We start from the raw sequence: 57,671 nt of genomic DNA on the forward strand, positions 1-57,671 counted from the left end.
CTATTTTAGGTTCTATACAAACATCTATTTTGAAATTTGTCTTCTACTCGTTCCTACTGCTTTTATATCGTCCAAAAATATTGTTGGAATTAAAAAAGATGTAATTCGATATTCAAAGCAAATGTGGTTGTTATAATAACTATTGTATGAATTGTAATGAACATTTTTGGAGTCTGTAAACATAGCATATCGTATTCATTTTGCGTTAAACCAAGAACTAAATTTTTTAGGAATTTGTTTTCATTTCTCTTACCCCAGAATTTTATTCAATTTCATTTGTAATATGACCATTCAGAAACTATTAGTACCTCTTTTTTCATTATTAATGATATATATAAATCGGTTCTGTTACAAAGTCAGGAAAAAATAGCTAATTATTATTTTAAAATATGAGATTCTCTTCGCTAAACGTTCATACAGAATACTTCTTTTTGTTAAAATTATATTATAAAAACAACTTTGCAACAGAACCAATAATTGTTTGTTATTGAAGTAGAATATTTTGAGTAGTTTATTAAATTGATCTATAGAAATGGGAGTGGGACAGAATTCATATTGAATTCGTTGTCTCACCTCGGCAACGATCCCCAACTTGCTTTGTCTGTTGAATTTCTGAATGAAATTCTCTTTGTTAAGATCCCAGACTATAGTTGAAATAAGCTTGATATAAGCGCATTTTCAATTCAGTCATCGACTGCCAATATGTGAAAAATACCTGAACAATGATTGATGCCTCAAGCTCATTTGTTGCCTTATAGTGAGTATACACGTCATTTTAATATATTATTATATTTGCAGTCTACCTTTTTTATTTTGTTTACTTAATTTTAGTAAGTATCTAAAGTAGTCTACTCGTACTTCTGCGTCTTCTGTATAAAAAAGTGTTGTCCTGGATAAGTATTAACTTCAAATAATCCCATTTTTCCATCAGAATCTATACCTAGAGCATCTAAAGAATGACTGTATAAACTTTCAAAACGAGTAGGAAATGTTTTACATAATGTTTCAAGTTTATTTTTTATTTCTTTTCAATTATCTTTAAAATTACTTTGTAAGAAAGGAATAATAGGAGCTATTGCACCTCCTCGACTTATATTAGACGTAATATTTCTACCTATACCAATTCGCAGATATATTTTAACTTTTTGCCTCTGCCCATATATATTCTTTCTAACACGTAATCGGATATCAAAAAGAGTATCTTCTTTTGTCTTTGCTTCAATAAAAAGCTGACAAATATAAGTAGTATTTAAATATTTCCGTTTAATTAATTTTATCAAATCTTTATAAGTATATTTTTCGAATAATATTATAATTAATTTATAAATATTTTTTTCGTGCAATAGCAACAATTGCTCTTCCTTGATTACTAAAAACGGGTTTTAATAAGATTTTCTTATGTTGTCTTAAAAATATGAATATATCATCAGTATTTTTCACTAATATATAAGGAATGAATAGGTTCTATACTTTTAACGGTTGGTGAATAAAATTCACTAGCCGTTTTATAAATTTAGATATAAAAAAGCACAAATATCTCTATAATTATAAGTGCCTTAACAAACGATTAAGGAGAGAGACTGTGCCTATGTGTAATGATATATCAGAAATCATTAGAATTGAAGTAGAAAATTTAAAAATCACTCAAAATCTTGGTTTACATTTACATAAAAATGTGCAGTGTTTACTATATGGGGGTATTTTGACGTACGATCCTATGGGATATGAATGCTGTGGTATTAAAAACGATAGTCAATTAATCATTAAACATGGATTTCGGCAAACCAAAGTTTATATAGTATTAATTCTTGAAAGGCCTGCGACTTACAGTTAAAAAACAACTGTTTTACTGTAAGGAGTGTGGTCAAACATTTACAACTCAAACACCCTATATTGAACCACGTTGTACAATTTCTAACGATGTGAAGCTAATGGTGATGAAGAAATTAGCTAAAGTAAATTCCGAAAAAGATGTAGCTGACAGTGTATTTGTTTCACTTTCAACTGTACATCAATATTCAAAAATACTAAGCGCTTCTGTTAAAACAACTGTTAATGATGAGTTACTAGACATCTTTCTTTTGATGAATTCAAATCCACAAAAAATGTAGATGGCGCAATGAGTTTTATTTATTGTGATAGTATCACACACGATATCATCGATATCTTGCCAGATTGTCGTCAATTCAAACTCAAAGAATATTTCTTGAGGTTCTCTAGAAAACAACGTAAAAAGTTAAAAGTATATCTGTTGATATGTATATTCCGTATATTTTACTCATTGAATCACTTTTTCCAAAAGCAGAAATTATCATTAATCGTTTTCCCACTGTTTAAGCAGTGAATAGTGAAATCAATCGAACGCGAGTTAAAGTCATGAATTAATTTCAAACAAAAGATAAGCTGAATTATAATAAATTAAAGCGTTATTGGAAGTTGTTACTCAAGACACCTCACGATTTGAACCGTATATATTATCATTCATTTAGACTTTTTAACACATGGCATAGTCAGTATAGTCTTGTCCAATATTTATTAGGTTTAAATAATCAACTTAAACCAACATATGAAAAGGCTCATTTAATTTTAGGAACCTTAAAATCTAACAACATGAAACAGTTAACTTATGCTTTATATACTTCAAGAAACAATAATCTATCCGAAGAATTAAAGAGTGTTATTAAGACATTGATAAAGTATTTACCGTATATTACAAATACAATTCAGTATACACATTTAACAAATGGCCCGACTCAGGGCATTACTAATAAAATTAAGCTTATTAAACGTGTCTCTTAAGGTTATAGAAATTTCTATAACTTTAGAAATAGAATATTGATTATTTCTAGGATATTTAAAAGTGAATAAAAAAGTACTAAGCAACTGAGTAGAGTTGCTTAATACTTTCTCTCGTCACCAATCGACGTTGACATAGAACCTTTTAAGTTCCCCCTTTTGTTTTTTGGTGATAATTAATTTATTAGTAAAAAGCGTTCATTTATGAAATTGTAAATTGTATTTCATAGTTGTGTAATGTTTTAGTAAATTCTCCATTATTTAATTGACGTTTCTAAATGATTGTATTATGTTCGAAGTGTGGAGTGAAATTTCACTCTACCAAATACACAACTAGGAGGCGTTTTTTTATGCAAGAACAATTTCAAAATTTAGGATCAGCAATCGGTAATATTTTCGGATCTTTATCTGGAGCAAAAGAAGCTATTGTACATTTATTCGGTAATGGAACTTCAGAAGTTGTAAATACTATTGCACAAGTAGTAGATGCTTTCTTATCAGCAGCAGGCCTTAAATAATTGTTTATTATTTAAGCAGAAGAGTTTGAGTAGTTTAATAATTTGACATACATAGATAAGTCAAATGAACTTTTTCATTTGGCTTATTTCTTGTCTTAAAGTAATTGTACTTTACATCTTTTAATTTTAATCTGATTTTACCTCTTTTTTTAGTTTGATATTAAATAACATATCTATGTGTTTCGGATTAAAAAACCAGTAGCTTATATCAGTTATTGACTTTTTAGTAATTATGTATTTACTAATATAATTATTGAGGTTTAACACTTGTAACAATTGGAGTAGGAGACATGAAAACATGTATCTTAACGTATCCTTTAAGAAATTTACCTCTTTACATTCCAGATATAATTAATGTTAACAGTACAGTTACTGGTCCTCCAAAAACAACAACAAGAGCACTTAAATTACCTGAGCTAACGTGAGAAGCCCATTTTTTAATAAATAGTGACTGTTCCATTTTTATGTACAACATATTTAGTTTTGCCGCCTTTGCCTTCAAATCTATTTTCTAACATGCTATCCATCTTAGGATCTTTTTTGGTTCTTATCTCTCACCTTTTTGTATAAAGTAGCATCGTCTATTGAATACACATCGTCATCATTACTTTTAATTTTCTTATTCAATAATTATTATCTGTTCTAAGAATATCTTTGTTTGGTATTCTTTTACTTGCATTAGGATTTGTTTAGGATTGTTTCAATTTATCTTTCTTATCCGTTTGCACATGTGTTACATTTCCTAAAAGTGAAGAACTCAAAGACGTTAATAATACTGTGCCAACAATTGATAAACTAATCTTTTTCATGAAACTCCTCTTTTTAATAGGGATATTTCAAAGCCTAAATTAATCAAAAACTTTCTAAACCAGAAACAAAAAATATCTACAATCAAACAAAAATTTATGAAGGCTGTTTTGGGTTTCACTCGAGTGTGAGTTTGAGGTATAAATAAAGTCAAAAGAGAACTTGGGTTTGTATTAATGACACTTAATATAAGAAAAATAGTAGTTCAACGAGCTGAACATAATAGAAATAATAAATAATGAAAAAGACAATTTCTATATCTTTTCAATAGAAACTGCCTTTTTTCACTAGTCTAAAAACTTTATGCCTCAAATACTATTAGATGTGACTCATCTATTTCAAAAAATGTATTAAAAACTCAATTTTTCATTCATTTTAGCATTACGGTCAATCATTTTCTCAAAATATCCTTCATAACGTGACCATTCATCTTCTGTTATTGGATCCATATTTAAATCTGCTCCTAAATCCTTTAGAGCATATAACAAAAGGAACATTACATCATGAACTTTTATCTCTCTATTTAATAATGTTTCTAGTGACGCCATGCAAGATGGATGAATATCAGGATAGTGAAACTTTGTCGTTTGTCCTTGAAGCGCACGGTAATAAAATTCACGCATCATTAACGCACGGTCAGAACCTGAACCTTCCACACATAAATAAATTTGCACTGCGATACCACCACGTACACGTCTTTGAGAGATACCAGCAAACTTCTTACCGTTAATGCTTAAATCAAATTTCCCAGGACAATATGAATGTTCAATTTCATGAGTATCAATGTTAACATCCTCATCTTCGAACATTTTACAAATTAATAAGTACATCACTGTAAATGCTTCATCAATTGTCGTTTCAGTTTGTCCCTTAAATATAAGTGAAATATTTAATACACCTTGATCTAACACTACTCCAAGACCACCAGAATTCCTTACGATGGCATTATAGCCTGCTTCATCCGTAAGATAACGAATTCCCTCACTTAGCAAAGGCAAACGTGAGTCATGAATACCTAGAATGACTGTATGTTGATGAATCCAAGTCCTAACAACATTACAAGATAAATCTTTACCAACACTTTCCGAGAACGTATCGTCGAATGCAAAGGATTGCATGGGTTCTAAACCATTGGTATGGTCAACGTAACGCCAATGAATCTGATTAAAATATTTACTTGCTAAATCCATTATTGAAGAGATTGAGCAGCTGTAATAATAGATAAGTTATAAACATCTTCAGTTGAGCAACCACGTGATAAATCATTTACAGGTGAATTTAATCCTTGAAGCACTGGACCTACAGCATCATATCCACCTAAACGTTGTGCAATTTTATAACCAATATTCCCCGCTTCTAAACTTGGGAAGACGAATACATTGGCATCACCTTGAATTTTTGCACCTGGAGCTTTCTTTTCAGCTGCACTAGGAACAATAGCCGCATCAAATTGGAATTCACCATCAATAACAACATTATCTAAATGATCTGCTTCAACTTTATCTTGAGCTAATTTCAATGCATCTTGCACCTTAGTCACATCATCTGCCTTAGCTGAACCTTTGGTAGAAAAGCTAAGCATGGCTACTTTAGGATCCATTCCAAAACTTTGAGCAGATTTAGCGCTTTCTACTGCAATCTCAGCTAAACCTTGAACATCTAATTCTGGATTGATGGCGCAATCTCCAAAGATGTATTGTTCATCTCCTTTAATCATAAAGAAGATACCGGATGTTCTTGAAACACCAGGTTTTGTTTTAATAATTTGTAATGCAGGACGTACTGTATCACCAGTAGAGTGAGCAGCACCACTTACTAAACCAGCAGCTTTCCCAGTATAAACAAGCATCGTACCAAAGTAGTTAACATTGTTTAATAATTCAACAGCCTGTTCTTTCGTCGCTTTACCCTTACGACGTTCAACAAATGAGTCAATAAGTTTAGTCTTTAGTTCACTTGTAGATGGATCAATAATTTCAATTTGAGCTAAATCTAGAGAATTCTCTGTCGCTAATGATTTAATTTTGTCTTTATTACCTAAGACAATAGGTGCTATATAGTCAGTATTTTGTAATTGCGTAGCCGCAGTTAATACTCTTTCATCCTCACCTTCAGGTAATACAATTTTTACATTTTTTCCGGATAATTTGTCCTGTAGAACATTTAATAAATCAGCCATAATATCCTCCTCAATATACATTTATAATAACGTTTACATATGAAATTATACGCTATTTTATAGTAGAATTCCATTTCACTCATTTGTAAACATTTACTTAGAAGTTTAAGGATTGTTTATGATAAAATTTAATGTGAATTAAAATAAGAAACGAAATATAAGGAGCGATAAATATGAGTGAAGTAGCAGAAACTTTAGATGGTTGGTATAGTTTACATTTATTTTATGCAATAGATTGGACAACTTTCCGACTAGTTTCAGAAGATGAACGTGAATCTATGATTTCTGAATTAGAATCATTTATCAATGATAGAACACATGTTAGAGAATCACATACTGGTGATCACGCAATATATAATATTACTGGTCAAAAAGCAGATCTTCTTTTATGGTTCTTACGCCCAGAAATGAAAGAACTTAATAAAATCGAGAATGATTTTAATAAATTACGTATTGCGGATTATCTCATTCCGACTTATTCTTATGTTTCAGTCATCGAATTAAGTAACTATTTAACAGGTAAATCAGATGAGAATCCTTATGAAAATCCTCATATTAAAGCCCGATTATACCCTGAACTTCCTCATTCTGAATACATTTGTTTCTATCCAATGGACAAACGTCGAAATGAGACGTATAACTGGTATATGTTACCTATCGAAGACCGTAAAAAATTAATGTATAATCACGGAATGATTGGTCGTAAATATGCAGGTAAAATCAAACAATTTATTACTGGATCAATTGGATTTGATGATTTTGAATGGGGTGTAACACTATTTTCTGACGATGTTTTACAATTCAAGAAAATTGTGTATGAAATGCGTTTTGATGAAACTACCGCTCGTTATGGTGAGTTTGGTAGTTTCTACATCGGTCATATATTAAATGTTGATGATTTCAAAGAGTTTTTTAGTATTTAAAATTTAATCTATGAGCTTTGAACCCTACAATAATCAATTGTAGGGTTTTTTAGCAACAAATTTAGTGTCTAAATCAATTTATAATAAATTTTTCAAAAAGAAAACACACTTCGGTTACTTCGAAGTATGTTTCTTAGTAGTATCCTTGGGAGAACTTTTATCACTACTACGTATTAAGTTAACCTCATAGAATATACAGTCGCTACTCAATATATTCCTTGTAATCGTTAACTAATATTACTTTAACCATTTTGAAATATTTGAAACATTTCATTAGTGTAAATATACATTTAATAAGTTTATTTTTCATAATATATAAAAATTAACCTTTTTTATTTGAAATTATTAAAATATGGAATACTCCCTTTTTCTAATTTAATAACTTTTTAAAACGAAGATGCTGACCAATATCAGTAGAGATTTCGAAAGACTTCTACTATAATAATTATTAATTCTTAATTTAAAAAAATTGGTGATATAATGCGTATTGATTCAAATGAAGGGACTTATGAAAGTCTCATTAAAGATGTTGTCATGCTTGCAGCACGAATATTATTAGAGTCCGGTGCTGAGGGCACACGAGTAGAAGATACCATGTCACGTATTGCGACAAAGTTAGGCTATCCAGAAAGTAATAGTTTTGTAACTAACACTGTGATTGAATCCGTTTTACACAACGAATCATATCCTCGCTTGTATAGAATAAAAACACGTGATACTAATTTAATTAAAATTTCTCAGGCTAATGAAATTTCACGTCAAATTACTCATGGCACTATAAGTCTTGAAGAAGCTAAGAGAAAGTTAGAAGACATATATGTAGCAAAGAGAGACAGCAGTCTTCCCTTTAAAGGTATTGCTGCAACAATCATTGCAATTAGCTTTTTATATTTACAAGGCGGACATCTAGTAGATGTAATAACTGCAGTATTAGCAGGCAGTATTGGATACCTTGTTGTCGAAATACTAGATCGTAAATTGCATGCCCAATTTATTCCTGAATTTATCGGCTCTTTAGTCATTGGTATGATTTCAGTATGGGGGCATTCTCTAGTACCTAGTGGTGATTTGGCAACTATTATTATCGCAGCTGTCATGCCGATTGTACCTGGCGTATTAATTACAAATGCCATTCAAGATTTATTTGGCGGTCATATGTTAATGTTTACAACAAAATCTTTAGAAGCTTTAGTGACTGCTTTTGGGATTGGTGCAGGCGTAAGTTCTATATTAATTTTGGTCTAGGAGTGCAGTAAAATGTTTTGGTTATTCAATTTTTTATTTAGTTTTCTTGCTTCACTCTTTTTCTGTGTGATATTCGATGCACCTAGAAGACTTTATCTATCATGTGGTTTTGTTGGTGCATGTGGTTGGATGATTTATATTCTATTCCTTGATGGTTTAGAGATTCATACAATTTATTCTAGCTTTTTTGGTAGCTTAGCTTTAGGTTTACTCAGTCATTATATGGCAAGACGTATGAAAGAACCAGTTATCATCTTTATGGTAACTGGCATTATCCCCCTAGTACCTGGTGGCCTCGCTTATGATGCGACAAAAAATTTAGTTTTACTTCATTTTAGTAAAGCAATTAATACAATGCTTGAAGTGACTCTCATTGCCGGAGCCATTGCATTAGGATTATTGTTTGCCGATCAAATTTCAAAAATCATTATTTCAGAATTCGATCGCACTCGCACAAGAAAAAGATTATAAAACAATAAACTAGTTTGATTCACAACTTCAAATGCATCACATTAATCTCGGATACTATCTTTTAATAGTCTTTTGATTTTATTACTAGAGATAGATAGATTATGTATGACGCATCAATTCCTGAAAAATGAATCCCAAGCATAAAGCTGGTTGAAACAGCGCCCAAAGAACGCGAAACCATTCACTACTCATTATTGAATATAAAAGTAGCAGTAAGAAGATTCCTAATTGCAATCATCTTACTGCTATTATTATTTGGTCATGCTGTCTCAGCCTCTTTTTAGAGATGATGCTAAGAGTATGATATTTCAATATCTAAGACATCTATTTTGGTTTTTTACATCATTTATTTAGATTTACTCGGTTCATCAATTATATATTGGACTTCACTTTCAGAACGATTTAAAATTAATCGACTTAATTCATCATTATCCATATTCTTAAGTTTGGGATAACGAATGATAAAGAAGATTAAACCTATGATTAACCATATACCCAATGCGATATATGATGGCCCAGAAAGTGCTGCAGGAGAGCCTGGAATAAGCAGTAATCCTAAGAAAATAAATGACACAATTGAACCAACAATAGCGAATGTCTTATAAATAGGTGCGTATGTATTACTTTGTTTATCATAACTAAATAATTTTACCGCAGATAAACATGTAATAAAGTATGCAATAGACACCCCTGTAGATGACGTATTAACAATCCATGTTAGTGCTGTTCTTCCTAACCATGGTGCTACCAGAGCTACTGCTACTAAAAATATAATCGCAACATATGGTGTTTTATGTCTAGAATGCAACTTACTAAATACTGTCGGCATGATGCCTGACCGTCCCATTGAAAATAGTAAACGACTTGAACTCATTAAGAATCCATTTAACCCAGTAAAAATCCCCATAATGATAGCAATAGCTAACACGGCAAGACCAATATAGCCAAAAGCTTCTTGAGTTACAGCACCTGTTAACCATAAGTTACCATTTAAACTTTTCGTTTGTGTGCCTAGCCAACCAGTGTAAAGTAACATAACAACATATGTTAGTGATGCTGCGAGTAAACTATATACAATTAATTTAAATGTTTTATTAGGGGCAAAGTTAAACTCTTCGGCAGTTTGAGGAATATTATCAAAACCAACGTAAGCCCATGGCGCAATGGCAACAATCAAAATGATAGATTTAAACCATCCTGCTTTATCATTGGCTAAAGGTTGTAAATGGCTTAAATCAAAATTACTACCAAAGAAAGAGCCTAAAAACATTAATATAAATACAATAACCATTGCTACACAGAAATGGTATTGTAACGATCCGGAAACATTAGCTCCTCTAATCGCGATAAACATAAATACTAATAATAATATTGTAGCAATAATAATTTCAATTATGTAAACATCCCAACCTGCAATCGTATATAACTTCCCATTATTTAATACATTCGGTAATAAAAATTTAATTAATAAACTAAATGCTGTTGCATTAAGTGCTACTACACAGACATAACCAAATGTTAAAAACCACGATGAGAAGAAACTAATATATCTTCCAAAACTTAAAAAACTAAAAGCAAATGCGCCACCAGAAACTGGAAACTTTTCAACTAAAGCTCCATAACTCACTGCAATTAAAATCATAAGTAGTGCACCTATAACGATACCTATTGAAGATGCAATAGGTCCCGATTGTTTAATCCAGTCTCCAGGTAAAATAAAAGCGCCCCATCCGATACATGAGCCATAGGCAATTGCCCATACAAATTTCTCAGAAAGGTTTTGCTTAAGGTTCCCTCTATCTACATTCTTGTTTTTATTTTCCATAAATAAAACTCACCTCGAGAGTATAGTATACCCTAAAAGGCGAGTCTGTTAACTCAAATTGACTTATTTTTAATTCTATAAAAAATTAAACTAAAATATTTCAGATTACTTCTGAATCTAACCAGCAAATTTGAAAGTTGCAATAATTAACATCAACCATCCAATGATAAATAAAATACCTCCAATAGGAGTAATCGCTCCTAAAACGCGAATTTCAGTTAGGGCTAAAATATACAATGAACCGCTGAAAAATACAATACCGAAGAAAATAAGCCATCCTGACCAACTTACATCGATTGAAGTAGTCCCACTAATTAGACCAATCATTAAAAGACCGAGTCCGTGATACATCTGATATGTCGTAGCTTTTTCCCAAACTGACATGTATTTTGGTGATAATTTATCATCTAATACATGCACACCAAATGCGCCTGTTCCCACAGCTATCATTGTGTTAAGCGCACCTAGAATTATAAAAATTTTCATCATTTTAACCGTACTCCTTTATGTGTAGAAATCAAAAATAGATTCACCATTTCCGATGTTGTCATCTGTTGTCATTATATTTGAAGATGAATCATGTTTCCTCTTCATTGAGGCTGGTATTTTACCACCCATTGCTTTAATTTCTGCTACAGAGACATCATTAGTCTTTGTACGTGACTGTGTTGATTCATTACTGGCATGTGTTTTTAAATGTGACACAGGCATATTCGATTGATTAGTCATAGCACTCACATTGGTACTAAATAATGACGTTAGTGTATGTATTGCATACATATGCTTTTCAAATTCAGCATCTGTTTGAGCTTCCTCAGCTTGCACTAACTCTCGTTCAATGAATTGAACAATTTTATCTTGGTTCATAACGTATCACCTAACTTTCACACCAATGAATAGGCGTTTTACCTTTTGATTGCAAGTACTCATTTGTTCTTGAATATGGTTTAGATCCAAAAAATCCTCTAAAAGCTGATAACGGGCTTGGATGTGGTGATTTGATAATAAAATGCTTAGTATTATCAATCAGTCTTTCTTTTTGTTGAGCAGGTCTACCCCATAGAATAAACACTATATTCTCTCGATACTTAGAAACAGCAGTTATCACTTCATCAGTAAACGTTTCCCATCCAATATCTCTATGAGAATGCGCTTGTCCTTGACGTACTGTTAACACAGTGTTTAACAATAAAACACCTTCTCTCGCCCAATCTTGTAAATGTGGAGATGTTCTATGACAACCAATATCATTTTCAAGTTCTTGATACATATTTCTTAAAGAAGGTGGAAACTTAGCATTAGGTTGTACTGAAAAAGCTAAGCCATGTGCTTGATTAGGACCATGGTAAGGGTCTTGTCCAAGAATGACTACTTTAATGTCTTCAAATGGTGTTAAATCAAATGCTTGATATATATTTTTACGATCAGGATATACAATTTGTGTCGTATATTCTTTTTCTAAAAAGTCATGCATTGCCTGAAAATCGTGTCTTGACTTAATATCATGAAAAACTTCTGACCATTTCATTCTTATTCACCTCTCGATATATTTTAACATATCCACATCTAAAAGATATTTAAATAAAAATGAACAATACTATAATGTCAACTTATATACTTGATTGGTTTACATTTCGCTTTGTTTTGACTATAGTACTATTAAATATAATTGATTTACTAAATTCAGGAGCGTCATAACTATGTGCACAGGTTTTTCATTTTTTACAACACAAAGCTATCATTATTTAGCGAGAACGATGGATTTTTCATTTGAATTTAATGGTATCCCGACCGTCGTCCCTCGTCACTATCATTATCAATTTGATTTAGAATCAAACATGTGTCTTGAACATGGTTTCGTTGGCACAAATTTGAAAGTAGGACGTTATCGTTTTGGTGACGGTATTAATGAACATGGCTTAGCAATCTCAAATCATTACTTTACTGGTGAAGCTTCCTATAGTTCTCATCGACGCTATGGTTGCTTTAATCTGGCGCCGGAAGAATTTATTGTTTGGGTTTTAGGATTTATTAAAAATATCGACGAATTAAAACAAAAAGTTAAAAATGTTAATATTATGAATGAGAAAAATACAACTTTAAACATTGTACCGCCACTTCATTTTATGATTACTGATGAATCAGGTCGTACAGTTGCTGTTGAACCTCACAATGGATTATTAATTGTTAAAGATAATCATATAAAGGTACTATCAAATGCTCCGAAACTAGAATGGCATATAGAAAATTTAAGAAATTATGCCTTTCTACATCCTCAAAAAACAACAAATCAATTAGTAGGCAAAGTATTGGTACGATCTATGGGATGTGAAGCTGGAACAAACGGGCTCCCTGGGGGTTACACATCCACGGAACGCTTTGTAAGAGCAACGTATTTAAGACATCATCTTCAAAGTTCGAACAAAGAAGCAGAAAACCTACAAAATTGTTTTAAAGTATTAGAGTCAGTGAGTATCCCTCAAGGTGCAGTCATTGATGCAAATGAAACTCATTATACCCAATATCAATTAGTTATGGAAAGTAAGGAAAGATGCTATTATATTAAGCCATATTTTAGTAATCAAATCTTTAAAGTTCAATTAACTGAGGAAAACCTGTGTAAAGATGATATGACATTTCTTCCTATCAATCACGATTTAAAATTTTCTTCTCTATTGTATAGCTCTAGACGATAGTAATTTTAATGTAAAAACATTGAATGATTTAGCCGATCTAATAAACGTAGTATGATGATGAGTATATTAGAAATTAATGGGAGTGAAGAATGATGGCATTAAAAAAAGTACTAACTATTGCAGGTTCTGATACTAGTGCCGGTGCGGGTATGCAAGCAGATCTTAAAACCTTTCAAGAATTAGATACCTATGGAATGGTCGCATTAACATCCATTGTGACTATGGATAAAGAAACATTGGTCACACGATGTCACACCTTTAGATATGAATGTCTTTGAAAAACAACTTAAAACTGCAATTTCAATTGGCCCAGATGCGATTAAAACTGGTATGTTAGGAACTCAAGAAATTATTAAGTGTGCCCAAGAAGCGTATGAAGCATCTGGTGCAGACTATTTCGTAGTCGATCCAGTAATGGTATGTAAAGGTGAAGATGAAGTACTTAATCCGGGAAATACTGACGCAATGATTAAATATCTATTACCTAAAGCTACAGTTGTCACTCCAAACTTGTTTGAAGCTGGACAACTTTCCGGTTTAGGAAAATTATCATCCATTGAAGATATGAAAAAAGCAGCTCAAATCATTTACGACAAAGGCACACCACATGTCATTATTAAAGGTGGTAAAGCTTTAGATCAAGATAAATCTTATGACTTATATTATGATGGCAATCATTTTTATCAATTAACTACAGATATATTTCAACAAAGTTATAATCATGGTGCAGGATGTACGTTTGCTGCAGCAACAACTGCTTATTTAGCAAATGGCAAAACCCCTAAAGAAGCAGTAATAGCTGCAAAAGCTTTTGTAGCATCAGCAATAAAAAATGGTTGGAAAATGAACGACTTTGTTGGTCCCGTTGATCATAGCGCTTATAACCGCATCGAACACATCGACGTTGACGTTACTGAAGTATAAAGAGATGGAAGTGGGGACAAAATTAGTTGTCCCAGCTACATTCTTCTATAAAAACTTGCGCTTTTATAATCATTCAACTAAAGAATAAGAATCCTAGACCTCTATCGCATGATAGAGGTCTATTTATTTTATACACACTTTACAATTTAAAAAAACTGTTTAACATTTTATTCCTTAAAAGCCTCCTCTCAATCTCTACACATAAAGTCTTAGAAGAACGTCCGATAATCGTCGTATTTAAAGTTGATACTATAGCCCCATGTTTTTTATGATTTTTTCGTTTACTATGTTTAGTGTAGAGAGATAAAGGAGGTCATAGACAACATGATTATCTACAAACAAAATATAGAAAATGGAACACCCATTTATGAAATCATAACTAAAACTTTCAAGACTATTACAGTTAAATGTGATGAAACCTTCAGCAAATATGAAATCTATAAATTGCTCTCTACTAGAAAATGACGTTGATAAAATGCAACTGAGTTATTAGTTCAGTTAGCGTCATTATTACACCTAGACAATGCATAAAAGTCTAATTGAGAATTTGAGAATCAGAACTGGTATTCTATCTGATTGCCTGACATAATGAGTTTTTAAAGTTTTTTGTCTCCTAACTCTTAAAGCTTTAAAAGCCATTCAATCATCCCTAAAAAACACTCACCTTAATATGAAAAACGCTAATGTTAACCAAACATAGTATCCGTTTGAAGCTCGGAGAGAACCTTTGAGCATTGTTAACATTAGCGTTTTTATATGTTATTAAATAATGATTAATCGTTTCATTGCTTACTCATTCATTTTTAGAAATTTTCTTTTTCTTGTCTTTCTTTAATCCACCATAATGCTTTTTTAGGATGTTCTTCATAATATTTTCTATCTTTTTCATTATCAACATTAGGATAAGAACCTTTGAGCGACTTGCCTGAGGTACTTGCATGAAGGAGTGTAATAACTAAAAAACCTATAATACTAATTGCAGTTAAATAGTATGCTGGCGTTAAAATATTACCTGTTGACTCTACTAACCAAGAAGCAACCAAAGGTGTAGTACCGCCAAATAACGAAACAGATATGTTAAACGTTACAGATAAAGTACGGTATCTAATATGAGTATAGAACATTGTAGGTAATGATCCAGGCATAGTTGCTTCATATGTTGATAAGAAGAAACCTAAAATAAAGACACCAATAATAATCAAAGGTAGTGATTTCGTACTTAATAAACTATATGCAACGATACTTAAAAGTGTAAGTCCACCTGCGCCAAATAAGAACACTTTTTTCTCACCAATTTTATCAGCTAGCTTACCAAACATAAGTGCAAGTGGTATCATTACTGTCATGACACATGTAATTAATACACTTGTTGTCGTTCCATCTAATTTTACAATTTGACCAAGGTAAGTTGGTAAATAAGCCGTTACAGAATAATTGGTAACGTTAAAGATGACTACTGCTATGAAACAAACAATAATATCTTTATAGTAATAACGGATAATAGTAAAGAATCCTATATTATCTCTCTGAGGTGTAGTGGCAACATCATTTTCATAAACTGGTGACTCTTCAAGTTTACGTCGTAAATAAAGTCCAAATAATCCAAGGAATAGTCCTAAAATAAATGGAATTCTCCAACCCCATGCTTGCATTTGATCATGAGTAAGGAAAAAACTTAATAAAGCAATCATAATTGAAGCTGTGATATAGCCAGAAAGTGTACCAATTTCAAGTCCACTACCTAGACTATTACGTCTATTATCTGGTGATGATTCAGCAACATATGTCATCGCTCCAGCATATTCACCACCAGTAGAAAATCCTTGTAATACCCTAGCTAACAATAACAACACTGGCGCCCAAATTCCTATCGTATCATAGTTGGGTAGTAAGCCAATCGTAAGTGTCGATAATGCCATTAGAATAATTGTTGTTGTTAATACAACTTTACGTCCATATTTATCACCGATAATACCAAAAACGATACCACCAATAGGTCTTAATAAGAACGCGATAGCTAAAGCTGCAAAGGTAAATATCTGTTGTATTTGTGGATTATCTACTGGAGAGAAGAAATTCGCTCCTATGTATGCTGTTGTATACGCATAAACACCAAAGTCAAACCATTCCATGGCGTTACCGATACCGGTAGCTACAACGGTTTTTTTCGCTTTTTTACCGTCTACCATGTTAATTTGATTTTTATCAAAATTCATGTTCATAACACTCCCTTGTGATATGTTACATAATTATACGACGTTAATTAAACTTGTCAAATTAATTCATATTAATTTAATTTATAAAATTCAAGTTTATTCATTTTACAGAAATTTAAACTCAACTTTTGAAATTGCTTACATTAATAAAAATATAGGGAGTTAAAAAGTATTATTTATAATTTTTTATCTATATTTTTGTTATAACTAATTTTACCCCTTCTATCTCTTCTGAAACTATAATTTGGTCTTCTTACTTAAATGAAAAATATAAATTATCAGCTATACCAACAGGTTTGAGATATTTAATGTTATACTATGACCAATGTACATTTAATTCACCAAATACGATTTCACAAATTAATTGACCCGGAACTATATCATAGTGAAGCGGATTCAAATCATTTGCTAATGATAAATGTTTGATCTATATTTATGCATGTATTTTCATCTTTATTTATTTCTAAACGATAGGTATATTTAACTATATTTCTAACTGTCTTTTTTGAAAGTTGGCTTAAGGTCGCCTGATAAATCTAGTTAGTTGCTAATTTATGAATTTCCTTTATTTGTGTCTCTACCAATACAATTGTATTATTTATAAAAGAATTATAAATTTTAAACTCTGGCCATAACTTTGCACACATCAATGTAGGTACATTGCCTGTAAATTCTAAATTAAATAACTCACAAGAATTTTGTACCTCGTCATTAGTAAAACGTATTGTTCTACCCTCTTTACAATCTTTCAAATAAAGCAGCATTTCCCATACCTCCGCCAATAACCCATCGTAGCAATTGTTCTGAAATGTTCTGTCATATAAAATAATCTTGTAACAAGTGCTGCACCGCTAGCTCCATAAGGATGACCGGTCGCAATAGCGCCATCCCATCGATTTAAACAATCTATAGGAATCTTTAATTCTTGCTGACATGCTATGACCTGTTAACTAAATGCTTCATTTAATTCTATGGAATCAATATCAGAGATCGTTAAATTTTCTTTATCTAACAGCTGATTGATAGCTGGAACGGGACCAATTCCTAAATATTTAGGTTGCACCCCAACATTACTACTATTAATAAACTTTAAGCCTTCATAAAATCCTAAATTTTGTTCAATAATTAAAAGTAACACTGCGCCATCATTTTTCATACAACAATTTCCAATAGTTACAGTTCCCTTTGTCAAAAGTGGTTTGAATCGCTTGAGTTTATCAATAGTAAGATTCGGCTTTATACTTTCGTCTTGTCTAAATAACTCACCCTTAACTTTAACCGGTAAAATTTCCTGGGTAATATTACCATTTAGAGACAATCGATGACTGCGGTAGGCAAAGTTATCTTGCATCTTCCTAGAGATTTTGTATTTAGTTGCAACATTTTCATCTGCTTCAATCATTGAAGGATCTTGTCCTTTTGGAGCAAAAGGGGCACGTTCAAAAAAGTGTGGAAATTCTGTTTCATAGACATTTTGAGGTCGTTTAACCTTCCAAGGTGCTCTACTTACAATCTCAACACCCCCTACAACATAAATAGTCCCTGCTTGACTTTGTATCATTCTACAAGCTTGTATTACAGCTTCAAGACCTGAGCCACATTGACGATCAATCGTTACACCTGGAATTGTTTCATCTAGGCCTGCTTCAAGTAATGATTTTCTAGCTAAATTCCCTCCATTTCCAACTGCATTACCTAGTATAACGTCATCCACTTGTGACATTGCATTAGGATATTTCTCTTGAAAATATTTAAACAAAGGCGTTAGTAATTGTGCTGGTTCTATATGACGACCACCATATTTTCCAAAGGCTGTACGTTTTGCAGCAACAATAACAGCTTGTTTCATAATTATAACTTCCTATTCAAAAATTTATTTTTCATTAAACCTCGAGCAATTTTTCCAGATTCTGTGTAAATCATTTGCTCTATTTTTTTAAATTTAGACAGCACTTCATATCTTGAAAGATGTTGAATTAAATATCTTTTCACCATAAAATAATCCAATTCTTTATCTCCTGTGTATAAAAGTACTGCTATTTCTCCAAATTTGTGATGCGGTTCTCCAATGACAATTGCCTCTTTTACACCTTCAATATTCATGATTAATCTTTCAATCTCACTAGGATATACATTGACGTCACCAACAATTATTCGGTCACTCTTCCTTCTCACTAAAAATAAATTTCTGCGTTGTATATAAGCATAACCTCCTGTTTCTATCCAACCTTCAGTATCATATTCACTATTTACATATCCACTAAATGTCATATTACTTCTTACCGATAATAAACCAATTCCATTTGGATGACTATCTAACAAACGAATATCTACATTTGAAAATAATTTACCCACTGATTGAATTGGTACCGTTTGGTTAAAGTTGTAACTAATAAAACTCGCTTCTGAAGTACCAAAGAATTCAATTAGATCTGTATTAGGATATAGAGCTGTGACCTTTTGAAATTGATCTTGTGATAACTTTGCACCACTACTAAAAATACTTTTTATTGAATGAGCATAACCTTTTTGAACAATGAATTGATGTAACATCGTAGGTACTACAAATAAGGAAGTAGTTATTCCTATTTCATTAATTAAATTAATGAGAAGATTCACATTAAATACTTTTTGTCCTATAAATGTGCGACCGGTAAACAGTGCATATATACATGCATATAAAGATAGAGAATGCGATAAAGGTCCTAGTGCGATAAACACCTCTGTTTCATGTTTCAGTAGCTTTTCGTTTTCTTCGTAAGAAACGAAACAATCCAAGATTGTTCATTTCTATAATAAGCCTTGGGTAAACCAGTTGTACCTGAAGTAAAGCCTATATGCAACATTTGATCTTTCACTAGATTTCTACTTTGCTTTCTGCCATGTTGCGTAAACAGAATTTGATTATGGTGAATCATTCAATGTATGCCATATCTTGATATTAGTTCATTAATCGTTGCACTACTCCACTCGTGGTTGAAGAAACACGGTATTCCACCTTGCTGATGAATTGCAAAGTAATCAATGATATTATTGATAGGATGATTTTGTAACAATCCAACTTTTTCGTTTAATTGTATGTGAGAATATCGCTCACCTGCATGATTTATCTCTTGAATTAATTCACTATAAGTCAATCTTTGGTCCTCAAAAACTAATGTCAAGTGTTGAGGATATTGCTCGCCATATAAATATAATTTTTTTATTATTTCTACCATTACCATATGTATACTTTATCTATCGATATGTTTACATTATACTTGCTTCATTTCATTAAAAAAACCTTAACTTCTATATGAGAAATTAAGGTGGATTAAAACTATAAAATCGTTATAAGTTCTTCGGATTCATTCACTACATAATGAGGATTCTCTTGCAACAATTCATGAGCAGATTGTACTCCCCAAGTAACCACACATGATTTAACATTAGATTTATTCGTGCTTTGCACGTCATATGACGTGTCTCCAATATAAACTGTTCTACCAAGATTTAAATGATTATTTTGGATTAAATTCTGAATTGTCTCATGATAAGATTTAAGCTCTTCTTGTTCATGTAATCCTAATGCATCACTCATAAAACGCCCGAATCTAAATATCTTGTTATCACAGCTATTTTTTATTAGATACTACAAATAACTTTTTCTTTTTATTATGTAATAGTTGCAGTGTTTAACTTATCCCTGAATATTCTTTTAAATAATGAATTTCATATTCACTATAATAAATGTGATATGTATGAACTAATTGCTTTAATTCTTGTTCTGTTAATTCTTGATTAGCAACGATTTTAAAACTCTCATCTAAACTTACATCCAATGCTTCCAAGATTTTATCTACTGATGGTTCTTCTAACTTTAATTTCTTAAAAGCTTGTTGTGTTGCATACACATGGCACGATGTCGTATCTGCTAAAGTCCCATCAAAATCAAAAATATAGTTGTCAAAATTCATGATGTTCACCTCTTAACACGTAATTGTATTATAAATATACACTATAAAGAGTAAAATTGCATTACATAACAAAAAAGCCAGTAACTCCACTCCGAAATAAGTGAAATCACTGACTCTTCCCTATCGAATCGTTACTCTAAATTTGCATGGTTCCGTTGCATAGTTTCCTCATTAATATGGAATGCATCCATTAACGGCAGTACCACACTATCTAAGAAAATAAGCGATGCTTGCTCAAACAAGCTACCTAGAGGCTGTTTTGATCCTTCTACATCATGTTTTGTCCCTGCAGGTAGCTTAACAATCATTTCTGCTATTTTTCCAATAGCTGAATCTGCATTAGTAGTTAATAATACAACTTTAGCCCCCACCGTTTGTGCTTTCTCAGCTAACAATCTTAAGTGTTCTGTAGATCCAGAACCAGAAATAATAATAAATAAATCATGTTCTTTAATTGATGGTGTCGTTGATTCACCAACAACATATGCATTTTTGCTTAATTGGTTTAAACGCATCGCAAAACTATTCGCAACAAATCCGAACGTCCTTTACCCGCTGTAAAAATACGATTTGCACCAACAACATCATTAATAAAATGTTCATATTCTCTGTCATTAACAAGTGAGAGCGTATGATTTAACTCATCAAGAATAAGTCGATAATTATTGAATTCAGTCATCTTATCTACCTTCTATTGCAACACGACATTGTTTTGCAGCTTCAACTGGGTTGTCAGCATTTGCGATGCCTCCACCAACAATCACTAAATCAGGATTTTCTGCAACAATATCTTTGATAGTATCTGGTTTAATACCACCAGCAACTGCAACTTTAGAGTTTTTAATTACCGATTTAACAGTACGTAAACTATCTAATGGTGATTGTCCTTCCGCTTGAAGGTCATAACCTGTATGCACTGCAATGTAGTCAGCACCCATTTCATCTAATTCTTTTGCATGTTGTTCTAGATTTTTAACAGCAATCATATCCACTAATAATTCTTTACCATGTTTATGTGCTTCTTCAACTGCAGCTTTGATTGATGTATCTTCAGCTACCCCTAAAATTGTAACTACATCAGCACCAAATTTAACTGCTTGACTTACTTCATAATCTGCTGCATCCATAATTTTTAGGTCAGCTAATACTTTAGCATTATTTATATTCTCATTTAAGTGTTGAACTGATGACAATCCTTCATTGATAACGATAGGTGTCCCAATCTCAACAATATCTACATATTCTTCAACTTGTTGCGCTAATTTTACTGCTTCTTCTTTATTTAGCAAGTCAATGGCTAATTGTAATTCCAATGAATGTCATCCTTTCATTTTAAGTGTTCCTCTTATATGAAAGTGCTTACCCGACATATCTTTTATTAAACTAAACGAAAAAAAGAATGATATTATAAAGCAATTTTATAAATGATCTGGGGCAGCTTCATCATCTACATATACTTCTACATTGGGATGTGCATGTAAGATTGTAGCAGGTACATTTCGTGTCACTTGCTGATCTAGAAGTTTACTCATTGCATCTTTTTTCTTTTCGCCAAATGCAAGTAAAATAATTCTTTTCGCTTTTAAAATACTGGCAAGGCCCATAGAAACTGCCTGCTTAGGTACATCTTCTTTATGATCAAAATAACGACTATTTGCACGAATCGTACTTTCAGTCAAATCAACAATATGCGTTTCACTATGTAAATCAGTTCCAGGCTCATTGAAGCCAATATGCCCGTTTTCTCCAATACCTAAAATTTGAATATCAACGGGACCTTTATCGTTTAAAAGTTGATTATAGCGCTCCGCTTCATCTTCTAATTGTTCGGTATAACCATTAGGAATATGCGTATTATCTTTTTTAAAATGAGGGTACTGTTTAAATAACACATCATTCATGTAATAGTGATAACTTTGAGGATGACTAGGTTTTAAACCTATATATTCATCTAAGTTAAACGTTTCAACATGTGAAACATCAAGCTTGTTCTTTTCCAATAAATCTACTAAATAGTAGTACAAATCTGTCATGGTGCCACCTGTTGCTAACCCTAATTTACTATTTGGCTCTTGATGCATTTGTTTATATAATTCACACGCCACATAAAATGACGCAAGTTTCTTTGAACCCAAATTAATCATTTTCACTTTGAACACCTCTATATATAAATTCCCATCACTTACACCCTTCGAACTCCACTCCTATTATATACTCTTCACGTTATCATTTAACAAAATATAATTCATTTTTTAAAGAAATTTAACATGTTAACTACAGTCTATTCGTATTACTAAATAAAATTTTCCTAATTAAATCAAGCATTCGTGTACAAATATACATTGCTTTCTAGTAAAATAGATAGATAAACGAGTTTGCTGGTAAATGATATATTTTATCGGTAGTCCGTAATCAACACCTGGTTTAGTTTAAGGGAGTGAACGTGTTGGAACCGATTAAAGAACAAGAAGTACTTGATTTACTAACTTCATACGCAAATAAGCCCGTCTACCTCCACGTTGAAACAACAAATGGTGCTTATGCCAATCATTTTGATCAACAAGTGTTTAACGCCGGAACATTTTTAAGGAATATTTTAGTCACATATGAACATGCACAACTTAAAGGTGGCGAGAAAGATCCCTATCGCGTTGGACTCAAATTACGTGATGGTGGCTGGGTTTACGTCCAAGGTCTCACACATTATGAGACTAATGATGACAATGAATTTCTCATTGCTGGATTTAATTATGAGGGACAACTGGCGGCTACAATAGAAATGAGCGATAAGCCATTTTCAATATAAATAAAGGAGGTTTATAAGTCATGACAGATGAAAGACACGTACTTGTAATATTTCCGCACCCAGATGATGAAACTTTCTCATCTGCTGGAACACTTGCAAGTTATATCGATAAAGGCATACCTGTTACTTATGCTTGCTTAACTTTAGGACAAATGGGTCGTAACTTAGGTAATCCTCCTTTTGCTACTCGAGAGTCTCTACCTCATATTCGTGAGCGTGAGCTTGAAGAAGCTTGTAAAGCAATAGGTATTACTGATTTAAGAAAAATGAGATTAAGAGATAAAACTGTTGAATTTGAGCCATATGACCAAATGGATGCTATGGTTAAACATCTTATTGAAGATACAAATCCATCATTAATCATTTCATTTTATCCAAAGTTTGCAGTACATCCTGATCATGAAGCGACTGCTAATGTTGTGGTTCGAACGGTGAAACGCATGAAATCTTCAGAACGCCCTCGACTGACGCTAGTCGCATTTAGTAATGATGCGCCAGATATTCTTGGAGAACCAGATATTCAGAATGACATTTCACAATATAGTGATATAAAACTAAAAGCTTTTGAAGCACATGCATCTCAAACAGGACCTTTTTTAAGGCAACTTGCAAGTCCTGAAATCAATGGACAAGCACAGAGCTTTTTAAAAGTTGAGCCATTTTGGACGTATCACTTCGAATCTTAAATGGAGGTAAAACATGACAGAATTTGATTTATCCACTAGAGAGGGTCGTTGGAAGCACTTTGGTTCTGTAGACCCTGTTAAAGGTACGAAACCTACGGCTAAAAACAAAATGACCGATTTACAGAGTTCACATAAAAATTTCCTATTTAAAATAGAAGAAGTAGGAATTAAAAATTTAACTTATCCTGTGTTGATTGACCAATATCAAACTGCAGGTTTATTTAGCTTTTCAACGAGTTTAAATAAAGATGAAAAAGGTATTAACATGAGCCGTATATTAGAAAGTGTAGAGAAGCACTACGACAATGGTATTGAATTAGAGTTTAATACACTGTACCAATTATTACGCACACTACAAGAAAAAATGAATCAACACGCAGCAGGTGTTGACGTTTCAAGCAAGTGGTTTTTTGATCGCTTTAGCCCTGTCACTAACATTAAAGCAGTAGGTAATGCGAGTGTCACGTATGGTTTAGCTATTGATGGTCATAACGTAACTCGCAAAGAATTAACAGTTGAAGCTGCTGTGACAACGCTGTGCCCTTGTTCTAAAGAAATCAGTGAATACTCGGCACATAATCAACGAGGAATCGTCACAGTTAAAACTTATTTAGTCAAAAATAATGATGTGGTTGATGATTATAAAGATAAAATTTTAGATGCAATGGAAGCTAATGCTAGCTCTGTTCTATACCCAATCTTAAAACGCCCTGATGAAAAACGTGTAACAGAACGTGCTTATGAAAATCCTCGATTTGTGGAAGATTTAATTCGTTTGATTGCTGCAGATTTGGTTGAATTTGATTGGATTGAAGGCTTTGACATTGAATGTCGTAATGAAGAATCTATCCATCAACACGATGCTTTTGCACGTTTAAAGTATAGAAAATAAGTCTAAGTATCTTTTTACTTTGCAATTAATGATATATTCAAGTATCAAATCATTTAAAACAATGATGAATATAAACTAGCTCTGCAAGTAAGTCTTGAAGATTGAAGGCTAAACTTGCAGAGTTTTTTGTTTATTGAGAATTTAGCGGAATATAGACACTTATCTATATAGGTGTTAATCTATGTAATTATTACGGAGGCACATAATGTCATATCAAGAAACATCGGTATTATTAAAAGTCATCGCCCATCCTAGTAGATTAGAAATATTAGATTTACTCTCTTGTGGAGACCTTTGTGCATGTGATTTACTTAAATACTTTCAATTTTCACAACTTACTTTAAGACATCATATGAAACTTCTTATAAATCACAAAATAATATCTGCTAATAAAATGGGTAATAAACAAATATATATCAACTTAACCTTACATTATTTAAGCAACTTAACGAGCATTTAACTTCAATTTATACATCTAACGAGCAATGTATATGTCAAACTATTAGCAAAGGTGACTGTCAATGACAACAATATTTGCAATGATTATATTTCTCATAACACTACTCTTTGTCATCTGGAACCCTAAAGGCCTAGATATTGGTATCTCTGCTTTAGTTGGAGCTATTATTGTAATTATAACGGTGTAGTAAGTTTTTCAGATGTATTAGAGGTAACAGGTATTGTTTGGAATGCGACAATTACCTTTGTAGCTATAATCCTCATATCATTAATCCTCGATAAAATCGGTTTCTTCGAGTGGTCAGCGATACACATGGTTAAGGCATCAAAAGGTAGTGGCTTAAAAATGTTTATATTTATCATGCTATTAGGTTCAATTGTTGCAGCATTCTTTGCCAATGATGGTGCAGCATTAATTTTGACACCTATCGTTTTAGCAATGGTTCGTAACTTACAGTTTGATAAAAAACATATTTTTCCGTTTTTTATAGCCTGTGGATCTATTGCTGATTCAACCTCGTTACCACTAGTTATTAGTAATTTAGTTAATATCGTATCCGCAGATTACTTTAATATTAATTTTGTTGAATACTTAGGTCGAATGATAATTCCTAATTTGTTTTCTCTGGTAACCAGTATTATAGTTTTATGGTTTTATTTCAAAAAATCCATGCCACAAACTTTTGACATCTCAAATTTACCAAGCCCTAAAAATGCCATTAATGACCAAAAATTATTTAAATTATCATGGACAGTCTTAGGCTTACTACTTGTGGGATACTTGATTAGTGAGGTTATTCATATACCAGTATCATTCGTCGCTGGTATCATCGCTATTATTTTTATATTATTGGCTCGTCAATCAGCCGCAGTTCATACGAAACAAGTCATTAAAGGCGACCTTGGAATATCGTTATATTTTCAATCAGCATGTATCTTATCGTATTTGGATTAAAAAATGTAGGTGTTACGTCGATCTTAGTAGCTACTGAATTATCAACTATAGCTAATCATGGACTTTTCAGCAGTGTCATGGGAATATATCAGCCTTTCTTTCAGCAATCATGAACAACATGCCAACTGTCTTAATTGATGAGATTGCAATTGGACAACCACATATTGTTGGTTCTCTAAAAGAAGGTATGATTTACGCTAATGTGATTGGTGCAGATTTAGGTCCTAAAATAACCCCCATTGGTTCTTTAGCTACTTTATTATGGTTGCATGTTTTAACACAAAAAGATGTCAAAATCTCATGGGGGAGATATTTCAAAACTGGTATCGTAATAACTATCCCTGTATTATTCTTCACATTACTAGGATTATACCTAACACTCACCATCTTTTAAAAGTAGGTGTTTAAAATGAACAAAGAGACCATTTATTTTATATGAGCAGGGAATTCTTGTCGTAGTCAAATGGCTGAAGGCCGGACAAATTTGATACTCAGTGCGCGTTGGAACATATATTCCGGAGGTATTGAAACGCATGGTGTTAATCCTAAAGCAATTCAAGCTATGAAAGAAGTCGCCATTGATATCTCAAATTATACCTCTGATTTTACAGATGAGAAAATTTTACAGCAAACCGATTTAGTAGTAACACTTTGTAGCGATGCGGATGAAAAATGCCCTACACTTCCTCCTCATATTATTAGAGAACATTGGGCCTTTGATGACCCCGCAGGTAAAGATTGCTCAGAATTCCAATATGTATGAGATGAAATCAAAACACCTATTGAAGCATTTGATGAGAGAAGATATGACAATTAAAGATTTTAATATAAATTTTGATTGATGACTATACAAAAGTAGTCTGTAAATAAGAGTTGCCTCACAATGAGCGAAGCAACTCTTATTTTTCAATTTAAATTAATTGCTACATGTATATTTCATTAAAATTTTTTAAAAGTCGATATAAAAAGAAGTAACGTTAGTGATGTCCCATATCCTTTTCACCTGGTTTAACAAAGCACATAGCGATAATGCTAATGAGTGAAGCCACAACGGCTGAGATGAACATCGTTGAATAACCATGCCATGCAACAAGGAATCCTGTTAGTGTGGGTGCAATAACGGTAGCGGTATTCACAAAAAAGTAAGTCATCCCTCCATATGTACCTGTTTTATTTGGCGCTGTATCAATTATAACTGCCCAATAGACAGCATTGGGTAAGAAAATAAATGCATTACCAACCATCATCAATACCATAACTGCAACGATGCTATATGTAAATGGAATAATCAAGAAACATACAGCTGCACATATCATTCCTGCTATAGCAAAGTATGCACGCGCAATGCGCAAACTTCCAGTCTTCTGACGTAACCAATCTAAAATTTGTCCACCAAAGTAAGCCATAAAACATGCGCCAATCCAAGGCATCATACCTAGATACCATAGAAAGTGTATTTCAAAGTGATACTCATCTTGTAAATTATTTAGGTGTCCAAGTGAGTATAAGGAAATTAACATACTGAAAGCCAAAATAACCAACCATGTTTCCTACAAGTGTTGGACTTTTAAAAAAGTGATGCCACTTTTCATGACCCTTTTCCGTTTCAATTGTTTTTTCAACATTTAAACTGGCTTCTGTTGATCGAATTTCTCTTAATTCCTCTTCAGACACTTTCTTATTATCTTCTGGGTAATCTGTAAAAACTTTTGCCCATATAACGACCCATACTAAGCCAATGATACCTAGTAAGACGAAAAGTATACGCCAACTTGCAATGGTCAAGAATCCTGAGACAATGGGAGCTGTAATCAATGCACCCAGTGAGTGGTACACCAATGAGACCCAATCCGGAAAGTAAGCCACGTTCCTTTGGTGCAGCCCAGTTTGTATTTTTTTACTAATGGTTGAAAATATAGGTCCTTCAGATATACCAAAGAGTACTCTGAGAAAAGCAAAACCTGCAAGCGCTGATCCCCCAAATACTGCCATTCCTAATTCTCCAGCAAATGCCATGGCAATTTCAGCTAAAGACCATGCTGTTCCTGCAACAATCCATACAAATTTAGGTCCCTTCTTATCTGCCGTAATACCGCCAATTAAAGAACCAAACATGTAACCATATCCAAAGTAGCCTAAAATTGATCCCCATGCAATGGTATCAAATCCAAATTCTTTAATAATATCTTCTTGAGCATATGAAATTGCACCACGATCAATATAGTTAGCCATAGTCATAATGACTATCATCGTGATGATAAAATATCGATATCATTTCATAGTTACCCCCACCCCTTTGTTTAGAAAAACATCTCTACTAGCTAAGTTTATCATAGTTTCATTTGAAAGCGATATCATTATTTTAAATTTTCTGAATGTTAATAGTTTAAAATTCTTGATAATCGATAGTTAAAATAATTATTTTGAATGTATCTATATTACTTTTATTAATATATTAAGTTTTTGTTATGTTACAATATTTGTAAATTAAAATTAACTATAATTAAGAGGTAACTTATGTTCTATTTTGTAGGTAATAATATCGGTCATAAATTAGCTGGCATTGAAAAAGCTATTATTAATCGCTTAAGTCTGTTTAAAGAATACGGTTATTATGCAAAGATTGTGCTATTATCATGGAATCGCTATTTAACTGATACATCTTCTAAATATATTAGCAGTGAAGATTATATCAATATGTATGATTACTTCCAAGAAGCATGCCATGTGACATCTGTTTATAGTAAAAACTGGCTTCATTATTGGGAAAAAGAATGTGGATATATAATCAAACCAGTAAGTGAGTCAAATGATGTGCGAATATACGATCATCAACAATTTATTATGTACGCACATTTTGCAGATGAAACGTATAAAAAACTCGATTATATCAATTATTTTGATACGTCAAGAAGAAAAGTAAAAAGAGAACTGTACGACACGCGTGGTTTTTTGAGTTGTGTCAGAATACCATCGACAGACCAAAAAATTCAAGCTGAATATTACTTTTCTCCTCAAGGGAACGTCAAAATTGAAAAATATTATGATATTAATTCAAATAATCCTAATGTGGCAAAAAAAATTATGTTGAATGATTTAGGTAGAACTTTGTTTTTCAATAATGATAATGAATTAGGTGCATTTTTTATAGAAAAGATATATAAAAATGGCGATATCTTTTTTAGTGACCGTAATCTTCATACATCCCATGTGTTTAATTTGACATCAACTGATATTCCAGTCATCGCAGTGCTACACAGTACACATATCAAAGATATCAATGATTTAGAACATTCTTCTTTTAAAAATGTTTATAAGGGTGTATTCGAACATTTAAATCGCTATAAAGCAATTGTGGTATCTACGATACAACAACAATTAGATGTAAGTGCAAGAATTAATAATTCAATTCCTGTTGTTGCTATACCAGTTGGTTTTACTTCCGTTGATACGCAATCTTCTACAAATAATGATGTTGCTATTCCACCTAGAAAATTAATTTCTGTAGCAAGATACTCTCCTGAAAAGCAATTAACACAGCAAATCGACTTAATCCATCAGTTAAAAGAAGACTTTCCAAGCATAGAGTTACATATGTATGGGTTTGGTAAAGAAGAGCGGCACTTGAGAGAGCGTATTAAACAACTAGAATTAGAAGAGCATGTATTTTTAAGAGGATTTTTAAATGATTTAACAAATGAATATCATGACGCATATATGAATTTAATTACAAGTAATATGGAAGGTTTTTCACTAGCATTATTAGAATGTGAGTCACATGGTCTCCCTACTATCAGTTACGATATTAAATACGGCCCAGGCGAACTGATAGAAAATGGTGTAAATGGTTACTTAGTAGAAAAGAATAATGAAGAAGAACTGTATGAAAAAGTTAAACATTTATTGAATCATCCAGGAATACGAAGTGATTTCTCTAATAATTGTTATGTTGCTGTTGAGGCCTATTTTAAGCAAAATGTGATAAAGAAATGGGAATACTTTCTTAAAAGTATTAAATAGATTTTAATATAATAAAATTTCCTCTAAACAAAAAATAAATACTTAACCCTTAGTGAACCACTGCTAGCCTTCACTAAGGGTCAGTTTTCAATTTACATTTATTTTAAATGTTCATAAGGACTATTATTCACAAATGATACAATTTGATCTACAAATAATTTAGCACGCAGTTGGAATTCATTATCTTCTAAATATAATGTCCCATCATCGAGTTTAGCGTAATCTGAATCATATGTCGCAATTTGAGTAGGTACAGCAATACCTAGCAAACTACGTACGATGACTCTTAAATGAGATAATGGTTCAGAGCTTACGATTCCACCACTATTACCAATTAATCCTACAGGTTTCATTTTGAAATAATCCATATTTAAATGGTCTAATGCATTTTTAAGAATTCCTGAGTAAGAACCATGATAATTTGGTGTTCCTAAAATTAAGAAATCCGATTCCATCGCTTTTTCTTGAAGATCTTTAACATTATTCTTAATCTCATCAACTGCTTGAGTTGTACCTGAAAAGTCTAACTGATAAATAGGCGTTTCAGCCAAATCAAAAATTTCCACATCAACTTGATGTGCACCTAATTGACCTTTTAAATATTTTGCTAAAGCATTTGTGTGAGACCCTACTTGGGCACTCCCAACAATAATTAATCCTTTCATTTTTGACACCTCTTAATTAAGTTATATCATTTTCGCTCTTTAAAAATTTCATTACGGCTTTCCCAACACCACTATTTTCATTAGAATCAGTCATATACTTAGCTATAGTTTTAACTTCTTGAGTCGCATTATCCATTGCTACAGGATATCCCACTCTTTCTAGCATAGAAATATCATTTAGGTTATCACCTAATGCCATCACATGTTTTAAATCAACACCAAGTTGTTTCGCAATTGTTGATAATGCAATCCCTTTTTGAGCATCGGAATGAGTGATTTCTAAATTACCTCTTGAAGAGGAAGAAACTGCAAGGTTAGGCGATAACGCTAATTCTTGACCTACTTGATCTATTTTACCTAAATCTGAATCAAACGCTAACACCTTCATAATTAATTCGCCTGGAATATCTTCAATATTGTCATAATTATCAACGACTTTTAAAGTACCGTTGTCGATACGTTTTTGTATGCTATTTTTAATTTTTGTAACATCTGCTTTTTGACCAGCACGTTCAGCGATATCTATATAAATAGCTAAATCACGCTTAGGGTCTTCAGTGTAAATCCCTCTGTTGGTATAAATTTGATAGTATATATCTTTATCTTTTAAAGTCGTCGTAACTTTTTTAACCAACGAGTGGTTAAGATGTGACGTACTCATAATATTAAATGACTCATCACGTACTTCAGCCCCATTTAAACATATGTAAGGTACCTTTAAATCAGTTTCTGCAATGGGCGTATTAGCTTCATAAAATGCTCTACCAGTTGCGATGACCACTGTAATACCGTGTTCTTGAGCAAATTTAATGGCTTCCTGATTTGTTGAAGAAATTTCGTGTGCTGCGTTAAGTAATGTTCCATCCATATCTGTTGCAATTAGCTTTATCATTCGTTGACCTCGTTTCTGATTGATTGTAAGACAAATATTTTAATACCACTTACGTATGCATCTTTTTATTATTTTAGACAAAAGTACTTAGATATAAAGCGTAATTTAATTAATATATTGGGTACACCCTGCCTTTGATTGATATCAATATATCTTTTATGTTTCAATATTTCTGTAATGTATGGTGATATTTTCTTCTCTCATTTGCTGTACATCATCATTCTAACAAATTTGCATCGTTTTGTATCTTCACTTGTTTCAAAGCTTTTTTCTGTTCACGAATTTGTTTAAAAAAACTTTGAAGTAGCTGGCTACATTCCTTTTCCAAAACCCCCGATTCAACACTAGATCGATGATTAAACTGAGGTTGCTCAAGTAAATTCATCAAACTTCCAGAACATCCACCTTTAGGATCAGTAGCACCGTAGACGACTCTTGGAATACGACTCATTACAATAGCTCCCGCACACATCACGCATGGTTCTAATGTGACATATAAAGTACAATCCTCTAATCTCCAGCTTCCAACGATTTCTGATGCCCGTTCAATTACTATATGTTCTGCATGAGCAGTCGGTTGTTGTAATGTTTCTCTTAAATTGTGAGCGCGAGCAATCACTTGGTGATCTTTAACGATAATAGCTCCAATAGGCACTTCGCCAATAGTCATTGCTTTGTGCGCTTCTTTAATTGCTAAACGCATATAATCCTTATCATTTCTCATATGTCGGAATACCTCACTTATGGTACAATACTCATTGTCTATCTTAACATTTGGAGAAGTGATTATGAATAAACCTTTTATTGCTATTGAAGGACCTATAGGTGTTGGAAAATCTTCACTTGCCAATCGTTTAAGCCACTCACTAGGCTTTTATGAAGAAAAAGAAATTGTAGATGAGAATCCTTTTTTATCTGATTTTTACGATGATATTGAAAAGTGGAGTTTCCAGACAGAAATGTTCTTTTTATGTAACAGATATAAACAAATTAGAGATATTGAAGAATTACGCCAAGGTGTAGTTAGTGATTATCATATTCATAAAAATAAAATATTTGCTAAAAATACCTTAAATGCCTCAGAATTTGATAAATTTAGTCGCATTTTTGACATTTTAACTGAAGACTTAGAAATGCCTAACATAATTATCTTTTTAGATGCCGATTTAGAGGTATTAAAATCAAGAATTGCTAAACGTAATCGTAGTTTTGAATCGCACATCGAAGATGATTACTTATTAACTTTAAAAAAAGATTATCAAGCGTACTATGAATCGTTAAAAAATGAAGGTGCAAATATCGTACTTATTGATACGACAAACGTAGATTTTGTTGAAAATGAAGACGATTATCAAGATATTTTAAATATAGTAAAACCAATGATTGGAGCTCGTTAAAGATGAATAATTATAGCATCCCCCAAAATGCAATCATTACAATCGCTGGTACAGTGGGCATAGGTAAATCGACGCTAACACAAGCACTGGCTGATAAATTAAATTTTAAAACTTCATTTGAAAACGTGGATCATAACCCTTATTTAGATAAATTTTATCACGATTTTGAACGTTGGAGTTTCCATCTTCAAATCTATTTTCTTGCCAAACGCTTTAAAGAACAAAAGCGCATGTTTGAATATGGTGGCGGTTTTGTACAAGATCGCTCAATTTATGAAGATGTTGATATTTTCGCGAAAATGCATGAAGAACAAGGTACCATGAGTAAAGAAGATTATCATACATACGCAGAATTATTCGATGCCATGGTAATGACACCATATTTCCCCAAACCAGATGTGCTTATTTATCTAGAGTGTGATTATGATGAGGTGATTGATCGTATCAAACAACGCGGTCGTGATATGGAGATTAATACTAATCCTGGATATTGGAAAAAGCTATTTAAACGTTATGAAAATTGGATAAATAACTTTAATGCTTGTCCTGTAGTTCGCGTGAATATTAATGAATACGATATTCATAAAGATTTAGATTCTCTAAATCCTATTATTGAAAAAATTGCACGTATTATTAAAATTTATCGTGAAGTTGATAATAGATAATAAAAATAATTCCACGGAAAATCGAGCAACTTCAATTTTCCTCGGAAAATTTTTACAGGATGTTTCTTTTACTATTGAAAAATGTATAGAGCTTCTTAATCGTATTGACATTATTTTTCAAAACACATATGTTTATAATATATAGCACTAGGGGTGTTTAAGAACTGAGATAGATTTATCCAAACCCTTTGAACCTGAACTAGTTAACACTAGCGGAGGAAAGTGTGAAATATAATCTTACTATTAATCTGTCTTCATATATTAATTACTAAGATGCACAACTTTTCTCTAGAGTGTTGTGCATTTTTTCTTAATTAAAGTTTAACTTGGGCGCTTATAAAAATGATAAAAACTGCAATTATTACAGGAAGTAGTCGTGATCTTGGAGCTCAAATCGCGACAACTTTACTGGAAAAAATTACAATGTCGTAGTCAATTACAAACAAAATAAAGACAAAGCAGAACGTTTAATCGCAAATTATGATGAAAATAAAGTCATTGCTATTCAAGCTGATGTTACAAATCGTACTGAAGTAGATCAAATGATACAACAAGCCACAGAGCATTTTGGTCAAATTGATATTGTCATTAATAATGCATTAGTTAATTTTAAATTTGATCCAACACAACAGAAAGCATTTAAGGATTTAACTTGGGAAGATTATGAGCAACAACTTAATGGTACTTTAAAAGGTGCATTCAATGTTACACAAAGTGTTATTTCTCAATTCATTGCACAACAAAGTGGTTGTATCATAAGTATTGGAACTAATCTGTATCAAAACCCTGTCGTTCCTTATCATGGTATACAACTGCAAAAGCAGGACTTATCGGTTTCACTCGTAATATTGCAGCCGAACTTAGTCAATTCGGAATTACAGCAAATGTTGTTTCAGGTAGTCTATTAAAGACTACGGATGCTAGTGCTGTTACTACTCCTGAAGTATTTGAATTAATCGCTCAAACAACTCCTCTTAAAAGGTTACAACACCTCAAGATGTTGCGAATATGGTTGTATATCTTGCATCAGATGAAGCCCGCGGTGTAACAGGTCAAAATATTACTGTTGATGGTGGCTTAACGATGAATTAATTGTATAATTTTAGTTTACGCATTTTTAAAAGAAATTAATAAATGAGGTGCTCATATGAAAAACAAATGTCAAATGAACATAGGTGTTTTACTTTACGGGTGTGGTCATCATCAATCTGCATGGCGTATGGAGGATTCTTATATCGAAGACATTGGTAACGTCTCTTATTACCAGCATTTAGCTCATATAGCTGAAAAAGGACTCTTAGATATAGTGTTTTTTGCAGATAATCAAGCTTTTAATGCTAGTGATAATGCTACTTTACCATACAGTCTTGAAGATTTTGTAGAACATGTTATACCATACAACATCGTGGATTATTTAGAGATGCATATCAGTCGTCTACATTGCGTGAGTTGCTTGGCTTTAAATCTTTAAATTCCTCATTTAAAGTACATTAAAAACAAGACGTGGAAGTTTGAATAAATCCAAAAAAGTCCCACGTCGTTCTTACTTTCATAAAACACTTTATTTTTCATATTGTTCTAGCACTTTTTTTATATCTTTAGCGCTATCAATAATCACATCTGCTTCATACAGTTCTTCTCTCTTTGCTACACCTGTCAGTACACCGATGCCTAATCCTAATTTAGCATTTATAGCTGTTTTCATATCATTAGGAGTATCACCTATAATTGCAACTTGATTTGGTAAAACATCATAAGCATTAAATAGTGGATCTAACACTTTCGGATGAGGTTTTTCTTCTGCATGTGTTTCAGTAGAAATAACGAGATCAAAAAGGTGTCTTGTGTTCGTTTCTTCAAGAAAATGATCAACACCTTTTTTTGTATCACTAGTAACGATACCAATACGGTAACCTTCATTCCGAAGTTCTTGAATTGTATCTTGAACACCTTCAATCCACTTATTATCAGGCTCTCTTGTATCCACAAGTTCTTGACTCGTATCCCTAGTCCAATCTGATGTATCTTGACCAGTGACATCATCGAAAGATTTAATCACTTCAGCTAATGAACCAGAACCCATAATAGAGTCAGGTACTACTTTATCATCAATAATCCCAAGCTGACGATGCGCAGCTTCCTTATCATGCACTGGAAACGTATCTAAAAGTTTATCAACGAGACGAACGCCTATTTTTTCCCAGCTACTATCAAATTCTATCAATGTTCCATCTTTATCAAATAATATCCATTCCATTTTAAGTCTCTCCTGAAAAGATTCTTTATGTTAATTATAATTACATAAATTATTGTATTATAGGTTTCATAACAATTGTAGGAAACTGAATCTCGCTTAAATATAAAAGATGAAAAGTAATCCAAAAGCGAAAGCTAGCGTATTTGTTTAAGTACTTTTCTTTTTAGTTTATCTAACACTATACTAGCATTTATTTAAGGTGAGTTAGTATAATGTTGTAGCCTAATAATCTAATGTTTATTAAAAATGAGGTAGTTTAGACATTCTTTAAAGACATATGGTTTAACCTTAACTGATTTAGCTTCTTATGTGGAATTTAATATCTCGTCATTAAATTACCTATTGTTATAAGTAGTATGTATAGGTGGTTTTTGAAAATAATTGTCTATTGGATAAAATTTTTGAATAAATCTTTAACTAATCGTTCACTTGATTTACCGTCTTGATATTTGAAATTTTTATTTAAAAATGACGTTACCTTTTCTAATTCATAGTCATTATTTTCTAGCGCTATAATAAGTTCATCAAAAGTTTTAACTATTTTTTCTGGAACAAAGGTTTCGTATGGTTCATAAAAATCTCTCGTATAAATATAATCTTCCAAATCAAAAGCATAAAATAACATTGGCTTTTTAAAAACAGAATATTCATAGATTAATGATGAATATTCGGAAATTAAAATATCTGTAATGAAAAATACATCATTTACTTCGCGAAAATTTGAAATATCTAAAAAATATTTACTATAGCTAGCTGGAATGTGCAATTTATTCCTAACAAAAGGATGCATTTTAAATAAAACAATTGCTTGATGTTCTTCACAATAACGTGCTAATTTCGAAAAGTTAATTTTAAAGAAATGATAGTGAGCTGTACGATGTCCATTCCCTCTAAAAGTAGGTGCAAAAAGAATGACTTTCTTATTTTTTATAATTGGCAACTTTGCTTCCAAAGATTGTTTAACGTTATTCTTGTATGATTCATCAAATAAAATATCCGTACGCGGAACCCCTGTCGGAAAAACTTTATGCTCTTCAATTCCAAAGGCTTCAGCATAATAAACAATATCGCTATTAGAAAAAACATAAGCTTTGCTATAATTTCTATGACTAATGGCGTCGATGAAAGGTCCCCCTTTTTTCCCTGTTCTGCTAAACCCTACAGTCTTGAATGCACCAACAGCATGCCATACTTGAACAATTTCTTGATTTGCTCTAAATGAGAGTTTATAAATCATGGGATGGTAATCATCAAATAAAATATATTTTGATTTTCCTAGAAGATATGGAAATTTTATTTTATCAAGTAATGATCTTCTATCTGCCACATTAGGTTTAAAAATAGAATGTATAATCAGCTTTTTGTCCAATTGTTTTTTAAGCATTTCTTCATATATGAACTTAAAATTCCCTGACATATTTGCTTTAGAATCTGAAGTAAACAACACATAATTTTTATTATTTTTATGTATTGTTTTGGAAATGTTAAATATTGATAAATATATTTTATCTCTTACATTGAAACTGATTTTCCTTGAAAATTTATGTAGAGTACATAATGTTCGCATAAATTTACTACTTGTCTTCATTTCAGATTTATATTGAATTTTAAAAATAAACTCATTAATTTCTTGAGAAATAGCCGGAACGATTTCGTAGGATTTTAGTTCTTTAGTGTTATATCTATGAAAACTTTTACCGTGCTTTTCTAATAAGTAACTTTGTTGTAACGACTTTGTTTCGAGTGAGTTATACTCCTTTAATTCCTCTAAAGTCAATTGTTTTTTTATTTTATTTAAAACTTCTGGATTAATTTGACAGACATTTTCATTATCTTGTTGATTGATTAATACATCTTACCAGTACTTAAAAAATTACCTTTTTCTAGAATTGCGATATTAAATCTTGCTACAAAAGTCGTTTCTTATATATTTACATGATTGGCATTTAATAACTTGGTTTCTGTTAAATTTCTAAGAAGAAAATTTCCTGTAGGCTTAATACCTTCAAAATGTCCTTTGACAAAGAGCTGGATGCGTTCCCAATAAATATTATCTATAAAAATGTTTTGTCATCGTTGTTTCCTTTACTTTATATATTCCATTTTAAAACTGTTTTTCCCCATGCATTAGAAATATCATATTCGAATGCTGTAATGATGTCTTCTATTGCATTTATTTCAAATTCTTTACCTTTAAGCAACGCTAGTTGATTCAGAATATCAGGGTATTGACGATATAACGCAACTGTTTTTTCAAAATCCTTTAAACCGCTTCTACTACTTCCAATCATAGTTAGCCCTTTTTCTAAAACTATTTTCGTATTAATTTGAATAGGAAGTTCGCTCACCCCCATTAAAGCTATACTCCCCTCAGGATTAATAATTTCGATAATTTGTTCAATAGCATGCTGACTTCCTTTACCACCTACACATTCAAATGCATGATCAATTTTGAGGTATTCAGGAATGCTATCAATTTGAATAATTTCATCTACAAATGAAAATCTACTTAACTTATATAAAGTCTTTCCGAAAACTATTACTTTGGTATTAGGATAAAGTTTTTTAAGTAAAATTGCAGTAATATATCCTAAATTACCATCTCCCCATATCCTAAATGTTTCTCTTAGTTGGTTAGATTTTGATTTAAAACGCTCTATAGCATGGACACTAACTGAAACTAACTCAGTATACGATGCTACACTTAAATCAATATCTGTTGGTAAAGTTACTACTCTATCATGTTCCATGACAATATAATCTTACATAAAACCATCATAACCACTTGACTTAAAATGACTAGACGCCAAATAATTTTCAGCGATTACTTTATGCGACTCAGAAGGTGTATTTGGAATCATAACAACTTTGGTTCCCTTCTTAAGTTGATAGTCTGAATCATATACAAATTCACCTACACATTCATGTATCAATGACATAGGTAATTTCTTAGATAAAACTTTGGTGTCTCTATTCCCACAATAATATCTTAAGTCAGCTGCACAAATTGATAAATATAATGGTCGCACAATGATTTTGTTATTATGATTGTGTAAATTAATAGTTTTAAAAGTTGTTTCAAACTGTCGAGGACTCACTAATTGATAGACTTGATTAATCATTATCTACAGCTCCAGTAATGATTGAATTTGCAACTTTTAAATCATAAGGTGTTGTAATTTTTATATTAAATAATTCTCCTTTAACTAGTTTAACTGGCTTTCCTAATTCTACGAGAATTTTACACGCGTCAGTTAATATTTCCTTTTGAGATTGGTTTAACGATAAATAGCTTTCTTTCAACTCTTTTATTTTAAAGGTTTGAGGCGTCTGTCCTTGATACATCTCATTTCTTATTGGAATAGCAGAAATAAATTGTGCATCATTCGAAGAAATTATAGTGTCAATAGCATTGACAACCGTATCTACAGCTCCAAATTGTTTTGCATATTCTACATTCTCTCTAATAATTCGATTTGTTAGAAAAGGTCTAACTGCATCATACGTAACGATAATGTCATCATCGTTAATTTTTTTGATTGTTCAATCATTTCTATAATATTCATGATAGTATGATTTCTATCATCCCCACCTTTGATTACTTTTATCTTTTTATCATTTAATTGATGTTTATTTAACAAGTCGAGCGTATAATTTATCCATTTTTGGGGAGTAGCAATAATGATTTCATCAAAATCTTTATACATTAAAAATTTTTCTATTGTATGAATAATAATAGGCTCCCCATGTAATGATAAAAATTATTTTGGTAACGGTACATTCCCCATTCTAGAACCAATACCACCTGCTAATATACCTGCATAAATCACTTTATCTCTCCTTAATCTTAGTTGCATAAAAAAGACAGAAAAACCCAATGTGTTTAAAAAGGTTTCTCTGTCTAAATCGCCTTACTTCTTATTTAGTTTAAGTTAATTATATCGTACCGCATATAAATGTTTATATATACAATTAACCAATTAAAAAATTAATTACATATAAAAATTGAAAAGGTAGAGGGATAAAATTCATATTGAATTCATGTCCCCACCCCGTAATGTAACCCCAACTTGCTTTGTCTGTTGAATTTCTATATGAAATTCTCTTTGTTGGGACCCCGAACTATAGTTAAAGAAAGCTTGATATCAGCAGATTTTCAATTTAGTCATCGACTTCCATTACGCTAAAAAGCCTGAGACATTGATGTCCTAGACTCTCTTAATATATGGGTAATATTAAATAACGAGTTAAAATTTCAATTATTATTAATATTTAGGAACTAAGAATCTCCAACTATGTTTATCTTCTAATTCACCACTTTGAATTCCTGTATATTCATTGTATAAACGTTTAGTAATTTCGCCAGGTTCATTATTATTGATGACGATTTCTCTATCTTCATAACGTAATGTACCTACAGGAGAAATAACTGCTGCAGTACCTGAACCAAAGACTTCTGTTAACTCACCTTTATCATATACATCGAATAATTCATCGATTGAAACTTTTCGTTCTTCAACCTCGTAACCTAAATCTTTAGCTAATTGAATGATTGATTTTCGGGTAATACCTGGTAGAATACTACCATTTAATGCTGGCGTAACGATTTTACCATTTTCAACAAAGAAAATATTCATACTGCCAACTTCTTCGACATATTTTTGTTCAACACCATCTAACCACAATACTTGGTCGTAGCCTAATTTGTTAGCATTAGTTTGAGCAAGTAAGCTTGCTGCATAGTTACCTGCAACTTTAGCAAATCCAACGCCACCGCGTACAGCACGCACGTATTCATCTTCGACATAAATTTTTGTTGATTTCAAAGTATCTCCACCATAGTAAACTCCAGAAGGAGATAAAATGATTAGTAATTTATATTGTTGTGAAGCACTCACACCTAAAATGCCTTCAGTTGCAAATACAAATGGTCGAATATACAATGACTGTCCTTCGCCTTCAGGCACCCAATCACGTTCTACATCAATCAATTGTTTTAACCCTTCTAATAATTCTTCCTCATTTACTTCAGGCATTTCTAATCTTGCTAAAGAATTATTAATACGTTTGAAGTTTTGATCAGGTCGAAATAATACAACTTCTCCTTTATGTTTGTATGCTTTAAGACCTTCGAAAACTGCTTGTCCATAATGTAAGCCTTGTGCTGCTGGAGAAATTTCAAAAGGTGCATAAGGCACAATTTTCATATCATGCCATCCCTTATCAGCGTCATAATCCACGCTTAACATATAATCTGTAAAGTATTGTCCAAATCCTAATTGTGATGTATCAGGTTTTTCTTTTAACGTTTCTCTTTGCTCAAATTTTACTTTTTCTGACATGATTATTGCCTCCTAATGATTTCCACATAAATAGATACCCTAGATTATATCAATGGTCTTTCTACTATTCAATAAACTTTCGAAATATTCAAAATGAACACTCGCATTCATTTATGCACACAGTATAAGTAAAACAATACCTATATTTTGTTACAAGTGATGTCGCTAGCGAATAAGATAAATTTAAAGCTCCATTAATGAAATAGCGATATCTTGTGTATACCACTTTAATTATCATTACGTCTAATACTATGAACTTTCTTTATGAGAAAATTCATAGTAGAAACTCAGATTCCCAACTTATATAATTTATATTTTGAATTAAAAAACGTGCATCTAAAAGGAGAAAGATGTAGTTGCGAATTGTTATTACATATGAGTGACTTACTTTGTGACATGCTCATTATTTTCGATAGCTTTTAACATTGTCTCATTCATAGTAGCTAAATCATACTTAAGATTAAATCCCCATTCTCCGCGAGAGCAACTTATATCAATATTATCAGGCCAAGTAGATGCGATATCTTGACGTACTGGATCCACTGCATAATCTAAAGTGAAATTGGGATAAAATTTTTGAATGACTTTTTTAATCATTTCTGGTTCAACACTCATTGCACTTAAGTTATAACCATTGCGCGTTTCTAATTTAGCACCGTCCGCTTCCATTAGTTTAATAATCGCAATTATTGCATCTTCCATATACATCATATCTATATATGTATTTCGAGCGATATAACTAGTGTATTGCCCTTCTTTTACTACTTTGAAATATATTTCGACAGCATAATCAGTTGTTCCACCACCCGGTTCTTTAACATGTGATATTAAGCCAGGAAACCTAACACTACGAGTGTCTACACCAAATTTAACAAAATAATATTGACATAGTAATTCACCTGCTACTTTGTTCACACCATACATTGTAGTGGGTTGCTGAATAGTCACTTGAGGTGTGTTCACCTTAGGAGTTGAAGCACCAAATGCCCCAATTGAACTTGGTGTGAAAAACTGTAAATGATATGTTCTAGCTGTTTCTAACGCATTCATGAGACCGCCCATATTTAAATCCCAAGCAAACAATGGTTTTTTTCTCAGCTGTAGCAGAAAGTAATGCAGCCATATGCATTAAAGTATCATCTTTAAAGTATCTAGCAACTTCAAACATACGATCTTTATCTGTAACATCTAATAATTCAAAAGGACCACATTGAACTGGAGAATCCATATCTGGTTCCCTTATATCAGTAGCTAATACATTATTTGTACCATATATTTCTCGACATTTTACTACCAACTCGGTTTCGATTTGGCCAAGAGCACCTGTAATCATTATTCTTTTCATACCTTAATTTCCCCTTGTTTAAATATAAAAAATACGTCTTTCTAATATGAACAAACTTTCATTTTGCATGCTTATTATATTATAAAAGCGTTTTCATATATATAGTAAGCACACAACCGTACTTAGTTTATTTTTTAACTTTCTGTTTTTTATTAATTAATTTGTTTGATTTTGTAATCACTCTTTTTTCTTTATCGTCTTGTTAATCACATTTAAATTTGAAGTAAATACTTTAAAAAGAATAATTAACTATTCTTTTTATATGCTAATATGACATTATAAAATCATTTTTTAAAGGAGAATCATACGCAAAGAATCTTTATCAGATTTATCATTGTTCTACTCATTAGTGTCGGTATCATCTCATATTTCAACAACGTTACCGCTACAGAACTTCATAACAAATCAAGTGATAATCAATATAAATACAATCATAAGATTTTACATACAAACGATATTCACGGCAGATTTGTTGAAGAAAAAGGTCGTGTTATTGGAATGCCCAAATTAAAAGGACTTAAGAATGTAGAGAAGCCTGACTTAGTCTTAGATTCGGGTGATGCTTTTCAAGGATTGCCAGTATCTAATCATTCTAAAGGTGAAGAAATGGCGAAAGCCATGAACAAAGTAGGTTATGATGCGATGACAATTGGCAACCACGAATTCGACTTTGGTTATAAGCAATTATTAAAGTTGCAAAAACAGCTTCATTTCCAAATGATTTCATCAAATATTTATAAGAATGGAAAACGGGCTTTTAAACCGTCTACTATTATTAAACATAATGGCGTACGCTATGGTATCGTTGGTATTACTACTCCTGAAACAAAAACCAAAACATCACCTGATGCTGTTAAGAATGTGGAATTCAAAGATCCATTAAAAAGTGTTGAAAAAGCGATAAAACAATTGAATGGTAAAGCGGATGTGTATATTGTTTTATCACATCTAGGCATAGAAAAAAGTACTAAACAACAATGGCGCGGTGACTATTTAACCTCAAAATTATCCAATGATAAATCAATCCAAAAACCGATTATTGTATTAGATGGTCATTCACATACAGTTATTAAACAGATGAATTTAAAAAGGAAACATCTAAAGTGATTATTCCTAATAATAAAGTTGAATTTAAGGGTGACAACAATATAGCTCGTACTCAAGAAACTAATTTAGGAAACTTAATTACAGATGCAATAGAAGATTACGCAGCGAAAAACTTTAAGCATAAGCCAGATTTTGCTATTACAAATGGTGGAGGTATTCGCTCCTCAATTGCTAAAGGTAAAATCACTCAAAATGATATTATCACTGTATTACCTTTTGGCAATTTAATTTCTCAAATTAAAGTTAAGGGAACAGACGTAAAAAAAGCATTTGAACATAGTTTAAACGCCCCTATTGAAATAAAAAATAATAAGAAACAATTAACACCAAACGGTGGATTCTTGCAAATATCTAAATCAATACATGTTTTCTATGATATCAATCAAAAACCCAATTCAAGAGTTCGAGACATACAAGTTCGCAATCATAAAACTGGAAAATTTGAAAAATTAAACCCTAATAAGACATATTACATAGCTACAAATGATTTTACTGCTATAAAGGTGATGGCTATGATATGTTTGGAGGACAACGCGAAGAAGGCATTTCGCTTGATGAAGTTGTTGGTAATTATATTCAAACACATAATCTAAATAAATATAATACGACTAATCCTGAAAGAATCGTTAATGAAAAATCAAATTCAATGGAGCAATCAATAGATAAATTCAACAATAATAACATCTCAAGATATAAACCACATAAAAAATCAGCATAGATATAGGATGACTCTGAGATAAAACATTTCATCTCAGAGTCTTTTTAAAAATTTTAAACTAGACTTTAAAAAAGTCTCCTAACGCTTCTCGTCATTTTTTACTTTTTATTTTTGATTATTATGTAATTCCTTAAAAGCATTAAGTTAGGCAAAGTTGCTTTCTATCAAATTAGTCCATTTGAAAAGATATAATCACTCAATCACAATTTTGTGTGGATGAAAAAGCGTTTACTAAGATTATAGTTAATATTCCTAAAGATTAGTTATAGTCATTATATCAACTTAATAAAACATATTTCCTGAGAAATAATCTTGTTACATCATCTTAAGTTAGACTGAAGTTTGAGTGAGGATACAATGCCCTCCTACTTATCGAACGATTATTTGTAATGTACAAAAAACAAAGTTACCATTAAATTAATAATAGAGTTGGTGAATGGTAATGAAGGAAAATCTAAAAACATACAAACAAAGACAAGCAACCTTAATGCATTCTATTGTTATATCGCTAATGTTTACATATTTAAATATCCATATTCTTATAACTAAACATGAGCTAATACCAACGATTCTTTGTACATTTAGTTTAATTGCCTTTCTATTATTATTAACATTTTGCATTAAAAATTTTATTCACAATTATCGACGTCGACCATGAATATTGTGAGTAGAAAAAATTTCATTTGTCTGTAGATTCTTTGTGAAAGTCTCTGTGTCAGAGTCTCAATTTTTAGTTCCCATTCCTTGAAAAAGTTCTAGGTGAAATTCTCAGTGTGATATAACCCCTACAGACTAGTGTTGAAAAAGCTTAATATAAGCGCATGTATAATTCAGTCAGATATTAAGAAATTTTGATGTACCCGTAAATGATATTTATATCTCAGATGTATTGTTATTTATTTTCGTTTTCAAGTGCCTTCTTATAGAAATACTGAGCCACAACAATATCAACAATGGCTAGACCTACTGATTTAAATAGCGTTACTTCTTTATCATCTTCTCGACCAGATTTATTTCCTGCTACGATATCTCCTAACTCACCATATAGCATGCTTTCCGTTAATATTCCCTCTTCTTGAGGCACCTTCAAATCACCTATCTCCTCGCTGCTTCTACGGATTCAATGACTATTTTATTGGCAATCATCATAGACTCTGAAGGTATCTCTTGCATATCCGGTTTAAATGAACCTACTGCGTTAAGGTGAACACCTAGATGTAATGTATGTGAATAAACTGGTTGTGAGGCATTGGTAGCAGTAACAATGATATCTGATTCTTTCATTGCTTCGTCTGCTTGATCATGAACATATACTTCTACTCCAAATTTTGTTTGCGTATCCTTAGCAAGTTGATCTGCTTTTTCCTTAGTTCTACTTTAAAAATGTACGACCTCAATATCTCTAACAGCCATCATAGCTTCAATTAAACCTTCAGCTTGTATACCTGCGCCAATGACACATAGCACTTTAGCATCTTTTCTAGATAAATACTTTGTTGCTACCCCAGAAATTGCACCTGTTCTTATTTTTGTTAAATACCCACCATCTAATACTGCTAAGGTTTCCCCTGTTTCATAATCACTTAATATGACTGAACCTGAGATTATTGCCTTACCATTTTTAGGATTATCAGGTGCAAATGAGACCGTTTTTAATCCGACAATTTTTAATTCATCTGATAATGCTGGCATCACTAAGTAACGATTATGTTTATTAAACGGCAAAACATGTCTAAGTGGCGTTTTCGTTTTACCTTCTGAAAATGCTTTGAGTGCTTGACCTACTCTATCAATGACTTCTTCCATATTTAATAATTCGGCTTGTGTTTCTTCATTCAAATATCTCATCTAAATTCTCCTTTATTTCAAGAGTAACTTTTTAATAACATTCCCTTGGAAATAACTTTGTAACATGAGTAAAAATTTAAAATAGTAGCGTCAAAAAATGAAATACTAACTTCTCAAATTTTAGTAATGTAATTTATAGATTTGCAATTCGTATTAATTATGACATTATAACTGGATTGAAACAGATTTACTTCACTGTTGATAAGTATATATAAATAACTAAAGTATCAGATTTATTATGTTTCTGTTGTGGTCATATAAATTCCATGCTATCCTTTTATTTATAAATAAAAGGTGATGTATTTGAACACATTACCTTGCGATTTGTCTTGTCTCAAGCAAAACGATTTAATTAACTTTTGACACATTTCATTCTTCTTTTTGAAGGATGATTTTTGTTTATCATTCACTCAGTATCTCATATCGGTTGACTTTTCTGCCGTTCTTTTTAATGTATGGTTCAATTTCATATCCTTCATAATCTTTTATTACTTTTTGTGAAGCAAAATTAAAAGGATTTGTAGTTAATCGAACTTTTTTAACATTCAATTTTTTTAAATAAACAAGTGCCTCACCTAAAAGAATATGAGCATATCCTTTACCCCTATATGATTGGGCAACTCCATATCCTACATGACCACCTATATTACTTAACCGTCTATTAAGTTCATGTCTAATCTCCAAAGCTCCAACAATATTTTCATCAATCATATAAAATAATGTTGTTGTGGGTACCCAATCTTTGTCAGGCTTTTCTTTATTAATATAATCGACCATATCTTTAAATGAATGATATTCTTTTAAATTAGTCGTCGTTGGGATAACTTTCTCATCGTTGTCATACCATTCTTGAATATACTGAATATATGCTTTTTCATCTTTATATGTAAGTTGTCTTAATTCTTCCACTTTGTATAACTCCTTATCAGACTTACTTTTCATATTATATTTTAAAGTGAAATTGACAATTATCAAAATGATTAATTGGCATCAAAAAACACTCACCTCATCTGAGACAAGTGCTGACTTATCAGTAATTTATATAATATTTAACCCTTTACCAACTTTTTCATAAGCCTTAATAGCTTTATCTAACATTTCTTTTGTATGTGTAGCTATAGGCATATTTCTTACACGCCCGGTACCTCTAGGAACTGTTGGGAAGACAATAGATTTAACATAAATACCTTCTTCTTTAAGTCGGTTACTAAATTTTTGTGTATTCTTTTCATCTCCAATAATTACCGGAGTAATCGGCGTTTCTGATACACCTATATTAAAACCTAATTGAGATAAACCATCTTTTAAGTATCGTGCATTTTCCCATAATTGGTCATGTAATTCTGTGGATGTCATTAACTTTTTAACAGCTTCAGTAATTGCTTTAGTATCTCCAGGAGCTAGTGAAATTGAAAATAGAAACGGTCTAGATTGTGCTTTTAACCAATCAATTAATTGTTTAGAGCCTGCTACATAACCTCCTACGACACCTATAGCTTTTGATAATGTACCAATTTGAAAATCAATTTTGTCTTGTAAACCAAAATGTTTTACTGTCCCTGCCATTACCCATCACACCTGAACCATGAGCATCATCTACATAAGTGAGGTGAGTAAGCCAAATTCTTCAGCAATCTTAACGATTTCAGGTAATTTAGCAACATCACCATCCATACTGAATACTCCATCTGTAATGTACATCACTTTATTATATTGATCTGATTCAACAGCCTCTTTTGCTTTTCGACGTAAATCATCCATGTCAGAATGATTAACACAAATAATTTTAGCTTTTGATAAACGACAGCCATCAATAATAGAGGTATGATTCAATTCATCAGATAATATCGCATCATTTTTATTCATTACAGCTGAAATCGCAGCCATATTACAATTGAATCCTGATTGGTAGGCTATTAGCTGCTTCAGTTCCCTTAAATTGAGCAAGAGTTTCTTCTAATTCATCGTGTAAATCTAATGTACCATTAATAGATCGTACTGCTCCTGCACCAACACCATGAGTATCAATTGCTTGCTTAGCTGCGCTTTTTAAGTCTTCATTCGTAGCTAAACCTAGATAATTATTAGATGATAAATTGATATAACTCTTATCATTAATTTGAATTCCAGGACCATTGGCACCTTGAATTATCAATATCGTTATACAAACCGTTATCCTTTAGATACTGAATACTCTCAGTTAAAAACTCATTTAATGATTGCACCACAAATAAATCCCCCTTGTGCTCTATATTTTCTTTAATCTCACCTTAATTTTAAGAATCATGAAAGCCTTATCATTTTTAGGTGAAAAGCTTTTTGATCGAGTTCAAAACATAAATTAAGCCTACTTTGACTTAAATAATAATGATATACTAATAAAGAAAATATGAAGGAAGAAGTGATAAATGTGTTTGATTGGTTCCAATTAGCTAGTAAAAAAGAGAAAAGAATGATACAGTTACGTAGATATTTACATCAATATCCTGAACTCTCTTTCGAAAAAAACACACTCATGACTTTATTGTGAATCAATTATCGTGTGAAATTGATACGCCTGTAGGACGAAATGGTATTAAAGCAATATTTAAAGGCAATGAAGATGGTCCTACTATCGCGTTTCGGGCTGATTTCGATGCTTTACCTGTTCATGAACAAAATGATGTGCCCTATCGTTCAAAAAATGATGGTTGTATGCATGCTTGTGGTCATGATGGACATACCCTTGGTGTTGCAGAAATAGTGAATGAACATCGCCACTTGCTTAAAGGTAATGTGGTTTTTATTTTTCAATATGGTGAAGAAATTATACCTGGTGGTTCACAAGAAATGATTGATGACGGTTGTCTTAAAAATGTTGATAAAATTTATGGAACACATTTATGGAGTGGCTATCCTTCTGGAACAATATATTCTAGACCTGGTGCAATGATGGCATCACCAGACGAGGTTTAGCATTACGATACAAGGAAAAGGTGGACATGGCGCTAAACCACATGAAACAATTGATCCTATTGTTATCACGGCTGAATTTATCTTAAGTGCACAAAAAATTGTCTCTCGTACAATAGATCCTGTAAAAGAAGCAGTGATTACATTTGGAATGATACAAGCTGGTTCTACTGACAGTGTCATTTCAGATATAGCGTTTTGTAAGGGCACAGTACGTACATTTGATACAAAATTACAAAGCCATGTACAGCATAAAATGGATAAGTTATTACAAGGTTTAGCCATTGCTAACGATATTACTTATGACATGGAATATATCAAAGGTTATTTGCCTGTCCATAATCATCCTCAATCATTTGATGTAGTTAAACGAGCAGCTAATGAGTTACATTTAAGATTTAATGATTCTGAACTAATGATGATTGGAGAAGATTTCTCACATTATCTTAAAGGTGCATTTTTCATAATCGGCTGTGGTAATAAAGGTAAAGGTATTACTACGCCACATCATAATCCTAAATTTGATATAGATGAATCATCTTTTAAATATGCAGCAAGTGAATTCTTGAAAATTTTAGAAATTGAAAAAGTCTTTTAAAACAATTGATGGCGTATGAGAATACTGCAGCAGTACTTATGCTTCGAACAAAACTAAATTACGCTTAAGACTGTTTCTTAAATTTCGTCAAGTTGATTTTGTTCCAAATTATATTACTTATTTAATTCTCTTTAACACTACTACACTACGGTTTTATATTAAAAAGTTAATATGAATAATCAATAAAATAACGACTAATGAGTTACTCACTAGCCGTTAAATATTTTCTTTAAAAAAAGACTCCCCTAGGAGAGTCTTTTTATGAATAATTATTAATTATTCAAAGATTTCAGTTACAACGCCTGATCCAACAGTACGTCCACCTTCACGAATTGAGAAACGAGTTCCGTCTTCGATAGCAATAGGAGCGATTAATTCAACTGTCATTTCAACGTTGTCACCAGGCATAACCATTTCAGTGCCTTCTGGTAAGTTAACAACACCAGTTACGTCAGTAGTACGGAAATAGAATTGTGGACGATAGTTACTGAAGAATGGAGTATGACGTCCACCTTCATCTTTAGATAAAACGTAAACTTCAGCTTTGAATTTAGTGTGTGGTGTGATTGAACCAGGTGCAGCTAATACTTGCCCACGTTGAACGTCTTCACGTGCAATACCACGTAATAGAGCACCGATGTTATCACCAGCTTCAGCGTAATCTAATAATTTACGGAACATTTCTACACCAGTAACAGTTGTTTTAGTTGTATCATGCATACCGATGATTTCAACTTCTTCACCAACTTTGATTTGACCACGTTCAACACGGCCTGTAGCAACAGTACCACGACCAGTAATTGAGAATACGTCCTCTACTGGCATCATGAATGGTTTGTCAGAATCACGTTCTGGAGTTGGAATGTAATCATCAACAGCTTGCATTAATTCTAAGATTTTTTCTTCGTATTCAGCGTCGCCTTCTAAAGCTTTTAACGCAGAACCAGCGATTACAGGTACATCATCACCTGGGAAGTCATATTCGCTTAATAAGTCACGAACTTCCATTTCAACTAATTCTAGTAATTCTTCGTCGTCTACCATGTCAACTTTGTTTAAGAATACAACTAATGCTGGTACACCAACATTACGTGATAAAAGAATGTGTTCACGAGTTTGTGGCATTGGACCGTCAGCAGCAGATACTACTAAGATACCGCCGTCCATTTGAGCAGCACCAGTAATCATGTTTTTAACATAGTCAGCGTGTCCTGGGCAGTCAACGTGAGCATAGTGACGTTTGTCAGTTTGATATTCGATGTGTGCAGTATTAATTGTGATACCACGTTCTTTTTCTTCTGGAGCATTGTCAATCATGTCATATGATTGTGCTACAGTGTCACCATTTTTAGCTAATACAGTTGCGATAGCAGCTGTTAAAGTTGTTTTACCATGGTCAACGTGACCGATAGTACCAATATTGGCATGTTCTTTTGAGCGATCAAATTTTTCTTTTGCCATTATTAAATCTCTCCTATTCTTAGTAAAAGTTATTTCAAATTTATCTCTCATGATAGTTTCTCACCATCATGAGAAGATAATTGATTGAGTTTAGCATAAAAGAATTTATAATTCTTTTATAATGCATTTACCCCTAAAAATCAAATCATAAAAATGTCAGCTTAACAATAAGCTCAACCTGTATTTTAACCTAGCATAGCTAGTCTTAACAAGTTAAATTATTCACCTTTATTTTTCTTGATGATTTCATCAGCGATTGATTTAGGAACTTCAGCATAGTGGTCAAAGTACATAGTGTAAGTACCGCGACCTTGAGTATTAGAACGTAATGAAGTTGCATAACCGAACATTTCTGAAAGTGGTACAAAGGCATTTACAACTTGTGCATTACCACGTGGTTCCATACCATCTACACGTCCACGACGAGCAGTTACATCACCCATGATATCACCCATGTATTCTTCAGGCATTTCGATTGTTACTTTCATCATTGGTTCTAAGATAACTGGATCACATTTTTTAGCAGCTTCTTTAAGTGCTAATGATGCAGCAATTTTGAAGGCCATTTCAGATGAATCGACATCATGGTATGAACCATCAAATAATTTAGCTCTAACATCAATTAATGGGTAACCAGCTAAGACACCATTTTCCATAGCATCTTTAAGACCTTGTTCAACTGATGGAATGTATTCACGAGGAACTACACCACCGACGATAGCGTTTTCGAATTCGAAACCGCCACCTGTTTCATTAGGTGTGAATTCAATGTGAACATCACCATATTGACCACGACCACCAGATTGACGAGAGAATTTACCCTGAACTTGCGCAGGTTGTTTAAATGTTTCACGGTATGAAACCATTGGTGCACCTACATTACATTCAACGTTGAATTCTTTCTTCATACGGTCAACTAAGATGTCTAAGTGTAATTCACCCATACCACCGATAATAACTTGTCCAGTTTCTTCATCAGTGTGTGCATGAAACGTTGGGTCTTCTTCTTGTAATTTAACTAAAGCTTGAGTCATTTTATCTTGGTCAGCTTTAGATTTTGGTTCAACAGATAAGTGGATAACTGGTTCTGGGAATTCCATTGATTCCAAGATAATGTCATTTTTCTCACCACATAAAGTATCACCAGTACCTGTTTCTTTAAGACCTACCGCAGCAGCGATATCGCCTGAATAAACGGTATCAATTTCTTGACGTGAGTTAGCGTGCATTTGTAATAAACGTCCTACACGTTCACGTCTGTCCTTTGTAGAGTTCTTCACATATGAACCTGAAGTTAATGTACCTGAGTACACACGGAAGAATGTTAATTTACCAACATAAGGGTCAGTCATAACTTTGAATGCTAGTGCAGCGAATTCGGCAGAGTCATCTGGTTTAGCTACAACTTCTTCTTCAGGATTATTAGCGCGGTGACCAATGATTGGTTTAACGTCTAATGGTGAAGGTAAGTAATCAATGACTGCGTTAAGCATTAATTGAACACCTTTGTTTTTAAATGCTGTACCACATAGTACTGGGTAGAATTCTACATCAGTAGTTGCTTGGCGGATAGCAGCTTTTAATTCATCAACAGAAATTTCTTCGTCACCAAGATATTTCTCCATTAATTCGTCGTTGTTTTCAGCAACAGCTTCGATTAATTGAGCACGAGCTTCTTCAGCTCTTTCTTTATGATCATCAGGAATTTCGATTTCATCAATTTCTGTACCTAAATCGTTTGTATATTTAAAGCATTTCATTTCAACTAAGTCAATGATAGCTTCGAACTCATCTTCAGCACCAATTGGCAATTGAATAGGTGCAGCGTTGGCTTGTAAACGATCATGTAAAGTGCTTACTGAGTAGTCAAAGTTTGCACCTAATTTGTCCATTTTGTTTACAAACACTATACGAGGTACACCGTAAGTAGTAGCCTGACGCCAAACTGTTTCTGTTTGAGGTTCAACACCTGATTGAGCATCAAGCACTGTAACCGCACCGTCAAGTACACGTAATGAACGTTCAACTTCTACAGTGAAGTCTACGTGTCCTGGAGTATCGATAATGTTTACACGGTGTCCTTCCCATTGTGCTGTTGTTGCAGCAGATGTGATAGTAATACCACGGTCTTGTTCTTGTTCCATCCAGTCCATTTGTGAAGCACCTTCGTGTGTTTCACCAATTTTATGGATACGACCTGTGTAATAAAGAATACGTTCAGTCGTAGTAGTTTTACCAGCATCAATATGAGCCATGATACCGATGTTACGAGTATTTTTCAAAGAAAAGTCTCTTGCCATGTATTTTTTCTCCTTCCAGTATTTACTGAATAAGTACTATAGATATGGCGATGCCCTAAGCATGAGCCATTATTGGTAAACCGTGTAACGGAACACACTCAGGGTAAAAGCTTTCATCTTACCAACGATAGTGAGCAAATGCTTTGTTTGCTTCAGCCATTTTGTGAGTATCTTCACGTTTTTTGACTGCACCACCTGTATTATTTGCAGCGTCTAAGATTTCATTAGCTAAACGTTCTTCCATAGTTTTTTCACCGCGAAGACGAGCATAGTTTACTAACCAACGTAATCCTAAAGTTGTACGACGTACTGGGCGCACCTCAACTGGTACTTGGTAGTTAGAACCACCTACACGACGAGCTTTAACCTCTAATACTGGCATAATATTATTGATTGCTTCTTCGAATACTTCTAATGCATCACGACCACTGCGTTGTTCAACAAGATCAAATGCAGAATAAAGAATTCTTTGAGCTGTTCCGCGTTTACCATCTAACATAATTTTGTTAATTAATTTAGTAACTAACTTAGAATTATGAATTGGATCCGGTAATACGTCTCTTTTTGGTACTGATCCTTTACGAGGCATAATGTAAATCCTCCCTTCCTATTATAGTATACTCTTTAAAATTTACGTAATCATAAACTTAATTTTTAGGTTTTTTAGTTCCATATAGTGAACGTCCTTGTTTACGTCCATCTACACCAGAAGTATCAAGTGCACCACGCACAATGTGATAACGCACACCAGGTAAGTCTTTTACACGTCCACCACGTACAAGTACAACGCTGTGTTCTTGTAAGTTGTGTCCAATACCAGGAATATATGCATTAACTTCAATATTGTTTGATAAACGTACACGTGCATATTTACGTAATGCTGAGTTTGGTTTTTTTGGTGTCATAGTACCTACACGAGTACAAACACCACGTTTTTGAGGTGAGTTTAAGTCAGTAAATTGTTTCTTTTTACTATTGAAACCTCTATTTAAAGCTGGTGAATCTGATTTTTTTGTTTTGCTTTTTCTTGGTTTGCGTACTAATTGGTTAATAGTTGGCATGACTGTGTCCTCCTCTCTTCACTTTTTAATTCCACACATCCAGGTGGTTCATTTTATGGTTAAATAAAATTTAGTAAGCAACATCCTTACTAATTCTCATTCAATAACGCAACAATTGTTGCATTAACATTGATACCTACATATTCTCCTAAGGCGCGTTGGCTTGAGAAAAATGTAATAGGTATATTTTTATGATTGATATAGCTTAACACGCGAGTTAGTAAATGAACTTCAACGTCTTTAGCAATAATCAATGATGTAACTTGATCTCTTTTTAACACTTTGAGCGTCTCTTTGAGACCGACTACATAATGTTGTTTGTTAAAGCGTGCAACTTTTTCATTAGACATTTAAATATCCTCCAAAGTTCTGCCTGCATCAACCTTTAATATATTAACATTATTCAGCTATTATAGTCAACAATTTATCCAGTCATTTATTATAAAAATAAAATTTTGATTACTGAGAAAATACTGATTAAAAATCAAATAGAGTCTATCGCAATATAAATATAGGGCAGAACGCTTTCATTGTTCCACCCTAATCAAATATTTCGATTTAAATTTTTAGTAGCAATACTATTCAGTAATCTCTACTTCCTCATTTGCTTCTGCTACTGGAGTAGACGTTTTATCATATTGAATATCACTATAACGTCTCATACCAGTACCTGCAGGAATAAGTTTACCAATAATTACATTTTCTTTTAAACCAAGTAAGTCATCTCGTTTACCTTTAATTGCTGCATCGGTAAGTACACGAGTTGTTTCTTGGAATGACGCCGCTGATAAGAAGCTTTCAGTTTCAAGAGAAGCTTTTGTAATACCAAGCAATACTGGTTTAGCAGTTGCTGGACGTTTACGATGTTTAAATGCATCTCTATTTGCATCTGTAAAGCTATGAATGTCTACAAGTGAACCTGGTAATAATTTTGTGTCACCAGCTTCAATAATACGTACTTTTCGTAGCATTTGTCTTACCATTACTTCAACGTGTTTATCATCAATTTCCACACCTTGCATACGGTAAACTTTTTGTACTTCTTTTAATAGGTAGCTTTCAGTTGCGTTGAGACCTGCTACTGCTAAATAGTTTTTGGGCTCGATAGAACCTTCTGTGAGAACTTCACCACGTTCTACAGATTGCCCTACTTCCACTTTAAGTCTCGAAGTACCTGAAGCCAGATATGATCTTGTTTCATTAGCACCTTTAACGATGATTTCTTGTTGACGATCTTTAGCTAATTTAATGTCTTCTACAACACCTTCGATTTCAGTAATAACCGCTTGACCTTTAGGATTACGCGCTTCGAAGATTTCTTGGATACGTGGAAGACCTTGCGTGATATCGCTTCCTGCAACCCCACCAGTGTGGAATGTACGCATTGTAAGTTGGGTACCTGGCTCACCAATTGATTGAGCGGCAATTGTACCAACTGCTTCTCCAACTTCAACTTTTTCTCCAGTGGCAAGGTTTTTACCATAACATTTTTCACAAACACCATGGCGAGTATTACAAGTGAATGCAGAACGAATATACATTTGTTCAATACCTGCATCAGTGATTTGTTTAGCGATATCAGCAGTAATTAATTCATCTGGACGGATGATGATTTCATCAGTTTCCGGATGGCGAATTGTTTCTTTAGAGTAGCGACCTTCGATACGTTCAATGAATGGTTCAATCATTTCTGTACCCTCTTTGATATCAGAAACTAATAAACCACGGTCGGTACCACAGTCTTCTTCACGCACGATAACATCTTGTGCCACGTCAACAAGACGACGAGTAAGGTAACCAGAATCAGCTGTTTTAAGGGCTGTATCGGCAAGACCTTTACGCGCACCATGTGTAGAAATGAAGTACTCTAATACAGTTAAACCTTCACGGAATGAAGATGTGATTGGTAACTCGATAATTTTACCTGAAGGTGCAGCCATTAATCCACGCATACCAGCTAACTGAGTAAAGTTAGATGCGTTACCACGGGCACCAGAATCACTCATCATGAAGATTGGGTTTGTTTTTTCAAGAGACTGCATTAATTCGCCTTGAATTTGGTCTTTAGCGTCAGTCCAAATCTCAACAACCCCATTGTAACGCTCATCTTCAGTGATTAAACCACGATTAAATTGTTTAGTCACACGTTCAACTAATTTTTCGTGTTCATCTAGGATATCTTGTTTATCTGGTAGTACCACAATATCAGATACACCAACAGTGATTCCTGCTTTAGAAGAGAATTTGAAACCTAAATCTTTCATTCTATCTAACATCATAGAAGTATCCGTAATGCTAAATCTATTGAATACTTCAGCAATAATGTTTCCTAAGAACTTTTTATTAAATGGTTCTATAAGTACTGCATTATCAAAGTATTCTTTTAATCCACCTTCACCCAATTGAGTAGGATCAATAAAGTATTTGTCAGGTGTCTTTGTTTCTAAATTAGCTTGGCTTGGCTCATTGATATATGCAAATGAATCAGGAATAATTTCATTGAAAATAATTTTACCTACTGAAGTAGCTAATATTTTATTATTTTGTTCATCAGTAAATGTTGGATTATTAAATGAATTAGCATGAACACCAATACGAGTGTGTAAGTGTACATATCCATTTGCATATGCTTTTAATACTTCATTTGTATCATTAAAAATGGCACCAGTATTTACCGCATCTTTTCGTT

The 57,671-nt window shown here is 32.6% G+C and carries 39 protein-coding genes, 20 pseudogenes and 1 riboswitch (1 of these 60 cut by a window edge); of the genes and pseudogenes, 23 read left to right on the forward strand and 36 right to left on the reverse strand.

Annotated elements, in window-relative coordinates; all coding sequences use genetic code 11:
• Nucleotides 1–1,028 precede the first annotated feature (1,028 nt).
• Nucleotides 1,029–1,349, reverse strand: coding sequence for a YheC/YheD family protein (locus DYE57_RS10185; protein ID WP_115313920.1), 321 nt, complete (start codon nucleotides 1,347–1,349; stop codon nucleotides 1,029–1,031).
• A 239-nt stretch (nucleotides 1,350–1,588) separates the two neighbouring features.
• Here DYE57_RS10185 and DYE57_RS12915 point away from each other — a divergent pair.
• From DYE57_RS12915 to DYE57_RS10195, 4 genes and pseudogenes are all read left to right on the forward strand, one after another.
• Nucleotides 1,589–2,887 (forward strand): annotated as a pseudogene (locus DYE57_RS12915) (ISL3 family transposase).
• A gap of 259 nt (nucleotides 2,888–3,146) precedes the next feature.
• Nucleotides 3,147–3,314 carry a hypothetical protein gene (locus DYE57_RS11890; RefSeq protein WP_165417896.1) on the forward strand — a complete coding sequence of 56 codons (168 nt, stop codon included), beginning with the start codon at nucleotides 3,147–3,149 and terminating at the stop codon, nucleotides 3,312–3,314.
• Between the two features lie 290 nt (nucleotides 3,315–3,604).
• Entirely contained in the window at nucleotides 3,605–3,739 is a 135-nt protein-coding gene (locus tag DYE57_RS12630; RefSeq protein WP_256728385.1) for a hypothetical protein, read from the forward strand.
• A 422-nt stretch (nucleotides 3,740–4,161) separates the two neighbouring features.
• Nucleotides 4,162–4,412 (forward strand): annotated as a pseudogene (locus tag DYE57_RS10195) (IS5/IS1182 family transposase); the annotation flags it as partial.
• Nucleotides 4,413–4,471: 59 nt separating this feature from the next.
• On the opposite strand, the gene DYE57_RS10200 reads toward DYE57_RS10195, so the two are convergent.
• Entirely contained in the window at nucleotides 4,472–5,311 is an 840-nt protein-coding gene (locus DYE57_RS10200; protein ID WP_115313921.1) for a lipoate--protein ligase family protein, read from the reverse strand.
• Entirely contained in the window at nucleotides 5,311–6,300 is a 990-nt protein-coding gene (gene pta, locus DYE57_RS10205; protein ID WP_115313922.1) for a phosphate acetyltransferase, read from the reverse strand. Before pta ends, DYE57_RS10200 begins: the two co-directional genes overlap by 1 nt.
• A 173-nt stretch (nucleotides 6,301–6,473) precedes the next feature.
• On the opposite strand from pta, the gene hemQ reads away from it, so the two are divergent.
• The 3 genes from hemQ to DYE57_RS10220 all read left to right on the forward strand — a co-directional run bounded on the left by hemQ (nucleotide 6,474) and on the right by DYE57_RS10220 (nucleotide 8,939).
• Entirely contained in the window at nucleotides 6,474–7,223 is a 750-nt protein-coding gene (gene hemQ / locus DYE57_RS10210; protein ID WP_115313923.1) for a hydrogen peroxide-dependent heme synthase, read from the forward strand.
• Nucleotides 7,224–7,703: 480 nt separating this feature from the next.
• A complete protein-coding gene (locus DYE57_RS10215) occupies nucleotides 7,704–8,468 on the forward strand; it encodes a threonine/serine exporter family protein (RefSeq protein ID WP_115313924.1) in 765 nt (254 codons plus the stop codon).
• Between the two features lie 12 nt (nucleotides 8,469–8,480).
• Nucleotides 8,481–8,939, forward strand: a complete 459-nt coding sequence (locus DYE57_RS10220; protein WP_115313925.1) for a threonine/serine exporter family protein — start codon at nucleotides 8,481–8,483, stop codon at nucleotides 8,937–8,939.
• A gap of 346 nt (nucleotides 8,940–9,285) precedes the next feature.
• On the opposite strand, the gene DYE57_RS10225 is transcribed toward DYE57_RS10220, so the two are convergent.
• The 4 genes from DYE57_RS10225 to DYE57_RS10240 all read right to left on the reverse strand — a co-directional run bounded on the left by DYE57_RS10225 (nucleotide 9,286) and on the right by DYE57_RS10240 (nucleotide 12,292).
• Complete coding sequence (locus DYE57_RS10225) at nucleotides 9,286–10,764, reverse strand: APC family permease (protein ID WP_115313926.1); 1,479 nt, start codon at nucleotides 10,762–10,764, stop codon at nucleotides 9,286–9,288.
• A gap of 117 nt (nucleotides 10,765–10,881) precedes the next feature.
• The gene (locus tag DYE57_RS10230; RefSeq protein ID WP_115314144.1) at nucleotides 10,882–11,250 is read right to left on the reverse strand and encodes a DUF423 domain-containing protein; all 369 of its coding nucleotides are present in this window, start codon (nucleotides 11,248–11,250) and stop codon (nucleotides 10,882–10,884) included.
• An 18-nt stretch (nucleotides 11,251–11,268) separates the two neighbouring features.
• Nucleotides 11,269–11,631, reverse strand: coding sequence for a DUF5327 family protein (locus DYE57_RS10235; protein ID WP_115313927.1), 363 nt, complete (start codon nucleotides 11,629–11,631; stop codon nucleotides 11,269–11,271).
• Nucleotides 11,632–11,641: 10 nt separating this feature from the next.
• Entirely contained in the window at nucleotides 11,642–12,292 is a 651-nt protein-coding gene (locus DYE57_RS10240) for a uracil-DNA glycosylase (protein ID WP_115313928.1), read from the reverse strand.
• A 172-nt stretch (nucleotides 12,293–12,464) separates the two neighbouring features.
• Between DYE57_RS10240 and DYE57_RS10245 the strand changes: the two genes are divergently transcribed.
• The 3 genes and pseudogenes from DYE57_RS10245 (at nucleotide 12,465) to vraX (ending at nucleotide 14,877) form a co-directional block, all read left to right on the forward strand.
• The gene (locus DYE57_RS10245) at nucleotides 12,465–13,460 is read left to right on the forward strand and encodes a choloylglycine hydrolase family protein (RefSeq protein ID WP_115313929.1); all 996 of its coding nucleotides are present in this window, start codon (nucleotides 12,465–12,467) and stop codon (nucleotides 13,458–13,460) included.
• Between the two features lie 92 nt (nucleotides 13,461–13,552).
• Nucleotides 13,553–14,384, forward strand: a pseudogene (thiD, locus tag DYE57_RS10250) (bifunctional hydroxymethylpyrimidine kinase/phosphomethylpyrimidine kinase).
• Nucleotides 14,385–14,708: 324 nt separating this feature from the next.
• Nucleotides 14,709–14,877, forward strand: a pseudogene (gene vraX, locus DYE57_RS11895) (C1q-binding complement inhibitor VraX).
• A gap of 310 nt (nucleotides 14,878–15,187) precedes the next feature.
• Here vraX and DYE57_RS10255 read toward each other — a convergent pair.
• From DYE57_RS10255 to nagB, 9 genes and pseudogenes are all read right to left on the reverse strand, one after another.
• On the reverse strand, nucleotides 15,188–16,600 hold the full coding sequence (locus DYE57_RS10255; protein ID WP_115313930.1) for an MFS transporter: 1,413 nt from the start codon (nucleotides 16,598–16,600) through the stop codon (nucleotides 15,188–15,190).
• Nucleotides 16,601–17,136: 536 nt separating this feature from the next.
• Nucleotides 17,137–17,364 (reverse strand): hypothetical protein, encoded by a 228-nt coding sequence (locus DYE57_RS12490; RefSeq protein WP_238394167.1) that lies wholly within the window; start codon nucleotides 17,362–17,364, stop codon nucleotides 17,137–17,139.
• Nucleotides 17,339–18,449, reverse strand: a pseudogene (locus DYE57_RS10265) (acetyl-CoA C-acyltransferase). Before DYE57_RS10265 ends, DYE57_RS12490 begins: the two are co-directional and overlap by 26 nt.
• 2 nt (nucleotides 18,450–18,451) lie before the next feature.
• Nucleotides 18,452–19,818: pseudogene (locus DYE57_RS10270) on the reverse strand (AMP-binding protein).
• Between the two features lie 101 nt (nucleotides 19,819–19,919).
• Nucleotides 19,920–20,180, reverse strand: coding sequence for an HAD family hydrolase (locus DYE57_RS12495; protein WP_254426213.1), 261 nt, complete (start codon nucleotides 20,178–20,180; stop codon nucleotides 19,920–19,922).
• A 94-nt stretch (nucleotides 20,181–20,274) separates the two neighbouring features.
• A complete protein-coding gene (locus DYE57_RS12500; protein ID WP_254426214.1) occupies nucleotides 20,275–20,556 on the reverse strand; it encodes an HAD family hydrolase in 282 nt (93 codons plus the stop codon).
• 131 nt (nucleotides 20,557–20,687) lie between these two features.
• Nucleotides 20,688–21,235: pseudogene (hxlB, locus tag DYE57_RS10280) on the reverse strand (6-phospho-3-hexuloisomerase).
• 1 nt (nucleotide 21,236) lies between these two features.
• Nucleotides 21,237–21,869, reverse strand: a complete 633-nt coding sequence (gene hxlA / locus DYE57_RS10285; RefSeq protein WP_115313931.1) for a 3-hexulose-6-phosphate synthase — start codon at nucleotides 21,867–21,869, stop codon at nucleotides 21,237–21,239.
• A gap of 105 nt (nucleotides 21,870–21,974) precedes the next feature.
• On the reverse strand, nucleotides 21,975–22,706 hold the full coding sequence (nagB, locus tag DYE57_RS10290) for a glucosamine-6-phosphate deaminase (RefSeq protein ID WP_115313932.1): 732 nt from the start codon (nucleotides 22,704–22,706) through the stop codon (nucleotides 21,975–21,977).
• A gap of 293 nt (nucleotides 22,707–22,999) precedes the next feature.
• Here nagB and DYE57_RS10295 point away from each other — a divergent pair, with 293 nt between their 5' ends.
• The 6 genes and pseudogenes from DYE57_RS10295 (at nucleotide 23,000) to DYE57_RS10320 (ending at nucleotide 27,117) form a co-directional block, all read left to right on the forward strand.
• Nucleotides 23,000–23,362 carry a YojF family protein gene (locus tag DYE57_RS10295; RefSeq protein ID WP_185802527.1) on the forward strand — a complete coding sequence of 121 codons (363 nt, stop codon included), beginning with the start codon at nucleotides 23,000–23,002 and terminating at the stop codon, nucleotides 23,360–23,362.
• A 20-nt stretch (nucleotides 23,363–23,382) separates the two neighbouring features.
• A complete protein-coding gene (bshB2, locus tag DYE57_RS10300) occupies nucleotides 23,383–24,048 on the forward strand; it encodes a bacillithiol biosynthesis deacetylase BshB2 (RefSeq protein WP_115313934.1) in 666 nt (221 codons plus the stop codon).
• Nucleotides 24,049–24,061: 13 nt separating this feature from the next.
• Nucleotides 24,062–24,940, forward strand: a complete 879-nt coding sequence (folE2, locus tag DYE57_RS10305; protein WP_115313935.1) for a GTP cyclohydrolase FolE2 — start codon at nucleotides 24,062–24,064, stop codon at nucleotides 24,938–24,940.
• Between the two features lie 205 nt (nucleotides 24,941–25,145).
• A pseudogene (locus DYE57_RS10310) lies at nucleotides 25,146–25,465 on the forward strand (ArsR/SmtB family transcription factor).
• Nucleotides 25,462–26,748: pseudogene (locus DYE57_RS10315) on the forward strand (arsenic transporter). Before DYE57_RS10310 ends, DYE57_RS10315 begins: the two co-directional pseudogenes overlap by 4 nt.
• Nucleotides 26,749–26,763: 15 nt before the next feature.
• Nucleotides 26,764–27,117 (forward strand): annotated as a pseudogene (locus DYE57_RS10320) (arsenate reductase/protein-tyrosine-phosphatase family protein).
• Between the two features lie 214 nt (nucleotides 27,118–27,331).
• Here DYE57_RS10320 and DYE57_RS12505 read toward each other — a convergent pair.
• Together DYE57_RS12505 and DYE57_RS12510 are read right to left on the reverse strand one after the other, a co-directional pair.
• The gene (locus tag DYE57_RS12505) at nucleotides 27,332–27,874 is read right to left on the reverse strand and encodes an MFS transporter (RefSeq protein WP_238394808.1); all 543 of its coding nucleotides are present in this window, start codon (nucleotides 27,872–27,874) and stop codon (nucleotides 27,332–27,334) included.
• Complete coding sequence (locus DYE57_RS12510) at nucleotides 27,837–28,586, reverse strand: MFS transporter (RefSeq protein ID WP_238994475.1); 750 nt, start codon at nucleotides 28,584–28,586, stop codon at nucleotides 27,837–27,839. Before DYE57_RS12510 ends, DYE57_RS12505 begins: the two co-directional genes overlap by 38 nt.
• A 285-nt stretch (nucleotides 28,587–28,871) precedes the next feature.
• Here DYE57_RS12510 and DYE57_RS10330 point away from each other — a divergent pair, with 285 nt between their 5' ends.
• A complete protein-coding gene (locus tag DYE57_RS10330; RefSeq protein WP_115313936.1) occupies nucleotides 28,872–30,374 on the forward strand; it encodes a glycosyltransferase family 4 protein in 1,503 nt (500 codons plus the stop codon).
• A gap of 98 nt (nucleotides 30,375–30,472) precedes the next feature.
• Here the strand turns inward: DYE57_RS10330 and DYE57_RS10335 are convergent, their stop codons facing one another.
• The 3 genes from DYE57_RS10335 to tadA all read right to left on the reverse strand — a co-directional run bounded on the left by DYE57_RS10335 (nucleotide 30,473) and on the right by tadA (nucleotide 32,655).
• Nucleotides 30,473–31,039 carry an NADPH-dependent FMN reductase gene (locus DYE57_RS10335; protein WP_115313937.1) on the reverse strand — a complete coding sequence of 189 codons (567 nt, stop codon included), beginning with the start codon at nucleotides 31,037–31,039 and terminating at the stop codon, nucleotides 30,473–30,475.
• A 16-nt stretch (nucleotides 31,040–31,055) separates the two neighbouring features.
• Complete coding sequence (locus DYE57_RS10340) at nucleotides 31,056–31,931, reverse strand: HAD family hydrolase (RefSeq protein WP_115313938.1); 876 nt, start codon at nucleotides 31,929–31,931, stop codon at nucleotides 31,056–31,058.
• Between the two features lie 217 nt (nucleotides 31,932–32,148).
• Complete coding sequence (tadA, locus tag DYE57_RS10345; protein WP_115313939.1) at nucleotides 32,149–32,655, reverse strand: tRNA adenosine(34) deaminase TadA; 507 nt, start codon at nucleotides 32,653–32,655, stop codon at nucleotides 32,149–32,151.
• Between the two features lie 64 nt (nucleotides 32,656–32,719).
• Between tadA and DYE57_RS10350 the strand changes: the two genes are divergently transcribed.
• The 4 genes and pseudogenes from DYE57_RS10350 to DYE57_RS10365 all read left to right on the forward strand — a co-directional run.
• The gene (locus DYE57_RS10350; protein ID WP_115313940.1) at nucleotides 32,720–33,328 is read left to right on the forward strand and encodes a deoxynucleoside kinase; all 609 of its coding nucleotides are present in this window, start codon (nucleotides 32,720–32,722) and stop codon (nucleotides 33,326–33,328) included.
• Nucleotides 33,329–33,330: 2 nt separating this feature from the next.
• Entirely contained in the window at nucleotides 33,331–33,993 is a 663-nt protein-coding gene (locus DYE57_RS10355; RefSeq protein WP_115313941.1) for a deoxynucleoside kinase, read from the forward strand.
• A gap of 139 nt (nucleotides 33,994–34,132) precedes the next feature.
• Nucleotides 34,133–34,231, forward strand: a riboswitch (TPP riboswitch).
• Between the two features lie 229 nt (nucleotides 34,232–34,460).
• Nucleotides 34,461–35,085 (forward strand): annotated as a pseudogene (locus DYE57_RS10360) (SDR family oxidoreductase); the annotation flags it as partial.
• Nucleotides 35,086–35,140: 55 nt separating this feature from the next.
• A pseudogene (locus DYE57_RS10365) lies at nucleotides 35,141–35,353 on the forward strand (LLM class flavin-dependent oxidoreductase); the annotation flags it as partial.
• Nucleotides 35,354–35,554: 201 nt separating this feature from the next.
• On the opposite strand, the gene DYE57_RS10370 reads toward DYE57_RS10365, so the two are convergent.
• The 6 genes and pseudogenes from DYE57_RS10370 to DYE57_RS10395 form a co-directional block, all read right to left on the reverse strand.
• Nucleotides 35,555–36,250 (reverse strand): HAD family hydrolase, encoded by a 696-nt coding sequence (locus DYE57_RS10370; RefSeq protein WP_115313942.1) that lies wholly within the window; start codon nucleotides 36,248–36,250, stop codon nucleotides 35,555–35,557.
• Between the two features lie 385 nt (nucleotides 36,251–36,635).
• Nucleotides 36,636–38,314, reverse strand: a pseudogene (locus DYE57_RS10375) (CDP-glycerol glycerophosphotransferase family protein).
• A 26-nt stretch (nucleotides 38,315–38,340) separates the two neighbouring features.
• Nucleotides 38,341–39,372 (reverse strand): annotated as a pseudogene (locus DYE57_RS10380) (alcohol dehydrogenase catalytic domain-containing protein).
• Nucleotides 39,365–40,080 (reverse strand): annotated as a pseudogene (locus DYE57_RS10385) (IspD/TarI family cytidylyltransferase). The pseudogenes DYE57_RS10380 and DYE57_RS10385 overlap by 8 nt, the downstream one beginning before the upstream one ends.
• 435 nt (nucleotides 40,081–40,515) lie before the next feature.
• Entirely contained in the window at nucleotides 40,516–41,592 is a 1,077-nt protein-coding gene (locus DYE57_RS10390) for a branched-chain amino acid aminotransferase (protein WP_115313944.1), read from the reverse strand.
• 384 nt (nucleotides 41,593–41,976) lie between these two features.
• Nucleotides 41,977–42,937 (reverse strand): annotated as a pseudogene (locus DYE57_RS10395) (NAD-dependent epimerase/dehydratase family protein).
• Nucleotides 42,938–43,258: 321 nt separating this feature from the next.
• On the opposite strand from DYE57_RS10395, the pseudogene DYE57_RS10400 reads away from it, so the two are divergent.
• Nucleotides 43,259–44,762 (forward strand): annotated as a pseudogene (locus DYE57_RS10400) (5'-nucleotidase C-terminal domain-containing protein).
• A gap of 892 nt (nucleotides 44,763–45,654) precedes the next feature.
• On the opposite strand, the pseudogene DYE57_RS10410 reads toward DYE57_RS10400, so the two are convergent.
• From DYE57_RS10410 to DYE57_RS10420, 3 genes and pseudogenes are all read right to left on the reverse strand, one after another.
• A pseudogene (locus tag DYE57_RS10410) lies at nucleotides 45,655–46,610 on the reverse strand (ornithine cyclodeaminase family protein).
• A 402-nt stretch (nucleotides 46,611–47,012) separates the two neighbouring features.
• On the reverse strand, nucleotides 47,013–47,519 hold the full coding sequence (locus tag DYE57_RS10415; RefSeq protein WP_115313945.1) for a GNAT family N-acetyltransferase: 507 nt from the start codon (nucleotides 47,517–47,519) through the stop codon (nucleotides 47,013–47,015).
• Between the two features lie 129 nt (nucleotides 47,520–47,648).
• A pseudogene (locus DYE57_RS10420) lies at nucleotides 47,649–48,838 on the reverse strand (glycine C-acetyltransferase).
• A 182-nt stretch (nucleotides 48,839–49,020) separates the two neighbouring features.
• Between DYE57_RS10420 and DYE57_RS10425 the strand changes: the two are divergent.
• A pseudogene (locus DYE57_RS10425) lies at nucleotides 49,021–50,160 on the forward strand (amidohydrolase).
• A 276-nt stretch (nucleotides 50,161–50,436) separates the two neighbouring features.
• Here DYE57_RS10425 and tuf read toward each other — a convergent pair.
• The 6 genes from tuf to rpoC form a co-directional block, all read right to left on the reverse strand.
• Complete coding sequence (gene tuf, locus DYE57_RS10430; RefSeq protein ID WP_115313946.1) at nucleotides 50,437–51,621, reverse strand: elongation factor Tu; 1,185 nt, start codon at nucleotides 51,619–51,621, stop codon at nucleotides 50,437–50,439.
• Nucleotides 51,622–51,839: 218 nt separating this feature from the next.
• A complete protein-coding gene (fusA, locus tag DYE57_RS10435) occupies nucleotides 51,840–53,921 on the reverse strand; it encodes an elongation factor G (RefSeq protein ID WP_115313947.1) in 2,082 nt (693 codons plus the stop codon).
• 118 nt (nucleotides 53,922–54,039) lie between these two features.
• The gene (gene rpsG, locus DYE57_RS10440; RefSeq protein WP_115313948.1) at nucleotides 54,040–54,510 is read right to left on the reverse strand and encodes a 30S ribosomal protein S7; all 471 of its coding nucleotides are present in this window, start codon (nucleotides 54,508–54,510) and stop codon (nucleotides 54,040–54,042) included.
• 58 nt (nucleotides 54,511–54,568) lie between these two features.
• Nucleotides 54,569–54,982, reverse strand: coding sequence for a 30S ribosomal protein S12 (gene rpsL, locus DYE57_RS10445; protein WP_115313949.1), 414 nt, complete (start codon nucleotides 54,980–54,982; stop codon nucleotides 54,569–54,571).
• A gap of 89 nt (nucleotides 54,983–55,071) precedes the next feature.
• Nucleotides 55,072–55,332: a ribosomal L7Ae/L30e/S12e/Gadd45 family protein gene (locus DYE57_RS10450; RefSeq protein ID WP_115313950.1), complete on the reverse strand. Its 261-nt coding sequence runs from the start codon at nucleotides 55,330–55,332 to the stop codon at nucleotides 55,072–55,074.
• Nucleotides 55,333–55,560: 228 nt separating this feature from the next.
• Nucleotides 55,561–57,671: the 3' portion of a DNA-directed RNA polymerase subunit beta' gene (gene rpoC, locus DYE57_RS10455; protein ID WP_165417908.1), read on the reverse strand. The gene runs 1,486 nt beyond the window's last position; the window shows 2,111 of its 3,597 coding nt (coding positions 1,487–3,597); the start codon falls outside the window, past its right edge — the gene reads right to left on this strand; it ends in the stop codon at nucleotides 55,561–55,563.

Source organism: Staphylococcus saccharolyticus (assembly GCF_900458815.1).
GTDB lineage: Bacteria > Bacillota > Bacilli > Staphylococcales > Staphylococcaceae > Staphylococcus > Staphylococcus saccharolyticus.

Excerpts from the sequence above, each read along its gene's own strand:
- DYE57_RS11890 (WP_165417896.1), top strand. The coding sequence starts at position 3,147 with ATGCAAGAACAATTTCAAAATTTAGGATCAGCAATCGGTAATATTTTC.
- DYE57_RS12630 (WP_256728385.1), top strand. The coding sequence starts at position 3,605 with ATGAAAACATGTATCTTAACGTATCCTTTAAGAAATTTACCTCTTTAC.
- DYE57_RS10200 (WP_115313921.1), bottom strand. The coding sequence starts at position 5,311 with ATGGATTTAGCAAGTAAATATTTTAATCAGATTCATTGGCGTTACGTT.
- pta (WP_115313922.1), bottom strand. The coding sequence starts at position 6,300 with ATGGCTGATTTATTAAATGTTCTACAGGACAAATTATCCGGAAAAAAT.
- hemQ (WP_115313923.1), top strand. The coding sequence starts at position 6,474 with ATGAGTGAAGTAGCAGAAACTTTAGATGGTTGGTATAGTTTACATTTA.
- DYE57_RS10215 (WP_115313924.1), top strand. The coding sequence starts at position 7,704 with ATGCGTATTGATTCAAATGAAGGGACTTATGAAAGTCTCATTAAAGAT.
- DYE57_RS10220 (WP_115313925.1), top strand. The coding sequence starts at position 8,481 with ATGTTTTGGTTATTCAATTTTTTATTTAGTTTTCTTGCTTCACTCTTT.
- DYE57_RS10225 (WP_115313926.1), bottom strand. The coding sequence starts at position 10,764 with ATGGAAAATAAAAACAAGAATGTAGATAGAGGGAACCTTAAGCAAAAC.
- DYE57_RS10230 (WP_115314144.1), bottom strand. The coding sequence starts at position 11,250 with ATGAAAATTTTTATAATTCTAGGTGCGCTTAACACAATGATAGCTGTG.
- DYE57_RS10235 (WP_115313927.1), bottom strand. The coding sequence starts at position 11,631 with ATGAACCAAGATAAAATTGTTCAATTCATTGAACGAGAGTTAGTGCAA.
- DYE57_RS10240 (WP_115313928.1), bottom strand. The coding sequence starts at position 12,292 with ATGAAATGGTCAGAAGTTTTTCATGATATTAAGTCAAGACACGATTTT.
- DYE57_RS10245 (WP_115313929.1), top strand. The coding sequence starts at position 12,465 with ATGTGCACAGGTTTTTCATTTTTTACAACACAAAGCTATCATTATTTA.
- DYE57_RS10255 (WP_115313930.1), bottom strand. The coding sequence starts at position 16,600 with ATGAATTTTGATAAAAATCAAATTAACATGGTAGACGGTAAAAAAGCG.
- DYE57_RS12490 (WP_238394167.1), bottom strand. The coding sequence starts at position 17,364 with ATGCTGCTTTATTTGAAAGATTGTAAAGAGGGTAGAACAATACGTTTT.
- DYE57_RS12495 (WP_254426213.1), bottom strand. The coding sequence starts at position 20,180 with ATGAGTGATGCATTAGGATTACATGAACAAGAAGAGCTTAAATCTTAT.
- DYE57_RS12500 (WP_254426214.1), bottom strand. The coding sequence starts at position 20,556 with ATGAATTTTGACAACTATATTTTTGATTTTGATGGGACTTTAGCAGAT.
- bshB2 (WP_115313934.1), top strand. The coding sequence starts at position 23,383 with ATGACAGATGAAAGACACGTACTTGTAATATTTCCGCACCCAGATGAT.
- folE2 (WP_115313935.1), top strand. The coding sequence starts at position 24,062 with ATGACAGAATTTGATTTATCCACTAGAGAGGGTCGTTGGAAGCACTTT.
- DYE57_RS12505 (WP_238394808.1), bottom strand. The coding sequence starts at position 27,874 with ATGTTAATTTCCTTATACTCACTTGGACACCTAAATAATTTACAAGAT.
- DYE57_RS12510 (WP_238994475.1), bottom strand. The coding sequence starts at position 28,586 with ATGGCTAACTATATTGATCGTGGTGCAATTTCATATGCTCAAGAAGAT.
- DYE57_RS10330 (WP_115313936.1), top strand. The coding sequence starts at position 28,872 with ATGTTCTATTTTGTAGGTAATAATATCGGTCATAAATTAGCTGGCATT.
- DYE57_RS10335 (WP_115313937.1), bottom strand. The coding sequence starts at position 31,039 with ATGAAAGGATTAATTATTGTTGGGAGTGCCCAAGTAGGGTCTCACACA.
- DYE57_RS10340 (WP_115313938.1), bottom strand. The coding sequence starts at position 31,931 with ATGATAAAGCTAATTGCAACAGATATGGATGGAACATTACTTAACGCA.
- tadA (WP_115313939.1), bottom strand. The coding sequence starts at position 32,655 with ATGAGAAATGATAAGGATTATATGCGTTTAGCAATTAAAGAAGCGCAC.
- DYE57_RS10350 (WP_115313940.1), top strand. The coding sequence starts at position 32,720 with ATGAATAAACCTTTTATTGCTATTGAAGGACCTATAGGTGTTGGAAAA.
- DYE57_RS10355 (WP_115313941.1), top strand. The coding sequence starts at position 33,331 with ATGAATAATTATAGCATCCCCCAAAATGCAATCATTACAATCGCTGGT.
- DYE57_RS10370 (WP_115313942.1), bottom strand. The coding sequence starts at position 36,250 with ATGGAATGGATATTATTTGATAAAGATGGAACATTGATAGAATTTGAT.
- DYE57_RS10390 (WP_115313944.1), bottom strand. The coding sequence starts at position 41,592 with ATGTCAGAAAAAGTAAAATTTGAGCAAAGAGAAACGTTAAAAGAAAAA.
- tuf (WP_115313946.1), bottom strand. The coding sequence starts at position 51,621 with ATGGCAAAAGAAAAATTTGATCGCTCAAAAGAACATGCCAATATTGGT.
- fusA (WP_115313947.1), bottom strand. The coding sequence starts at position 53,921 with ATGGCAAGAGACTTTTCTTTGAAAAATACTCGTAACATCGGTATCATG.
- rpsG (WP_115313948.1), bottom strand. The coding sequence starts at position 54,510 with ATGCCTCGTAAAGGATCAGTACCAAAAAGAGACGTATTACCGGATCCA.
- rpsL (WP_115313949.1), bottom strand. The coding sequence starts at position 54,982 with ATGCCAACTATTAACCAATTAGTACGCAAACCAAGAAAAAGCAAAACA.
- DYE57_RS10450 (WP_115313950.1), bottom strand. The coding sequence starts at position 55,332 with ATGTCTAATGAAAAAGTTGCACGCTTTAACAAACAACATTATGTAGTC.